Consider the following 57,671-nt stretch of genomic DNA (forward strand, 5'->3'; position numbering starts at 1 on the left):
CCGGTACAGGAGCAGCACCCGGTACAGGAGCAGCACCCGGAACAGCGGCAGCACCCGGTACAGGAGCAGCACCCGGTACAGGAGCAGCACCCGGTACAGCGGCAGCACCCGGTACAGGAGCAGCACCCGGTACAGGAGTTGACGTAGGTGCGAACTGTTGTTGAACTTGTCCAGCTTGAATATTTGTATCTGTCACAGCATGAGCGGCAAACGCTTGTGACGCAGATTGTCGTACTGGTGCGCCACCTAATTTTTCATCGTTGTAGCAAAGTTGGACGTTTAGAAGTTTGACCGAAACCACTCGACCATTCGCACCAGTGTACGCAGAGACTTCTAGCTCAGCGCGTGCCCATGAACCAGCGTACACAGCAGAGCCGTGAATCTCTGTTTGACCATCAGCCGAGACACATCCAACAGGATCAACGTTTTTAACAGATAAAATAAACATCCCCGCCGAACCTTTGCGCACTTGACCTGGTATAGGATTACCGTTTTGGTCTTTTTCAAACATGGTATCGCCATCCTTAAATGACGGTGGGAATTGAATACCCATACCGGGTGCTATTGCTTGATCATACGGGAGTTGCCATTCTTCCATCGTCACTTCGTTCAATGCCTGAACAACATTGTCGAACGACGTAGGTTGATTGTTGATTGGGCACACACCTGTTTTCGGTATCATCATCGATACGTCATATTTAGGTGTATCTGTTGGGTTTTGTGCATGTGGTTTATCTAAATGCGGATAACTAACACGAAAAACTGTTGAATGAATAACTCTTGAAGCCATTTTTTAAAGTCCTTATTTAATACTATCGAACACACCTACAGCACTAGTACTTTGTGCTGCACGCTTATCACTGAGCGGTGCAAGCGTCGTGCTAGCAGGTGGTTTAATGAAATGTTTTTTAACGATTGATTCTGATACGATTTTCTTTAAAGCGGTCATTGATTTGAGCTTTGGTTCTAGTAAGTCAGCTTTGGCTACACCTGTTTGCACAGCCTCGGCAATGAATGAGTCTTGATCCTCACATTTAGATTTAGTGATTGCTTTAACCAGCTTACAACCTTCAATTTTTCCACCAGCTCGTGCGACGTCTACAGCGTGAAGTTGAAGCGCCTCAAGGTTTTTCTTCATTGCTGCAACTTCTTGATAAACATGGGATACTTCTTGAGCCGTTAGTTTGTTTACTGGCTTATCGAACGTTGATAAATCAATAGTGCGCTTCATGCGTGCACGGCAGAAACCCCGTGCAGGGCAATATTTACAGTGCTCACCAGCCGTCGCTAGGCTATTCGGGTTGTGGTTTGCATTGATTGCATATGAAATGCGAGCGTGCCAATCGCGCATTTGCTCAATTGTCTGAACGCATGTGCGAATGGGACCATTTTTATGATTAGCACGAGGTTGAATGATTGTGCTTGATACGTATTTGACGGTTTGCCAAAGGTTGAATGTATCTAACACAGCAACAGCGTAGAACGCAGCCTGTGAATTACCTTCAACCTCAACAACTTCATAACCATTCTTGTAATCAATGACAAAAACCCAGTCACCAACAATTACAATACAATCAGATGTACCAAACACACCCGATCCAATAGAAACGATACACACGCGTTGCTCAAGCATTGGGGAAACGTTGTATTTCGCGCACAATTCGCGAATATGACCCACGTAAATTTGTACAGCGTCAGCCATTACTTGATCAACGGTGTGATCGTTAAAACTCATACCTAAACAATCGTAAGTGTTTAAACCAAAGCGTAAGCAAAACTCGCCGAGCTCATGCGCGGCTGTGCCAAGTTCAGCGGCAGGGTTTGTACCACCGTTTAAACCTTCAGTCATTCGTCCATACGCATGACAATTCATCCAAATTTTAGAGTTACTAGCACCGAGCTTTGCATGTTCCATGATGACCCCCGTAATTAAAAGCTATCTGGTTGGGCTACACTGCGTGTAAGGCACATAAAACCTTTTTGTAAATCAGTTTTTCCTGTAGCCACCCACCTTTGATCGACCCCATCAACGCCCTGTAACTCATCAACCAGTTCACCAACTTTTTCAGCCAGTTCCTTGATCTCATTCATCGCGTTAATTTCACTTTGAGTTAACTCTCGATACCCTTTAATTTTCTTATGTTGATTTTCCATGATGACCCCCGTTAGCTAGCTGCTTGTGCTGCTTTCCAGTCAACTAGTTGCTGGTTCCAAGGTGTAAGAGCATCAATCAATACTCGTAATTGAGTACGAGGGACTTGGCTGTATTCACGTACGTTGAAGTTTTCAGCGATGTATTTATCAAATGTTTCCTGACCCGCAATTTCAACGATTGATTTAACTAGATCGCTGGTGTCGTTCAGGTCACACGCATATTCATCAACAATCGCATGGAACCTTTCGTAATGTTCAGGCTTCATTAAAGTGAAATCTTTAGTGTTAAACTGCGCGAAAACTTCATCCAGCATTGAATATTCAACGCCGTGCTTTTCCGCAATCTCATTTACAGCCTTGATAGCTAGTTTTTTAAAATTATCATTTGCGACTGGTGCACCTGGGACTGGCGGTACACTAGGTACATTCGGTACATCTGGGGCTGTAGGAGCGTCACCAACAGGGGGGAATTTTGCTACATTTTCAGATGCAGACTGAACCTGTTTATCAGAATTTTTGTTCTGTTTAAGTTCTGCAACAACTTCATTGAACAACTTATCATTCACACCTCTTTTCTTCTTCCAAACACCTTTGTCTGTTTGAGTTTTGGTACTAGCATGAATACGCTCATCCCAAGGAATGCCGTTTTTATCTAGCTCAACGCTAGGTGAAGTTTTTGCTTGTTCAACTGCTTGAGAAAAACCAACTGGATCAGCAGTGGCGGCATCTTTCATGATATTGGGTAGTGTGGTCTCAGTGACGAGATCGTCACCTTCAAGCAACTCGATTACGCGGTCTAACTTACTTTCAATGTTTTCTAAAATACCCATTATATTTCCTTTTGAGTTAATCAAATGTCTGTTGACGAAAATTAAGCTAACACAGAAAAAAATAATTTGAAATATTTTTTTGCATCATTTAAGTTATGCATATTGCAACACAAAAATGAGCAAAAGGACAATGATTCAATTACGAGAACATCAGACATCAACAGTTAACCAAGCAATCAATGCGCATATGAACGGATTAAAAAACGTCTGTGTCGTACTACCTACGGGGGCTGGTAAAACTTTCGTGATAGCTGAGTTAACTCGTATTGCTCGTCAAAATTTCGGGGTTTCAATCGTGTTTGCACACCGTGATGTATTGCTTGGTCAGATAAGTGATGCGCTTTGCGTGATGCAACTACATCACTCGATTTATGCAGCTAAAAAAACAGTCAGTGACATAACAACTGAAAATCAGCAAAACCACGGTGATAGCTACTTTTCAGAGACTGCAAACATTATCGTTGCCAGTGTAGATACGTTTATCGCTCGCATGAAGAAGGGTCAAACTGAGCACCTTGCCAAAAGCGTTACTAACTGGTTCATGGATGAAACTCATCACGTACTAGCTGAAAACAAATGGGGCCGTTGTGTATCCCAATTTATTAACGCTAAAGGTGTCGGTGTAACTGCTACACCTATTCGCTCCGACGGAAAAGGTTTAGGTCGTGACTTTGACGGTGTGTTTGATGAACTAATAGTCGGTTCAAACATGGGCGAGTTGATACAACGCGGCTACCTGAGTACTTATAAAATCTATGTTCCCCCTACTCGTCTTGATGTTTCTAACGTCAAAGTCACCAGCTCCGGGGACTACAACCAGAAACAATTAGCAAAAGAATCAGATAACTCAGACATTACAGGGGATGCAGTAGAGCACTATTTACGTATCTGTCCAGGGCAACAAGCTATAACGTTTTGCGTAAACATAGAACACAGTCAGCATGTAGCTGATGAGTTCAATCGACATGGTGTAAACAGCGTAGCGCTATCAAGCAAAACCCCCGCAGCAGAGCGCGCAAGATGTATCAAAGACTTTAAAGCTGGACGTATAACTAACCTAGTTAATTGTGACTTGTTCGGTGAAGGTTTCGACGTACCCGCAGTTGTCGCGTGTATCATGTTACGTAAAACCAAATCATACAGTCTATTCAAGCAGCAATTCGGCCGAGCATTACGTGTGATTGACGGCAAGCCACACGGCATCCTGATCGATCACGTTAATAACGTGCCTGACATGATGGCTGAATACAAATTGGGTCATCCTCATGAAGATCCAGTGTGGACGCTTGAACGCAAAAGCCGTCGTGCGTCCAGTGATGACGGTTCGCGCCCTGAAGGTGTTGTATGTGTTGAGTGCTCAGCTTATTTCATACCTACCAACAAATCTACCGTCGTATGCCCAGAGTGTCAGCACGTAGAAACTAATGAAGAACGCCTAAACAGAGAAAAAGATTTTCAAGCGAAAGCAGGTACTTTAATCGAACTCGATACCGGTTTTATCGATCAAGTATTAGCAGAACGCGCAAAGGTCGATACACCTATGCACGTATTTGCACAACGTATGCAAAACGCACCGTCAATAGTGCGCCATTCATCAATCAACAACCACGCAAAACGACAACACGCCCAAGCGCAATTAAGGCGCGAGATTCAAGAGTGGTGTGTCACTACAGCGAACAAAAAACAATGGGACGTCACTCTCACACAATCAGAGTTTAAACGTGTGTTCGGCGTAAACATATTCACCGCGCAAACACTGAGTGAGCGCGAAAGTATACAGCTAACTGAAAGGATTAAGAATCATGCGGAAATGTAAGCTAAACATCGACACTTTAATCAAAGGACACACTGTGTTCGTTGAATCAGATTGGTTCAACGGTGGTGAAAGCGCGGTCATTGACATGACACTCAATTTAAAAAGTGAACACGTAAATGTCATAACGCTCCCCATACAAATAAAGAACCTACACAAATTGGGGATCACGTACTTATTAGAGCAAGAGCAAGCAAGGGTCGGTTGCTGCCTCGCTGGTTATGATTTCAAACATCGCGCGGTTCATGAAACAGACTTGATAAGTCTATGCATCCCAGGGTTAACCAGCCAATACAAAACTATATCGGTAAATGAGCCAGATGAATTTACTGTTCTCGTAACGATGACGGCTGACATCTTGGCGAAAATCCCCGGCTTTGACATTACTAGTGTTGTTTTCATGGGCTCAGTTCCACAACGAATGACGCTCAAACAATGGGCAAATAAACAACCTAAAATCATGTTTGATGAAACTAATAAATTTCACGAAGACGGGTCATATCGTAATAGTGTAATTGACAATTGGGTCAACTCTACAAGACACGTAGACCTTACAAATCTCAACCATTTAGGTAACTACACAGAATGGTTGATGCATGATTTGCTACCAAAGTTAGATGACACTCACATCGACTTACTATCAACAGCGCTACAAGTAGAAATTAAAAATCGAGAGGTCGAACGCCATGCGTAAGTTATTCGCACCGGTCCCACACCCTAGACCTCTCGATTACATTTACGATAACGAGTGTTATCCAAACTTCTTCAGTTGCAGTATTAAACATTCAGCAACTGGGACGCGTTATCGTTTTGTAATTAGTGAGTGGTGTGATGACGGACAACGATTAGCGTTATTCCTTCAGTCACTGGCTAACGCTGACGCATATATGGTCGGGTTTAACAACACACCTTATGACTATGTTTTGCTGCACTTGATCATGCAAACAGGTGGTGTGATCACTAACGCTGATCTATACGCTAAATCACAAGCAATCATTAGTGACCGTAGTGGGTTTGGTCATACAATCTGGATGAAAGACAGGTTTGTTAAACAAATAGACCTGTTGAAAATCCATCATTTCGATAATGCAGCAAAATATACGAGCCTCAAAGTTCTTGAAATCAACATGAGGGCGAAAGACGTTCGAGACTTACCATTTGACCCAACAAAACCGATTACACGAGAACAGGCTAACGAACTACTTTCATACAATGACCATGATGTCGATGAGACAGAACAGTTCTACTTTGAATCATTAGACGCTATCGCATTTAGGCAAGATTTAGCGGACAAGTACCCCAACAAAGATTGGTTAAATTTCTCTGATACTAAAATCGGCTCAGAAGTATTTATAAGAGAATTAGAATCGCAAGGCGTACCGACAAAGTTTCAAGGCGTGAAGTTACAAACACCACGTAATGAAATCAGACTTAGGGATGTAATTTTCCCCTATGTTCAATTTGAACAGCCTGAGTTTAATCGCATCAAGCAGTATTTCGAACAAGCAGTAATAAACCCAAAACAAATTAAAGGCTTTTTCTCAAATCTAACGGCAACCATAGACGGATTTGATTTTGATTTTGGTGCAGGTGGGATACATGGCTCATTGCACAAGACAATAGTTAGAAGCACTGATACACATGACTTAATTGATGTCGACGTTGCGAGTTATTACCCGAATCTCGCAATAGCAAACAATCTATTCCCTGCTCACTTATCTGAAACGTTCTGTGATGTTTATCTGGGAGTCTACAACCAGCGTAAGACATTCAAAAAAGGAACCGTAGAAAACGCGATGTTAAAGCTAGCGTTGAATGGCGTGTACGGTAACAGTAACAACGAACACAGTGTTTTCTATGACCCTAAGTACACGATGAGTATAACTATCAACGGGCAATTGTTGCTGTGTATGTTAGCCGAATGGTTGATGAAAATACCCGGTCTATCGATGGTGCAGATCAACACTGACGGTATGACGTTCCTTTGTCCTAAAGAATACCGCACCAACTATGAAAACATGTGTAAACACTGGGAGAACGTAACAAGATTAGAGCTTGAGCATGTTGATTATAAAGCTATGTATATTCGTGATGTGAACTCATACATGGCCGAAACACTGAAAGGGAAAGTTAAGCGTATTGGCGCTTATGCATGGGAACGTGCAGCGGAAAACCCCGGTACACGTGAAGTGCCTTGGCATAAAGACCACTCGTCACTGGTTATTCAAAAAGCAGCGCAAGCAGCACTTATTGATAACGTAAACATTCGTGAATTTATTACAAATCACGCTGATGATTTTGATTTCATCATTACGACCAAAGTCCCTCGGTCATCAAAACTGGAAATCATTGACCCTGTTTACTGGGGTGATGACCACGTATGTGATCGAACTCGCATCATTCAATCAACAAGCCGTTGCTATGTGAGTAAGACCGGCGGCGCTTTGACTAAGATAATGCCCCCTACCGCAACACAAATCGAGCACTGGAAAACAGGCGACCATTACCAACACATCAACACTGGTGATTACAAGGTTGTTAAACCAGGGCATAAGCCACCTAGCGGCATGTATTCACCTGTCATCAATCCGGACCGAAAAGCACCCAAACGACGGATCGGCTTGATGGTCGGTTACAAAATGCGTGAGTGCAACGGTATCAACGATTTTAATCGCTCAGATGTTGATTACGAGTACTACATCAACGAAGCCAGAAAACTAGTTGATGCACTAATTCAAGGGGAAACACGCTGTGCAGCATGACCCCAGAATCTACGGTGATACAACATCTTGTCACAAGTGTGGTAAGTCGTGGGATACAAACGACCCAGACCCACCAGAGTGCGTTAGCGATACACCGGAAACAATGACCATATTTCAAAAATTACGAAAACTTATTAAGGATAAAAAGCCATGCAAACGAACTCAGAAGTAGCACTAAAAAAAGCACTACGTGCTTATGTTCAAGAACATAACGGGTCTGGTGATTTAACAAGGTCCATAAAGCAAATCACTATCAATGAAACACTCGTTTTAACACGTGGTAATCAGTCTGCAGCAGCCCGACAACTCGGAATAAATCGCGGCTGCCTTCGTACGAACATGAAAATAGGTGGTTAGTTATGAGTAAGAAACAAGAGCGTGCCTCAACGTTAGCCGCATTTCACAACTTGTTTGTAAATCAAAAAAGAAACTCAGATGGTGGGGTGACACTAACGAAAACGCAAATTGACGCACTGGTTACACAAACTGAAGCACTATTGAAGCTCGACGGTTATTCACTGTTAGCGGTTGATGGAGTGACTAAATGAAATACATTAGCTTATTTAGCGGTGTAGAAGCTGCATCACTCGCTTTTGAACCATTAGGGTGGGTTCCTGTTGCATTTGCCGAGTTTGATAAATTCCCCTCGGCTGTACTAGCGCATCACTGGCCGAAAGTCCCTAATTTTGGCGACGTGACAACAATAACAGAGCAGCAAATTAAACAACTGGGAGAGATAGATCTACTAGTATTCGGTAGTCCATGTCAGGACTTATCAGTAGCAGGTAAAAGAGAAGGCTTAAATGGTGAAAGAAGTGGCTTGTTTAGAACAGCAATCAGAATTATCTCCTGGTGTAAAAAGCACTGCAAACTTAAAAAAGTGTTGTGGGAAAACGTCCCAGGATGCCTCAGCTCAAATGAAGGAGCAGACTTTCTCGAAGTTCTTCAAAGTCTATGCGGCTCAAAGCTCGATCAGCCCCAAAAATGGAGCGAAGCCGGTTTTTGTTTCGGTAAAAGCGGACTGGTCGAGTGGAGTGTGCTCGATGCCCAATATTTCGGAGTCCCGCAACGTAGGCGAAGAGTGTACGTTGTCGCAGATTTTGGAGACTGGACCAATAGACGACCGATATTTTTTGAGTCCGAAAGCGTGCCGGGGCATCCTAAATCGAGCTCAACGCAGAGGAAAGATACTACCGAAGTTGTTAGGGAGAACTCTTCTTCTTGGGGCTCTTGGCCTGCTAGAACAACAAATACAATCTGCGCAGCGTACGCAGAAAAAAGAGGTTTAGAGAACCAGCACATTGATAGCGGAGCAACCCTATTTGTACCAACTGGTTCTCATTGGGACAATCTAAACTCACCTCACCCGACTTTGACACAATCATCAAACACTGGTGGGATTGGAATGAGTGATCAAGAACTCTTCGCGCAACGAGGCGCCGGGCTAGTACCTTGCCTAACACCTTACGATCAGCTTTCATATGGTGAATATGGAAGTGGAAAGTTAAGCTCTACCTTGCTTGCCCGTGATTGCAAAGGACCATCAGGCCTTGTTGTACACGGCTCTCAAGACCCTTGCGTTTCAGTCGGTATAGCGCACACTGTTTGCACAAACAAAGGGCTCGAAAATGTATTACTAGAAACTGATGGAGTAAGAAGACTTATGCCCATTGAGGGGGAAAGGCTGCAAGGCATGCCTGATGATCACACTAAAGTTCCGTTTGATGGAAAAGAATTAGCGGACTGTCCAGATGGACATAGATACAAAGCTATTGGTAACTCTATGCCTATAGTCGTGATGAATTGGGTCGGTAAAAGAATTGATGAGGAGTCACATTATAATGGCTGAACAAGACTTTTACACGGTGATTGAACTGGCTGAAAGACTCGACTGTAGTGTTAGTGGGATTAACTTAAAGTTGAAGAATGAACCTGATTTCCCGAAACCTATTCCAACAGCAAAACGTGCGGTTAGAAAATGGCGAAAGCGGGATATTGATATTTATCTAGGTGTCCATGTTGAACCAGCTATTAGCCTTGAAGCACTACCACCACAACTAATACGCGCCCTATCAATAGTAGTGCAAGAGGCCGTGCAGAAAGGCTTGAATGACGTGATGAATGCGCCCCGTCATGACTGATGGGGAGGTATATAGGGGGTATAGTAGGTTTTTTTTGGGTTTGGCATATGCTTATAACTCAATATTATAACAAGCATAAACCACTGTTCTATTTAGTTAAAACTGTAAAATGGGTCTAGACCACCTTACTGGTCAGACCAGTCGGACATCCGATTAATTGTACGATTGCATTTAGTAAATTTAAATATAGTATTTTAATTTACATTAAAGAAGCGATTCAGAATACCAGTCCGAACCGCTTCACGGATGTTAACTCCTTATACTATATTTACGTTAGCTAAAATATCTGTAATGTATACCGTTATTTGTAGAGCAGTAATAATTACAGAAATACATTTCGAACCATTAGAGCCATTTGCCGATGGCTTTGGTTCGTTAGTTTTTTCTTTCTTTTTGTCGTCATCTCGACGGTTACTCATGTTATTTCCTCTTTAAGGTTAAAAGTTTTCTATCATATAATTACTCCTACCAAGACAAGATTTCCATTCCAAGAAACATCAACAGCCTGACAAGTTTGCCAAACTGTTAACTATCGTATCATAAAAAATCCACCTGTGCACAAAGCACACAAACATTATATTTACTACCCGAAAATATCAGACACTTTTGACGCTAATTCATCATTCAAAAGACTTTCTTTATCACTTATCAACGCTGCCGGGTCCGCTTTAACTTCCTCTAAAATACATTGCCACCGTTCGACCCAGGTCTTTTTAAGCTGAAACAAATCACTGAACTCGTAGTGTTTACCAACACCTTTGGATAGTGTTTGGTTACGAATCGCCCGTAAAACCTCAGCAGGTGCCCCCCGCTCCTGCAAATGTGTCGATATAGTTTTCCTGAAAATTTTGGGGGTGAATACAAGCCAGCCGTTTAAACATTTAAAGTTTCTAGAAAAGTAATCGCGCTCAAGCTGCTCTAAAGGGTCTTTATCATGAAACAAATACATTTCCTTATCTAGTTCACCATATTGCTCTTTAAGCTCTCCTAAGTAGTCTAGAAGCAATTTAATTACGTTTTCAGGTAGATGTGTCCACGCTTTTTTGCCGTTCTTCATAGACTCTGGGGGATGCTCTATTCTCATTTTCTGAAAGTTAATCCAACCTAGTTTAACTCGTGTCCATTCTTCAGACCGAACCCCTACACGCAGCATGAGATTAACTAGTAGCTTTAACCAAGAAGGGCAAACTTGATCATCGAGTTCGTTTAGTATCTTGTGAACTTGTTCACTTTCTAAAAACGAGTCATCAGGTTCACCAGAGATATGAGGTAAAACCGCCCTTCTACCGAACAAAGGATTCGAAGCGATCACGTCCTTTTCTACAGCGTAACTAAATAAGCGCCGCATTGTTTTATGGACATTTTCAGCCGCCCCTTTTTTGTTTTGTACATTGGCAATATTTAAAACAAACTCATCCCATTCCCTCGGTGATATTGTTTTCATATCTCGACCATTCCAAACGGGTAAAATATACTTTTCATATGTGAGTTCGTGATTGCGGAGTCCTCTCTCACTACCACCTGTTAATGGCCAGTCTTCCTTAAACCTCATGAACATATGATTGACTGATGATTTGCGAGTAAACCCATCAACCATAGATTGAACATTCCGTTGACGGATCTTTTCTTGTAATTGCTCTTCAAGTAACTGGACTTGTGGGTCTGTTCCACTTTTCAATAAGGCTTGGTATTTGGAGTGCTCGGCTTTAACATCTTCGATGTCTATATCAGGATAATAGCCGAGTGATATAGTGGTTCTTTGCTTTGAGTTGGGTTTTTGATATCTAAAGCGCCAATTGTAGACCGTGTTGACCTTTCGCCCTAAATTATCTAATGATTCTAACTTAACTGAATTGTCAGCCCACCTGAGATATAACTGCAACCCTGTGTAGCCATTAAAAGTAGCGGTTGTGTATCGCTTGCCTTTCGGGATTTCTAGACTGGTTATTTCTTCTGTACTTAGAACTATTTTCGGCATTGGCTTTCATCCTTTCACCACCTTCATATATTTCTAAGTATAATATAACTACCAATTTGTCTACCATTTTATGCATTTCGATGCACATAAAAAAACTCCGATGACTTTCGCAAATCACCGGAGTTTCTCGTAACGCCTTGATGTATCGACGTTTTATTTGGTGCGAATGGGGGGACTTGAACCCCCACGAGCATAGCTCACCACCCCCTCAAGATGGCGTGTCTACCAATTCCACCACATTCGCAAATACTTTAGTTTGGTACGTCAGACTCTTCTTTATTAGAAGCTGGTACGTCACTTGCCGCTGGCACTGTTGTCGCAGCTGGCGCTTCTAGGTTTTCCCACTGGTCAGTCTGTTTAATTTGACCTGCAGTAAGGTTACCTAAAGCAATACTTAGCACGAAAAACACAGTTGCTAGTATTGTCGTTGTTTTCGTCATAAAGTTGCCTGCACCTGACGAACCGAAAACGGTTGCTGATGCACCTGCTCCGAATGAAGAGCCCATGTCGGCACCTTTACCTTGTTGAATCAAAATCATTCCAACTAACGCTAAAGCAACGACTAAGTAGACAACCAAAAGAATTTCGTACATTTACTTATCCTTTTGCACTCTCACAGATAACTTTAAATGATTCAGGTTTTAAGCTTGCGCCACCTATTAAACCACCGTCGATATCTGCTTGTGCGAACAATAATTCACTATTACTTTCGTTAACACTGCCACCATATAAAATTTGCAGTGTTTCAGAAACATCAGCGTCATATTTTGACACTAAATTTCTAATAAACTTGTGTACTGCTTGAGCTTGCTCTGGGGTAGCTGTTTTACCAGTCCCTATAGCCCAAACAGGCTCGTATGCTATCACAGAGTTAGCCAGTGATGCTATACCTAATTTGTCAATTACAGCGATTATTTGCTCTGCAACGACTTCTTCAGTTTGCGCCTGCTCTCTTTGGCTTTCTGTTTCACCAACACACAAGATTGGTATTAAACCGTCCGCCTGAGCTTGTGCAAACTTATTGGCAACGTCTTCATTAGACTCACCAAAAATACTTCTTCTTTCAGAGTGACCTACTAGGGTATAAGTAGCACCAAGGGATTTTACTAGGGAAGCTTGTACTTCACCTGTGTATGCACCTGCGCTATGCTCTGAAACAGTCTGCACTCCAGCGACTACGCCTGACGCAATCACGTTACTCAACAGTGCAGTTGGTGGAATTACAACAACTTCAACATCTTGGTTATTGATGTTTTTAACTGTGCTTGCAATTGATTGAACCAATTCGACTGAACCGTTCATTTTCCAATTACCTGCCACCATAGGCTTTCTTTTCAACATTCGATACTCCGCGTCAGAAAGCGGGTGAGATACTAACCCTACTCACCCAAAGTTACAAGAAAAATTTTATTTTTTTGGCTTAATTGCTTACAGATTCAACAACTTCGGCAATCTGCTGAGAAAAATCCATCACTTGTTTCTCTTGCTCAGCCTCAACCATGACTCGGATCACAGGCTCTGTGCCTGACTTACGTAGTAGGACCCTGCCCTTACCTTCAAGTTTTTCCTCAACTTCTTTCACTGCTGCCTGTACGGCCTCATTAGCTACAGGATCCTTTCCTTTTGCATATCTCACATTGATCATGTTCATTGGGTATTTTGTAAAACCAGCACCAAGATCTTTAAGTGTTTTATTCTGCGCAACCATAGCAGCGAGTACTTGTAAGCTAGAAATGATCCCATCACCGGTTGCAATCAAGTCTAAATTCAATACGTGTCCTGAACTCTCACCACCGATATTCCATCCTTCTTGTGATAACAGTTCTAACACATAACGGTCACCTACTTTAGAACGCAAGAAAGGAATGTCTTGCGCCTTAAGCGCATTTTCTAACCCCATGTTCGACATCACAGTTCCCACTACGCCGCCTTTGAGCGTACCGTTAAACTTGGCTTGCAATGCAGCGATATAAACAATGTCATCACCATCAAATACGCGACCGTTATGATCAACCATCATCACTCGGTCACCATCACCATCGTAGGCAATACCAACATCCGCTTTGTGCTCTAAAACTTGACGTTTTAATGCGTCGACGTGCGTTGCACCACACTGCGCATTAATATTCATACCGTCGGGTTCACAGGCCGTTGCTATCACTTCAGCACCAAGCTCTTGCATCACTGAAGGTGCAATATGGTATGTTGCACCATTGGCACAATCTAAAACGATTTTAATGCCCTCTAATGAATATTCCTTAGGGAATTGGCTCTTGCAAAACTCGATATAGCGCCCACTTGCACTATCAAGGCGTCGTGCTTTACCTAACTGCTCAGACGGCACACACGTCATCGGTTCATCAAGCATTGCTTCAATTTCTAGCTCAACATCATCAGCTAGCTTTTTGCCATTCCCAGCGAAAAACTTAATACCATTGTCGTGATATGGGTTATGAGACGCGCTAATCACTATACCGGCTTCAGCCCTAAAGGTTTGCGTAAGGTAAGCAACGGCAGGCGTTGGCATTGGGCCTAATAAAACCACGTCAATACCTGCTGCAATTAGCCCAGCTTCAAGAGAGGTTTCTAATAAATAGCCAGAGATTCTTGTATCTTTACCTATTATTACTTTTTTAGTGCCCGACTTAGACAAAACTTTTCCAGCTGCCCAGCCTAGCTTTAAGGCAAATTCAGGTGTGATAGGAAACTCTCCTACGAGCCCCCTAACGCCATCTGTGCCAAAATATTTTCTTGTTGTCATTTAGTTACTCCATGGTTTGCCGCAGACCACACCTGCAGCACATCATTGGTTTCTCTTACATCATGAACGCGAAGAATATGCGCACCTTGCTGCACACATAACAAAGCACCAGCTAGACTCGCTGGTAAACGTTCATTTGTATCCCGATTTAATAGCATTCCAAACATGGATTTGCGAGATAGCCCCGCCAACACCGGCATGTTGAAATCTGCAAACTGGTTAAATTGCCCAAGCAATTCAAAATTATGTTGTAATGATTTACCGAACCCAAAACCTGGGTCAATTATTAGCCTAGCACGCGAGATCCCCGCCTGCTCGCACGCTTCAATACGCTCATCAAAAAAGTGCTTTATATCGTTTATTAGGTGATCATACTGGGGATCGTGTTGCATCGTTCTCGGCTGCCCCTGCATATGCATCAAGCAAATGGGTACATTCGGGAATTCAGCCGCAACGGTGAGGCACCCATCTTCTCTAAGCGCTCGAACATCATTGATTATGTCTGCTCCCGCTAAGATAGCCTGCTTCATCACTTCAGCTTTGCTGGTGTCAATAGAGATCACACAATCTGAATGTGCTCTGATCCCTTTAATCACTGGTATGACTCTATCTAGCTCTTCTTGTAAGGCAACATCTGAAGCACCGGGTCTAGTAGATTCGCCACCAATATCTAATATGGTTGCACCTTCATCTAGCAGTGATAAAGCATTTATGACAGCGCTATCATTTTTGTAATTCTTGCCGCCATCAGAAAAAGAATCTGGAGTTGTATTTACGATACCCATAATTTGAGGGTTGGAAAGGTCTAAACTGCGACCTCGGGGTAATGAAAGTTGAAACATTTGTTACCTTCCTGCTATTTGTATCTAAGCATACTTTGGCGACTCCTTCCAGATTATTGATTAGATTCACTAAAAATGAAGTTAACTAAAGAGTAAAACGGACAAAAAGCAAAGTTCAAGATACAAAAAGGCCTCGAGAATGCTCGAGGCCTAAATTCCTACATCGCTATTTTACCTTTGATTAAGGTTTATCATCAAGCTCTGTGTTTGATTGAGGTGGAATATCTGGGTTTGGCTCATCAGTTTGTGAAGCAGATGCACCACCATTTAGACCACTATCTTTATCTGACTTTCTATCATGTGCGTCTCTTGGAGGGCGAACCTCTTTACGCTCCATTAGATCGTCAATTTGTCCCGCATCAATGGTTTCATATTTCATCAATGCATCTTTCATAGCATGAAGAATATCCATGTTGTCTTTGAGGATCTGCTCTGCTCTGTCGTAGTTGCTAGAAACAAACTTCTTAATTTCTGCATCAATAAGCTTAGCAGTTTCGTCAGATACACCAGCCATTCTAGAGCCGTTTCCACCCATGTACATTTCACCTTGTTCTTCCATGTACATTTGCGGACCCAACACAGGGCTTAAACCCCACTGGGTAACCATCTTACGAGCAATATCAGTCGCTCGCTCAATGTCATTACTAGCACCGGTGGTGACTTTATCATCACCATAAATTATGGCTTCTGCGATACGGCCACCATAAAGGCTAGATAACATCGACTCTAAATGTTCTTTAGAATGACTCACTCGGTCTTGCTCTGGCAGGTACATAGTCACACCAAGCGCACGTCCGCGAGGAATAATCGAGACTTTATAAACTGGGTCATGCTCTGGAACCAAGCGACCAACAATGGCGTGGCCAGCTTCATGATAAGCAGTCATTTCTTTCTCTTTCTCAGACATTACCATCGACTTGCGCTCAGCACCCATCATGATTTTGTCTTTTGCAGCATCAAACTCAGCCATGCTGACCTTACGTTTGTTACCACGAGCGGCAAATAGGGCAGCTTCGTTCACTAAGTTGGCTAGATCTGCACCAGAGAAACCTGGTGTACCGCGAGCAATCAATGATGCTTCTACGTTTGAATCTAGTGGCACTTTACGCATATGCACGTTTAATATCTGCTCTCGACCACGAACATCAGGCAAACCTACAACAACTTGACGGTCAAAACGACCAGGTCTTAGTAACGCAGGGTCCAATACGTCTGGGCGGTTTGTCGCTGCAATAACGATAATACCTTCATTGCCTTCAAATCCGTCCATTTCAACCAGCATTTGGTTGAGTGTTTGTTCGCGCTCATCGTGACCGCCACCCATTCCAGCGCCACGTTTGCGGCCCACAGCATCAATTTCATCAATGAAGATAATGCAAGGTGCTGCTTTTTTGGCTTGCTCAAACATGTCTCTAACACGTGATGCACCTACACCAACAAACATTTCAACGAAATCTGAACCTGAAATAGTGAAAAAAGGTACTTTTGCTTCACCAGCAACAGCTTTAGCTAGTAGTGTTTTACCTGTACCAGGAGGACCAACCATGAGTACACCTTTAGGTATATTACCGCCTAGCTTTTGGAATTTTGACGGATCGCGTAAGAAGTCTACTAATTCTGTTACGTCTTCTTTCGCTTCATCACAACCTGCAACGTCTGCAAATGTCGTTTTAACTTGGTCTTCGCTCATTAAGCGCGCTTTACTCTTACCAAATGACATCGCACCTTTGCCGCCACCGCCTTGCATTTGGCGCATGAAGAAAATCCACACTCCAATTAACAGCAGCATTGGGAACCAAGAAATAAAGACATTTGCTAAGAACGATTGCTCTTCCGGTGCAACGCCTTTCACGTTGACATCATTCTTGAGCAAGTCATTAATTAAGTCTTCGTCATATAATGGCATGATTGTTTGAAAACGTTCACCATTACTTTTAGTCCCTGAAATAGTACCAGCTGTACGGTCTATATTTGCTTCTCTGATCGCACCACTACGCACTTCTTTTACAAACTGAGTGTAACTAGTTTGACGATCAATTTGCTCGCCATTATTGAAACTCTGAAACACCGTCATAAGCACAACTGCAATGACCAGCCAGAGAATTAAGTTCTTCGCCATATCGCTCAAGGGGTTAACCTCTTGTATCCAATTTATTTAAAATCATCTTTAATGCACCTCAACTGTACTACAGTTTGTATCCTGTCGCCACTATATATACTTCACGAGACCTAGGTCGAGACGCTTTTGGTTTACGGATCTTTACAACTTTAAAAGCATTCCGCACTTCTTGTACAAATTGATCAAACCCTTCACCTTGGAAAACCTTTACTGCAAACGCACCATTTGGCTTAAGTACTTGGTGGCACATATCCAGCGCTAGCTCAACAAGGTACATACTACCAGCTTGATCTATTACATTATTACCGCTCATATTCGGTGCCATGTCCGAAAAAACAACATCGATATTTTTACCACCAATACGATCGAGTAACGCATTTAGTACACTTTCTTCGCGAAAATCACCTTGCAAAAATGCAACACCGGGTAATGAGTCCATTGGAAGAATATCACATGCAATGACTTCCCCTTTATCACCTACTTGTTCAGCTAAGTACTGTGACCAACTTCCCGGGGCCGCACCTAAATCAACTACATGCATACCTGGACGGATCAATTTGTCGCGCTGTTGTATTTCCTCAAGTTTAAACACAGCCCGCGATCTGTAGCCTCGCTTTTGCGCTTCATGTACAAAAGGATCGTCTACATGCTCTTTTAACCAGCGTTTTGAGCTCGCTGAGTGTTTTTTATTTGCCATATTCACTGCAACTCATTAGTAATCTTCTTTAGATGGCGTTAGAATAACGAGAATTCAAGCCTTAATTTAGTAAATTGTACCAATATGACTTTATCAAATAAACAAAAGCAGCACCTAAAAGGGTTAGCTCACGCTCTAAAACCTGTCGTTTTACTCGGTGGAAACGGCCTAACAGAGGGCGTATTGTTAGAAATTGAACAATGTTTAGAAATTCATGAATTGATCAAAGTTAAAGTCCCTACTAATGACCGTGAAACAAAACAGCTAATTTTTGATGCTATCGTCCGTGAAACAGGCGCGCACAAAGTTCAAGCGATCGGTCATATTTTAGTACTTTATCGTCAAAGCGAAGAGAAAAAGATTGTTCTTCCTCGCAACTAAATAGTTTTAATTCGAGCCGCTATTGCGGCTCGTTCTCTCGTGCTACAGCAATCGCATCCCGAATAAAGTTAGTAGTCAATTGGTTAATAACTCCGCTTTCTGCATTTAATAACAGACTAAACCCTATACCTAAATAAGGTAACACAACGACATCCGTTCTATACCCCTGTACCCAGCCACTATGGTAATACACTGTTTCACCAGCAAAATCGTATATTCTCCAGCCAAGTCCATAATGAGCATGGTCAACGTACTTTCGCCACACTCGGCGCTTCAGCTCTCTCTGTGTACGAGTAAATGGTCGAGATTGCATAGTCAAAGCATCCAATGACAAAACATTGGGATATAAACCTAACTGCGCCTTGAGCCAGACTACCATATCTTCAGCACTGGCATTAACTCCTGCCGCAGGTGCTACTTTATAGTAGTGCTTTTTCAATTTTGCGGTATGCCAATACTTTCTTCCTTTGACATGAGGTAATGCATAGTTTTCATCTTGGATCATATGAGCGTAACCGACCCCAGCATCTTTCATTCGCAGTGGCTTAAAGATAAATTCATTGAGCCAAGTCTCATAGCTGAGCCCAGTGGCTTGTTCAATAACATTACCGACTAAGCTAAACATGACGTTTTGATATCCATAGCAAATTCCCGGCCGGCACAGCCTGTCGACTTTTAAAAGACGAGGATAGATATCTTGATAGGACATTCGCGACTCTATTAAATTATCATAAGCATTTGGCACCAAGCCGCTTGAATGACTTAATAAGTGGTATACACGCAGACCTGAATACTGACTATCGAGGAAAATTGGGAGATAGTCAGCCACATACTTATCTAAGTCAACGCGTTTCTCTGCTGCCAATTTTGCCGCCAAAGAGCCGGCAAATGTTTTTGACACAGACGCCAAACGAAATCGAGTTTTGCCATTTACTTTGCGGCCTTTTTTTACCTTGGTCCGCCCATAACCTTTGGCTAGATCTCCAAACTCTATGTGGGTGATACTCAATGCAGCACCGGGAACCGATTTTTCTTTTAGTTTTTGTCGGACTTGCTTAGAATAGTCGTTTACAAAATGCTCCCAAGCTTTGGCTCTGTCTATCTCATTACTTTTTACGGGGTGAGATAAAAGCATCAATATTAAGCATTTTGAAAATATAAATAGTGACTTCATAATGACTCAGTTCATTAACACGCGATGTTATGGTATCACGTAAGTTGCTGACTCACGACATACATTAATTTAAACCGCTAATCTTTTTGTAGAATTAAAGTTACAGTGCATAACTGGTTACAATCTTGAACATTTTTAGACTGTAAGTGACTAATGATTACAAGGTAGAATTTAGCACATTGGTTGTACAAGAAAATGAAGAAAAGTAATTTGAGGTGTTTAGTAATGCGAATAATCATTGGCGGTATTGCATTGACAGGGCTAGCTGGTTGTATGATGACACAACCACTTGCGCCAAAGCTCAGCACGCCTCCCAAACCTCTACTGCAAAAGTCTATATTTCAAATAAGCTACAGCAGCGAGCTCGAATCAGCTCGAATCAAATCTGTACAATTACCTGCGCACACAGTTAAAAAGCTAGATTCTGTATATATAGATGCCAGTAAGGTGTCAATGACCGACGAGCTGCATAAAGCTCTGGCACATATCCTCAGTAAAAAAGGCCTAATTGTAGACAATGGCGAAGCGACTGATTATCGCTTGGTAGTGCAGCAAATCGATTTAACCTACGGCAAAGACAAAGTTTATGTGTTAAATAAACCGAGTAGTGATCACCCATACATTGCAAAAATATCTCAAACAATGCCCACAAAGCAATGCAGTAACATTACGGCTTCTTTAAGTATGAGGTTAACTCACAACCAGTCAACAGATGTAGTTTGGTTTGCTAAATCTTCGGTAGACAGTGCGGGTTTTCAAGGTATCCCTATGCAATATACCTTTACCGAAACACAAAACATTACCAATGAGAAGGATGTAAGTAGCTTCATAGAACAACAAAATACTGACGAAGCAAGGCGTGCTCGCTATCAAGCACCTGTTGATATACCAAAATATATTGTAGAGCCAGTCCAAACCCCACTGGTGAAAGTCGCTGGCGCCTGCGAGCAAGATGAAGTCAATGCACTAACACCTAAAATGTTACTGAAATTAACTCAGGGCCTTGTTGATAAACTCAATGTTCAATAATCAACAAACTCATACACTTCATTACATTTTTTAGTGAAACAGATATTATAATTGGCGCGTTTAAAATAAAAAGTTAGTATGGTTTTAATACCAAATAAGTGTCATCTTTAGCAATGATACCTATTCGATTTAAAGGAGCTTGTTCATGGAGCAATACGGGACTATTTTACTAGTCGAAGATGACGAATCACTCGCACAGTGGGTTGCTGACTACCTCAATAATCAAGGCTATAACACGCATTGTTGCCATCGTGGCGATGAAGTAGTGTCAATGGTAAAGCAAATTAACCCAGACTTAGTATTGCTAGATATTATGTTGCCTGGTCAGGACGGTATTAGTGTCTGTAGAGAGCTGCGCCAGTTTTATAACAAGCCCATCATAATGCTGACAGCAAAAGATGAAGAGATGGACGAAGTAATTGGTCTTGAAGTCGGCGCCAGTGATTATGTTATCAAACCTGTCAGACCAAGAGCCTTACTTGCGAGGATTAAGGCTAATGCGCGCGCTGCACAAGACTCTTCAAGTAACGAGCAAACCAACAGCGCCATTTTGACTGTAGGTAATCTTAAAATAGATACGCAGTCTCGAAAAGTATTGGTTTCTGAAAAAGAAATCGTTATTTCTAGTGCCGAATACTTACTTTTACACTTCTTGGCTACCAATGCAGGTGAAGTTGTTTCTAGGGATGCTGTGTTTAAAGCCACTAAGGGCCGTGAATATGACGGCCTTGATAGAAGTGTCGATGTGCTGATCTCAGCGCTGCGTAAAAAGTTTGATGATGACCCTCAAAACCCTGAAAAGATCAAAACCATTTGGGGGAAAGGCTATTTGCTCGTGCCATCGGCTTGGTAGTATCGTATGTAGCTGAGGTCAATTGCCAAAGCTACAGCGTGTTTTTAAGTATTACAGTCCTATTTTTCGGAGCTCTGGCCACTCTCATTGGAGCTAATTAATGAGAAAACTCTATTTATCCTTACTGACCGGTGTGATCATCTCGATTATCTTATTGGGCTGGCTCATTGATACCTTTAGTGAGCAAACTGCACCTGATGAGGATAATTTTTTTTGGCAAGCAAAACTACTAGTGGGTATAGCCAACCAGGCTGGCAATAACCCAATAAATGACAGAGCAAGCTTTATCGAGCAAGCAGGCAGAGACTTCGACCTAAAAATAGCTTACCATTCAGGCGCATCGCTTGCTCTACCAACAGAACTCACCGAACAGATGCATCGCCCACAAGGGCTGCTTATTGACTCTGATGAGGGCTATTTTTATCTACTAAAATCAACACCCGCCATAAAGCCAGACTATATAGAGCTGCAATTGGAAAAGCCCCCTGAACGAAATAGCTATGACGTCATACTCACCATTGCTTTTTATTCCGGCGTCTGTGCGTTTATGTGGTTTGTCTTAGCGCCGCTCGCAAAAAGATTGTCAGTGCTCACTCACGCAGCAAAGCAGTTCGCAGGCGGTAACTTAGATACAAGAATAGAAGTTAATCATTTCACTTACATCAAAGATGTTGAGCTCACATTTAATCGGATGGCAAACCAAATTGAAAAATTGTTAGCCGAAAATAAATTAATGGCATCAAGCTTATCTCACGATATAAGAACACCTGTTGCGTGTTTGAGGTTTGGATTTGATGCTGCACTTGAAGAAACTAATATTGAAGAAGTACACCATTTACTTGAGCGAATGGAGAAAGATCTCGATCAAATGGAAGATATGTTATCGAGCTACCTGTCCTTTGCAACCTTAGAGCAAAAATCGCACTTGCTTAAGTTCGAACCCATTAGACTTCAAGGCTATATATCCGACATTGTTGACCAGATGCATCCAAAAATGTCTAAAAATGGGTTAACCGCTAACCTGTCCATTAAAACAGAACTTGTAATGGAAGCAGACCTGCACTGGCTTGCACGCGCCATATCTAACTTGCTCAGCAATGCGTGTGATTTTGCCCAAATGCAGCTATTTATCAGCGCCAAATTACATGACCATGAAATCGAAATCACCGTCGAAGACGATGGTCCTGGTATCGAACCAGAAAACTGGAATAAAGTTTTCAACCCATTTTTCCAAGAGCAAGGCCACCGAAACAGGGCCGGGAAGAGCTATGGGTTGGGCCTAGCTATCGTCTCAAAAGTTGTTGATTGGCACCACGGTAAGGCGTCGGTAAGTCGTTCTGAGTTACTAGGGGGGGCCAAATTTACGTTAATTCTGCCCTGTAAAGCAGTATCTCAAGCTGTACAGAGTGACTGACAGCCATTGTAGCCAAATACAAAATAGTAGATGAAAAACAAACACTTAACCTCAAAATTAATGAAAAATTATGGATACTCCAGCCTACGGTGTTTTTTCCATCAAAAACTTGTGCTGGATCAGTGCAGATAAACCTTTTTATTTCGCGCCAATTACAGTAGATTGTTGCGGCCGTCTTTAAAAAAAGAGAAGTATAAAAACATGAGCAGTATTCGAGGAGAGTTTAGTTCTCGGTTTGGATTTATTATGGCCGCTGCTGGCTCCGCGGTGGGTCTAGGCAATATTTGGGGATTCCCGACACAAACGGCGAGCAATGGTGGCGCGGCGTTTGTATTAGTTTATTTGGTGCTCGCATTTTGTCTTGCCTATCCAGCGTTAATGGCTGAGTTAGTCATTGGTCGTCATGGCCAAGCTAATGCGGTTGCCTCGTTGCAAAAACTGGCAAACAACAATGCGCAAAAACGTTTTGCATTTATCGTCGGATTCGGCGGTATTATTTGTTCAGGCTTAATATTAAGCTTCTACGCAATTGTTGCAGGTTGGATGTTCAGCGCAACATTAGAACCGATCGCCGTACTTAGTGGCAGTGAAACCGCAACCTCTTGGCTTAGCGAGCGCTCACTATCCAGAGACTTATTATTCACCGCTGCGTTTATATTGCTGACCGTTGCCATCATCAGTAAGGGGGTTGAGAACGGTATTGAAAAGTGGTCGAAGCGCCTCATGCCTGCACTGCTGTTCATTTTATTTGCCCTCATCGGATATGTGCTAACACAAGAAGGTGCAATGACGGGCTTGAAGGCTTATTTAGTACCAGATTTTAGCTCTATATTAGACCCGAATTTACTCGTGAGCGCGCTTGGGCAAGCATTCTTTTCCCTCTCTTTAGGTACCAGTGTCATGATCATATATGGCTCCTACATTAGCAAAAGAGAGAACCTCGTTTCTTTAGGTGCCTACGTTACTCTTATCGATGTTTTCATCGCCTTTGTCGCGGGTATGTTGATCATTCCAGCGATGTACGTTGCTCAGGCACAAGGGGTTGAAATTTTCTCACAAACTGGCGAATTACTGTCTGAAGACACATTGGTATTTCAAGTTTTACCCGCCTTGTTTGAAAGCATGGGCAGCATTGGTATTTTCATTGGTTTTGCCTTCTTCGCTTTAATGAGTATCGCAGCCTTAACCAGTTCTATTTCAATGCTGGAGGCGCCAGTTTCCTATGTTGTAGAGAAATTTGCGCTCGCACGTCTACAAGCGACCAGATTAATCGGCATCATCGTCAGTGTGGTAAGTGTTACGATTATTCTTAACTTCAACAGTCTATTCGGTTTAGTTGTGCAGCTAACGACACAGTTTGCACAGCCATTGATTGGTATGTTGTGCTGTGTATTTGCCGGTTGGATTTGGCATAGAGGTAAACTATTGTCAGCGATTAAAGAAGGTAATGAAGCAGTTGAACATTCTTTCTTTTGGAAGATTTGGCCTTGGTATATTAAATTTGTATGCCCAGTTGCAATCGCATTGGTGTTCATTAATTCACTATAAAAAAGGCGCTGTTAGCGCCTTTTTACTTTTTAATGATAATTTAGCTCTATGAAATAAGGGCTCAGGGCTTCAACAGCATATCTATGTGTTCAATACCATCTTCTAAATAAGCTTCACTCACAACCTCAAAGCCTAGCTTTTGATAAAATGGCTGCAAATATGTTTGTGCCGATATTTCGATTGGCCTGTTTGGGAAATGCGCAATACAGCACGCCAGTGCACTTTCCATCAGTTTATAGGCAATGCCAGAACCACGCTGCTCTGTAGAAATCAAAACACGCCCAATTGCCGCTGCACCATTTTCTTTTGAGTAACAGCGTGCATATGCTTGTAAGTGGTCACTCTCGCTAAACAAAATATGTCGAGTACTTGGCACTCGGTCGACCTCATCTATTTCATGATAAGGGCAGTTTTGCTCAACCACAAACACATCTACACGCAATTTAAACACGTTAAAGAGCTCATCATGACTGAGCTCATAAAATGACTTGTCTTTAAAATCCGTCATTGATTCAAACTGCCTTCTTTATATAGTTAGGCAAATAAGCGTTCGAGTTGATCACATATACGTGACAAGTTCACTTGATCATGTTCAATCGTTAAATCAACATAACCGTCATTGCGAAAAGCGCGATCCAATTCAATTAATACATGGGTTTTATGCGCTTCAGGTACGAACGAAAGCTCAACCTCTTGTAAACCAAACATAGAGCGACTGCTCGGTCGGTACTCTATCTCTTGGTAACACCCTGAAATAGACTGGAAGCTTGAGGCACGTAAATAACCTTTTTCAACATCTGCTTTAACCAGTTGGAAGCCCAATTTATCCATTGCACTAAGCACAGCTTTTACGGCTTCGTTCGGATAGATATGCAGCGCGTCTTTGTCTGATGGGTCTAGCGCTAGATCAATATCCAACCCCGTTTCCAGCCACACATGGCAATGGTTATAAGGCGCGTTAATCTGCGTTATCGGTGTTTCTGAATGGAGTCGAGCTTCAAATGGGATCACTTTTTGCTCGCCTGGAGAAATTGTAAACTCTTCTGGGATTCGCCACTTTTCTATGACGTGATTAGTGAAGTATTCACCATCATCATTTTCGACTTTGACCTTGGTCATCAGCGCCAATTCAAGTCCAGAAATTTCTTGTTCTACATCGCCGCCCATCACAATAATTTGAGCTTGAAATTTTTGACCCGGGTGTAAATGTTCCGTTTCTAATACTGTATCTACTTTTGCTGCACCTACTCCGACAGATGCTAAGAGTTTTTTAAACATCATTACTCCTCTCGAGGATGTTCCGTTAAGGCATCTTAAACACATTTATTCGAGCTTGTCAGTGAAAATCTACCTATTTTTGATAAATATAGATTTGTTTGCATATTACTAATGCATAGTGCCATATACTTTTGTCCAGAATTGATTTATAAACCAACGCGATTTGGTAGAATCAGGTTACCAATCACAACCAGCGTAACTTATGGAACTACTTTACTTTGCAATTGCTTTCGCGTGTGGTTTTTCAATTTATCAATTAAAGCTACCACCTCTGATAGGATTCTTGATGGCCGGGTTTATTCTCAACCTCATGGGTCAACAAACAACTCCATTACTCTCTCAACTTGCTGACTTGGGCGTCACTATCCTACTTTTTAGTATTGGCCTAAAGCTTAGAGTAAAAAACCTTGTAAAGCCTCAGGTATGGGCGCCAGCAACTTTGCATATTGTTTTAAGTAGTGCCTTTTTCGCTTCTCTCCTACTGCTGTTGTGTGTATTCAACTTACCTCTATTCAATCAACTGGACCTGCAAAGTGCTTTATTGGTGGGCTTTGCGTTTAGCTTTTCAAGCACGGTATTTGCAGTAAAAGTACTGGAAGAACGAGGGGAAATGGCGAGCCTGCATGGCAAAATTGCCATTGGTATTTTGGTCATGCAAGATATCTTTGCCGTTGTCTTTTTGGCAATCAGTACGGGTAAAATACCTAATATTTGGGCGCTAGCGCTTATTGCTGGTCTATTCATCTTTAGAAAAGTGATGTTTTGGGTGCTCAGTCGCTCCAAACATGGTGAGTTGCTGCCCTTGTTCGGGTTCTTTTTCGCCTTAGTCGTTGGCTACCATGCGTTTGAGTTTGCAGGGTTAAAAGGCGACTTGGGTGCGTTGATAATCGGGATGATATTTGCCCCGCATAAAAAGGCAAGTGAGCTTTCTAAATCATTATTAAATTTAAAAAATATTCTGCTGGTCGGCTTTTTCTTAAACATCGGTTTAAATGCCAGTATATCGGTCAATGCTTTTATGATCGGCTTACTTCTGGTACTGGTCTTACCGATTAAGGTGTTCTTATATTACGTGCTCACAAATATGTTTAGATTGCGTGCTCGTACGTCGCTGCTAAGCGCCTTCACGCTGTCAAATTATAGTGAATTTGGTCTCATTGTATGTGCCGTTGCAGCAAGCTCTGGAATGATTGCGCCAGACTGGTTAGCCGTTGTTGCAATTGCCGTCTCAATCACTTTTATTCTCGCGTCACCGCTAAACAAACGTGCCAATGAGATTTATGTCAAATTAGAACATGTATTACAAAAATTTGAGAGCCCAAAGCGCCTAGAGGAAGAACTTCCAGTGAACCTCACAGACACCCGGATCGTGATATTCGGCATGGGCAGAATAGGTACTGGTGCATATGAAACAATTCACTGCTCACACCCCAATTCTGTGGCTGGTATAGACATAAAACCAGAAGTCGTCGACAAACACGTTAAGCGCGGCAGGCGTGTGCTTCTTGCTGATGCTACAGACCCAGATTTTTGGCAAAGAGTTAACCACTCAAATGTAGAAATGGTCATGCTTGCTATGCCCAAACATATGCAGAACATCTATGCGCTGGAGCAGCTACAAGCCTCTGGTTATACTGGTCAAGTAACTGCCATCGCCAATTACCCAGATCAGCAAAAAGAGCTTGAAGATATGGGCGTCCACTCTACCTATAACTTCTATTTAGAAGCGGGAAGTGGTTTTGCTGAACATGTAAAAGAAAAATTATTTTAAATTATTCATTTCAGTTCTCAGACCCTTTAAAGGGTACTGAGAACTATTTTTATTTTCCTGTCATATAGTTACATCTAGACGTCTAAAATCCCACCCACTTTTTCGTACTTTTTTGTATTAGTGCGATTTACAAAACTTTACATCGAAGTTAGTAATTCGACATAGAAACAGAGTACACTGGCTGTGTCAGTTAAAGACTGGTTCAATAATTTTTTGTACTTAAATCTTATACTTAGTATCCTTTTTGGGGAACACCCACGGATCCTAACGAGATATTTTATGAGGGTTTGCATGAGCAAGAATAAGTTAAATTCGTACTTTCCAGCAGCGGTTGACGATGTGAATGCGGGCCCATTCGCCGACATACAAGAACGCTTAGATAGCATTCAGGACTCGGGGATGACAGCGCTAGCAATTCGTAATATTTTATTTCAAAAAATGTTGGATTTACATGCTGTACCCGACGATCACTACTTGCGTACTGAGTCGACACCAGAGCGTTTAGACGACCCTAGCCTTATTGATAAACTAAATGAATTAGGCTTCTACCGTTCATCATCTCGTGTAATGCACTAAACAATCGATTTTTTGAGGGCCTACTCCCTCTACAATAGGCTGGCCATGCCCGTCGCCAGCCTACCTTCTCTTCTTTTTACTAATTATCTTCTTTTTTGTTCATCAATGCAGTCGGATACAGCGCTTTAAACGCAGCAACTACAGGTTTGTAGTAAATCGCCCATAGGCTATCATGGCCAGCATCGTACTTGCCTACCCCAATTGAAATGCCCTTGGCTTGCGATGCACGAATTAAACTGCCAGCTATGCGATCCCATATTGCCAATGCCGAACCAATGTTTGTATCAAAATGCTTTGGGTTATCACTATGATGAATTTGATGTTGTGCAGGACTGATAAACCACCCTTCTAATTTATCTCCCCAGCTAAACCAGACATGAGAATGGCGTAAATTAGACCCACATATGTTGAATACAAAAACGAATAGATTAGCCCCTAAAATATCAAACATACTCAGTGCAGACCCAAAAAAGAAGTAGCCGAGACCAACAACTATTCCCTGTGTTAAAGCCATACGACATGCATAAAAATAGCTTTCTATTGGGTGTGAGCGATAAATTGTAAATGGCGTAAGTACTTTGGCAGAGTGATGAACCTTGTGAATTTCCCACAAACACGGGATCTTATGTAACGCAAGATGAAGTAGATATCGCGTCAAATCGTCGACAATAAATAACATCAGTGTAAACAGGCCAATTATTACCGGTTGAGGCCACTGCAAATGTAAAGACGGGCCAAATAAAGCTTCAAGCCCATCAGATAAGCCAATTGCAACTGGCACCATAGTTAATACAATTGGCGCAAAAGTGAGGGCTTTAATAATGCGATTAATAATAAACAGTCCGTAATCCTGTTTGGCACTTTCATGTAACCAAACAGAGCGAGGAAACAAAAAATGCCAAAAGCCTTTTAAGCTGCGAGTTGTATTGGTCGTGAAATATACAAAAAAAGCCATTACCACAGCCGATGCCAAATACAGCCAGAAAATGCGTTTATTTGCATCGACCAAATAGCCTGGCAATGTAGAAATACTTTGCCATATAGTCTCAAACATTAAGCCTATCCACTCCCATTTATTGTTAAAAAAGGCCGCATGATGCGGCCTTACTTTTATACGTGGCGTTAAACATCACGGATGTCTAAAATTGGTATTTGTATCCAACAGTAACCTGTCTTGGTTTTCCTGGACGCGCGCCATAAGGTCTACGACTTACAATTTTATCTTCATCAAGTAAGTTGTCTACCTTTAGGTATACCTGACCGTATTCATCAAAGTCGTAGCTTGCTGACAAGTCGACCGTTGTTGATGAAGGAACTTCCTGACCTTCTAAATATAAAGTAAATTCTTGAGTACCCTCTTGCCAGCTTCGACCTGCAGCTTCGGGCATAGAACCAATATATTTAACAGCTAATGACGTACGCCATTTATCTGCACTTAGACCAACATTGAAGCTAACTTGATGCTCTGGCAAATACGGCAGCGGATCGCCACTTTTCACTTCGCCCCATTGAGCAAATGTGGTTCGGCGATCATTTTTAAACTCACCTTTTGTATAGGTATAAACAAGGCTGTACGGAATATCTAACTGCAAGTTAAGTGGGTAGCGCTGCGAGAATTGCGCCTCAAGGCCATAAACATGGGCAGCACCGCCATTAAACTCGGCATCTTGTTGCAGGCTATCACCACAGTTAGACTGGCCACAGCTCTCCTTTAAGTTGCTATAGTCATTGAAAAAGCTCACAACTTCAAACTCAGTTACGCCATCGTTATAACGTCCACCAAATTCATAGTTGGTACTCTTCTCTATCTCAATTTCTGACGATTGCGCCGGGGAAGCTGGAGAAAAACCACGGTGGATGCCAAACAATACGCCCGAGTCTTCACTTAATTGGTAGAAACCACTGACGCCAGGCAACCAAATACGGGTAGTTTTATCAAGCCAATCATTTGGGTTACTGTTGTTTTGGTAATGCATGTCCATCAGCTCACCACGCACACCAACACCCAGAGTTAACGCATCCAGCTTGATTTTGTCTTCAACATACACTGACCACGCTTCGGTATGCTCTGTATTCAATGTTGTGAAGCGTTTGCTGTTTTCAACCAGTGAAGACACCCCAGACGTCATTTTATAGCTTTCTTCAAAGTGCTTACGTTCGATTTCATCCTCATGGAACCTCACACCAAATGATAAGTCATGGTTTAAGTCGAACAAATTAAACGCAAAATCACCATCGATTTGTAAACCTTGCGAATAGTATTCTCTGTCGTTCGTGCCCATTGTCAAAAAGTTCGCCGCACCTGGGACCACTGAATCTTGCTCGCCTTTCAAGATTTCATATAAACGCTGATTATCTTCCGCTTCAGGGTTTAACAAAATTTCCTGAGGTGACTTACCTTCAACACTATTTAGCTTCAACCAAGCACGCTCATAATCATTGCGATACAAACGCGTTGTTAAGCTCAAATTATCCGTGCTCATACTGTGGGTGAACATCACTTGTTGATGTTCAGTATCCATTTTTGCAGGCGCTGTTGCTGCGTATCGACGATATGGGTTTTCTGCAAAATCTTCTTCGGTTAAGCCAAGATATGTCTCATCTGATATCTCATCAGCATAACTGAGTTTTAAGCCGAAATTGTGCTCAATATTACCTTGCTGTAAACGGTAATTAAATTTGGCTAAGAAATCATTCTTATCAAATCCTGTATCACCACCACCATCAAGCTCTTTAAAGCCATCCGCTTGGACGTTAACCGCTTCTACTAAAAAGCCAATGTTGTTGACCACGGAGCCAAAATAACCGTGCGCTTTGGTATAACCATCACCACCCGCTGCAATGTCTATTGCCCCTTCGGTAAATTCAGGGACTGAGCGCGTCACTAGATTCAACGCACCAGCAATGGTCTGTGGACCATGTTTAATCGCTGCAGGCCCCTTAAATACTTCAACAGCTGTCATACGCGTTGTTTGTGGGAAGTAATAAGCAGCAGGCGCTGAATATGGCGCAGGACCAATTAGGACACCATCTTCCATAATGGTAATTTTTTTACTTCGTTCTGGGGTCACACCACGAAAGCCGATGTTTGGACGCAAGCCATAACCATCTTCCTCACGAATATTCACACCAGGTACTGAAGAAAGTACACGGTGAATATCATCATATTCATACTCACCTAATTGCTCTTCTGTAAGCAAAGTCGCGGAACCTGCCTCAGTTCTTAACTTGTCATAGTGACTGATTATTTGAATATGTTCGATGTCATCTTTCGCTGTTTCATCTGCGTAAGCATTTGGTAGTGCAACAGCAACGGCCATTGCTAGTAACGATTTATTCATACGAGTGTACTTAGTCATTGTCACCTGCCGATGTTTGAGGAAGTTCTAAAGCTAACTTATTGATAAAATCATTTTTAAGCTCATCAGTCACATTTTTAACTTTTGCGTGTACTTCAGTGACTTTTGCAGTGTCATTATCAATTGCTTGCTTTAACGAACCATCAATCGCCAGTAATGCCGCTTCCGCTTCTGCTAGGCCTTGTAGCATACGCTGTTTTATGTCTGAGCCTTGCTCTGCATCGAGAAAATCATCAAAACCCAGTGTGTTGTCTGCATTGCTGCCCTCACCGGTGAAAATTTGTTTAAACGCTCGAATATTTGCCAATAAATTTTCTTTTGAATGTTCCGATATATCAGATTCTACATCCTGACCACACGCTACAAATCCACAACTATTAGTAAATAGCCCAAGTGGTGTACCAAGCTTTTCATCCTTTAGCTCTTTAGTCATATAAAAGAGGGCTTTTGATATTTCGTTTAATGCTATGTGAGGCGTGTCAAACTGCGAACCGGGATTACCTGCATTAATTAGTTGATTCGCAAAGCCGTTGTCGCCTTGCCAACTCGCTAAAATAGCAGCGCTATTATCGACAATATCGCCCGCCACGGTGTGGGCAAATTCACAGCGCGCTGCCTTTCGTTCAGTTATTGTGCGGCTATTCCAAGGTGCCAACGATGCATTTTCAGAAGCACAGCTATGGTTGTAATTGGTATTGAATAAAGCATGTTCAATGGCAATTAAACCTTTGCGGTCGGAAGTGCGCATTTTTATATCATATGGCCTATTTGTGTCTCCATTGATGAAACCGTCTTCATGATACACAATGTCCAAGTCCAAACTACACAGTGCACCACCTGCAGGCCAAGAATATATATTGCCCTTAAGCTCTTTACCGTTACTTAAAAGAGGACCCACTTGCATTAACTCGACATATTGCCAGCTACTCATGGCCGCACGCCAGCTGTCTTTTGCTTTTTCATGCAAGTCTGCAGCATTGGCGCTTTGCGCTTTTTCAGCCACACAATATTCACCTATTTGGCTCTGCTGTGCTTTAGCAAATGTATCAAACTGGGTAAGCGCGGGCGTCAAAACATTATTTACCAAATTTGCAACCAACTTTGATTCATCAAATGTCCCCGGTGTAGTCGGATCAGTTGGCGTAGATGGATCGGTTGGCGGTGTCGTTGGTGTCGAAGGATCTGTTGGCGTTGTTGGGGTCGTCGGCGTTGTTGGCGTCGTCGGTGTTGTTGGCGCCGTAGGAGGAGTTGAACCATTACCTCCAGCAAACTCAGAACCAGCCGAGCTGGAACTACTCTCTCCACAGCCGCTTAAAAGCAATGTGACTGCTACAGCAACTGCACTTAACGGTGTTAACACTCTCATTGTGTCTCTCTTTTTGATACCTATAAATACAACAAAAGGTTAGCTGCATACGCAACTAACCTTTAAGCTACTTGTTAATTAAGTGATTACCACTTTTCAACATTTTCTGCATCAAAGCCATATACCTCAGCAATAATGTCACGTGCTTTTTCTAGGTCTTTGATATAGTTGTCTACGTCATCTGCATTTAGCTTAGGTGCATTACCCATAAGCGTATGCATCTCTGCAAACTTTTCTGCTGTAAATGGTGAATGTGGGTTGAACTGGAAGTTCAGTGCGAAACCTTTCATCTCACCCCAGTATTTAGCCAGCTTTTCAAAGTTACCAGCATCAAATTCACCTGACTTGATCATCGTCAAGTTGCCGTCATCTTTTGCAATGGTGTAGTTGATGTAGTGAATAACAGTTGCTGCAATTGATTTTTCCCAGTTTAATAGCGCCTGGTCACGGTACATTTCAATTGCTTTTTGCTCATCTTCAGTCCACTCAGATACGTTCATACCAACTTTGTCGTTGATAAGCTTACGACCTTTAATGAAAGCGATTTGCGCTGCACCTGAAAAATCAGTTGGGTATGTATTGCCCGCAGTGCCTTTATCGCGCTTAGATGCATTTGTAGAGTTACCGAAGTTGTACTCAGTTAATAAATCAAATACACCGTTACCATCAGAGTCTTGAGCCGCAGAGCTTGAGATTTGCTCATCGCTGAACTCTAAGTAGTGTGTTGCAGCACCAAAGTAGCCGTAACCTTCGTCAAATTTGTGCTCAAGTTCTGTGTACGACTTACCTTCAGCTAGCGCTTTGTTGTCAGCAGACTTTTCGCCAATTAATAGCTCATCTAAATAATCATCAGCACCTTGAGAAAGTGCAACGGCACCATTTAAATGCTTTTGAAGTAGCTGAACGATATCAAGACCTTCTGGTGTGATATACAGGCTGTTTAGATTAACAGTTGTACCATTATGCGTTGCTGACAGCTGTTCACCGTTTTCAAATTGTGTGATTTGTGCGTCAATAAGATCTAGGTAGTATAATACTAAACCTTCAGGTGTAGATGGGTTTCCACCAAACTCAGACCAACCAACTAGCGAGCCTTCAGCCTGCCAGTCTTTATTCATATAAGTTGCATCGCGACCAGCGATTTTACCGCCTTCACCAGCAACTTTTTTCAGGCTAGAGATTTGGCCCAAAGTAGCTTGTTTTGTATTTTTGCCGCTAAGGAAAGTCAGTGTTGTCTCTTGACGAGAATCGTCAACAGGGAATAAAAAGCCACGTACGTTTGCAACGATTGTTTTTAGCTCTTCAACATCATTGATGCCATCAGTGCCAGTTTTTAGTGTTCCTAAAAGCTTTTTAGCTTCAGAGATTGCAGCTTGACGTGATACCTGACCAGAATAAGCTACTGATGACTCGCCTGAACCATTTTTGAACTCATAAACGTTAACACCAGCTTCAGCAGCGATGTCTTCAATTGATACTTCAACAGCTTGCTCAACTTTTTCACCTGCCGAGTCTGTTGCTGTAACCGTAACAGTTACCTTTTGTTCAGCTTCTTGTTCATAGTTTAACGTATTAGCATCTTTAAGCTTAAGCTTACCTTCAACCACTTCAAAGCGCCCATCACTAACAGCAAATGTCAGTGCAGCTGCGTCATCACTGTCATCAGCGAACACCACACCGGTTACTTCAGCGCCTAGTGTATCCTCTTTTACTGTTGCATTTTCAGCAGTAATTGTTGGCGCTTTATTTGCTGGAGGTGTTGGTGTATCAGGAGTCGTTACCGTGTTGTTATCGCTACTAGAGCCACCACAACCTGTTAAACCAACTGTTGCTGCTAAAATTGCAGTTGCAAGCAGAGACTTTCTTAATGCCATTAGACGTCTTCCTATGAAAATTATTTGTATTTGCATTCAATTAACACGGCCAGTATACACTGCCCTAAATAGCAATCAATATTATTTGCGTTGTTAAAAGTATACAAATTGACAGGTAGAGTTAAGACTAAATATAGAAGAGAAAATGAGAGTCAATAAGATTTGTAACAAAATAATTTATAACTCAATGTTTTTAAATGAATTTGGACTTTCGTATACAAAATATAGATTATTTAGTTATAAATTTTTCACAGTCTTTGATTGATTTATAGTTCGAAAAATTCGAACTATAAATTCTTACCAAGCTTCTTTTACAAAGAGATATCCTTGTCGCCACACGGTTTTTATCTTTTGTGGGCTCGATGCATTATCACCTAGCTTTTTTCTTAAACAAGAAACACGTACATCAACGGTACGGCTACTGATTTGATAATCTTGACCAATAATTGTTTGGTAAATTTCTTCACGACTCACGACTTTTGGTGCTGAAGATGCCAATAACCAAATTAGATCAAATTCATGGGTTGTCAAACTTACGCGCTTGTTGTCAATCAATACAGTGCGTTCATCTCCTTTAATTGTCAAAGCACCATATGACAGAGTTGTCTCTTTGCCAGCTTCTTTAATTGACGTAACGATCTGCTTTTTGCGTAATATTGCCTCTAATCGTGCCCGCCATAACCTTGGCTTGGCATTTGTCGCAATCACATCATCCGCTCCCAACTCTAATAACAGGCTTTGCATATCGTCATTGTTGTCATCAACAGAGACCAGTACGGGCGCTTGATAATACGTTCTCAATGTATTGATGGTATCGAATTTTGCACTGGTTGCAATTGCTTGATCTATCACAATGCTACTGACTTGTCCTTGATTATTCTTATGGTTAATGTGGTCCAAGCTTTCTAGCACCATCTTTTGTACGTCAAACCCCTGACCTTGAAGCGCGGCTTGTGGCATGGCTAAACTATTACTTTTACTCTCAGCGATCAGTACGGTATGCACTACCTACCCCTGTTCATACACCTAATTTTTTGCGAGTCTACTCCTTTTAACTGAACATCAGCTTTACGAATTAAATATTCCACAAGAGACTGAAAACAATTTATTAATTACCGGATCTTGTAGCCGTTTTTTCTTTGTAACCAAGCCGATATCAATCTCTTCGGATTGTAAGTTTAGCTGTTGAACTTGGTTTTTAAATGGGCTTTGTGAAAGTACAATTTCGGGAATGTATGCAACGCCAAACCCTAAACTTGCCAGGGCGACCATCGCTTCATGGCCAGAGACATGTGCATACACTTGCGGTTGAATGCCTTTGCGTTTAAAAAAGTGGTCAATTCTCTCTTTTAACACGCCTTGCTCTGGCACGATATAAGGCAGCGCCCCCCATGGCATATCGCCCGCACTATGATTGTCAATTAAATCAGTTAACGGGCACGTCATGGTTGGTGCTATAAATACCAGTCGCGATCGGCCAATCGATTGATATTCAAGCCCTTGTGGCAATGATGCGGGTTTTACAGCAACAGCAACATCAGCCAAATCCCCTTGAACTTGAGAAATTGAAAACGCAGGATCCCCGGTCATCAAGTTTAGCTCAACCTGAGGATACTCCTTACGGTATCGAGCAAACAAATCATAGATAAAACTGTACGATGCGGTAACCGAGCAATATAAACTTAGTTCGCCTGTCAGCGGTTTGGACTCGTCCTGACATTCACTTTTAAACTGTCGCCAGCTGGCTAAAGTTGCCTGAGCATAGTGGACAAAAGCCTTACCTTGAGGTGTCAAGGACACGCTGCGATTGTCTCTAATAAACAGCGGTGCGCCCACTTCACTCTCTAGCTGTTTTATTTGTCGACTCAAGGTCGGTGGACTGATATAGCATCGTTCACTTGCGCGTGAAAAGTGCAATGTATCTGCTAACGCTAAAAAGTAATTAAGTTGTTTGTGGTCCATCTGCACGCCCCTACGTTTCATTATATGAAATACAATAATTTAAATATATCATTTTACGCAAGTACATTATCTCACTATCGTAGAGTCAACACATATACAGTTATTTTAAGACGATAAAGCAGGATCTGACATGGCGAATTATTTCAACTCTTTACCTCTACGTGAGCAACTAGCTCAACTAGCTCAATGTAATTTTATGGACCCATCGGAATTTAGTGATGGCGTAGATGTATTGAAGGGCAAAAAGTTGGTGATTGTTGGTTGTGGCGCACAGGGGTTAAACCAAGGCCTAAACCTAAGAGACTCAGGTTTGGACGTTACTTACGCACTGAGGCAATCTGCGATTGATGAAAAAAGACAATCGTTTCTTAATGCGAGCGACAACGGGTTTGTTGTTGGCACTTATGAAGAGCTAATTCCAACCGCGGATCTGGTACTCAACTTGACCCCAGACAAACAACACTCAGCAGTTGTTAATGCCGTCATGCCACTAATGAAGCAAGGCGCAACTCTTGCCTACTCTCATGGCTTTAATATTGTCGAAGAAGGCATGCAAGTGCGTGAAGACATCACGGTTATTATGGTCGCGCCAAAATGCCCTGGTACTGAGGTACGAGAAGAATACAAACGCGGTTTTGGCGTGCCAACACTCATTGCAGTGCACCCTGAGAACGACCCTCAAGGTAAAGGTTTAGCGCAAGCCAAGGCTTATGCAGCAGGCACAGGAGGAGACCGTGCTGGTGTACTCAACTCTTCATTTATCGCTGAGGTAAAGTCTGATTTAATGGGTGAACAGACCATTTTATGTGGCATGTTACAAACAGGCTCTTTACTGTGTTTCGATAAGATGGTTGAACAAGGCATCGCGCCAGACTACGCGTCAAAATTGATTCAGTATGGCTGGGAAGTCATCACAGAAGCATTAAAACATGGTGGTATTACCAACATGATGGACAGGCTGTCAAACCCTGCGAAAATTAAAGCGCATGATCTAAGTGAAGAGCTTAAGACCATTATGACACCGCTTTACAACAAGCACATGGACGACATCATCAGTGGTGAATTTTCAACTGGCATGATGGCAGACTGGGCTGAGGGTGATGCAAAGTTACTCGCTTGGCGTGAAGAAACTGCGCAATCCGCTTTTGAAAAGCAGGCCAATACTGAGCAACATATCTCTGAGCAGACCTTTTTTGATAAAGGCATTCTAATGGTTGCGATGGTGAAAGCGGGTGTAGAGCTTGCGTTTGAAACAATGACAGCCGCAGGGATCATCGCCGAATCGGCCTATTACGAGTCTTTGCACGAAACACCACTTATTGCTAACACAATTGCACGCAAAAAACTCTTTGAAATGAATAGAACCATCTCTGATACAGCTGAATATGGATGCTATCTATACAACCATGCTTGCATACCTCTGCTTCAGCCATTTATGCAGAAAATCAATACAGATGTGATCGGTGCAGGTTTGGACACTCAAAACAACCATGTGGATAATCAAAAACTTATAGCCGTTAACAGTGCGATAAGAAACCACCCGGTTGAAGTTGTAGGTACAGAATTGCGAGGTTATATGTCCGCAATGAAACGTATCGTATAAATCAGTTCGCTTGTTAGAACCAAGGCCCATTAGTGAAAACTTTGGGCTTTTTTTCATACATTTACATGATAAAATCCATCAACAGCTAATAAATCTATACGACATAATTAATAAATCTATATGTGTTAATTATTGACCATGCTAGAATTATCGCCATGCGGTTATCAATTTTAGAAGGCTAAATGAGTAACACAAGCTTTACAATCACTCAAAAAATCACCATTCTCGGCAGCGCTACTGCAATCGTAGTCGCCTGTTTAATAGGGTTTATTTCGATTTTTCAATCTAAATCCATGGTAGAGTCGAGAATGCTCGGTTCCGAATTGCCCAGCAAAGTTGAAAGTATCACCAAGTCTATTGAACAAGAAATTGTGGTACTAAAAAATGCTGCTGAGCAGCTTTCCAGTAACAAGTTTATCGTTGATTCAGCAAAAAATGGTCAGTTAAATGAACCTTTGTTACTCGAAGAGTTAAATCGGTTACAGCAACAATACGGCTTAGCAACAGCCTCTTGGGCCAACAGACAAAACCATAAGTATTGGAATCAAAATGGCTTTTTGAGAGTGTTAAATAAACAGCAAGACAATTGGTTCTTTGCTTTTACCAACAGTAATCAAGCTTACTCAATTAGTATCTTTCAAGAAGCACCTGGTGATGTAAAAATGTTCGTCAATCACCAGCAAACCAATGGTATCGGGCTCGCGGGTCTGGCCAAAAGCATTGACGAAATGCAGCGAAAGCTTGCAAATATGCGCATCGAGCAAAGTGGATTTGTATTTGTTGTTAACCAACAAGGACTCGTACAGCTTCATCCAGACGCCAGTTTGGTCGCCAGCTCAACCCTTGATGACTTTTACGGTGCCCGCTCGGATAGTGCATTATTGAATAGCTCAAAACTCAGTATCCTCGAGATGTCTGCCAACGGCGAAGCCGTTTTGGTTGCGGCTAATCGCATTCCTGAAACCGATCTATATGTAATTGCACAAGTGCCTCAGCAAGAAGTATTTGCCCAAGTTACCGAATTACAATGGCAAATTGTGACCTTTGCACTGGTGATTGCGCTGGTTGCTAGTATCATCAGCGTACTCCTCGCTCGCACCCTGAGCGCCCCGCTACTGAAAATGGCCGACGTGTTTAAACAGCTGGGAAGTGGCGATGCCAACCTAAACTATCGTGTACCGCGCTCAGAACAACCAGAGCTTGCTGCACTTGGTGATGGGTTCAATCAATTTATCGATAAAATAGACGGTGCAATTAGCAAGGTAGCAACTGAAAGTCGCGACATTCGCGCGGCCAGTGAATTGGTTTTCGAGCAGTCACAACGCAACTCTCAGTCATTAGACGAGCAAAAGAACCAAACGCTTTCTGTGGCTGCGGCAATCAATGAGATGGCGGCCACAGTGCAAGAAATTGCGGGCAGTGCAAACAATACCGCGAAGTTGACACTGGCTAGTAAAGAAAGCTCACAGGAGAGCCATGACTGTGTGCAAACCAGCCAAGAAACGCTGATGGAGCTGGCAACTGATATACAAAATATGGCCACTCAAGTCGAAACGCTTGCGAGTAAAACACAGTCAATCGCCAATATTCTTGATGTGATCAGGGCGATATCTGAGCAAACTAACTTATTGGCACTTAATGCAGCGATTGAGTCTGCACGCGCCGGAGAACATGGGCGAGGGTTTGCTGTTGTTGCAGATGAAGTACGCGCGCTTGCCAGCCGTACATCTCAATCCACAGATGAAATTCAAGCCACGATCACCGAGCTCACAGCCGCATCTGATTCAATAGTCGAACAAATCGCACTATCGTCACAGCAAGCAGAGCAAAGTGTCTCACAAATGCAAACTTCCGTTGAATTGATGGATAAGATCACTGAAACTGCCAATCAAATCAATGATATGACAACACTTATCGCCACGGCGACAGAGCAGCAAAGCAATGTTGTGGTTGATGTGGGTAGAAGTATCGAACAGATCAGTGTCATTAGTGACGAAGTGATGAATGACCAACTTAGTACCGAGCAAGCAATTCAGCAATTAGCTGATTCAGCGAAAGCGCTAGACAAACTGGTGGCAAGTTTCTGATAAGGTAAGCTGAATTTTAAGCAACGCTTTGTAACAATTTTTTCTTTATTTACTCTCAAGTTTCGCTAGTCTAATAAGAAAGAGCGTTTGGGAGTAAATAATATGAAGTTATGTTATCAAAGCGTTTTGCTAAGTTTGTTTATCATCACTGCCACTGTTTTTATGAGTGGATGCCAGTCAAGCAAGAATGTTGCTCCAGAAAGTTTGGCTTTACTCAATCAGGCGCCATTTAAAACACTAGAAGTTGAATCACAAGCCGAAATCTTCGTTTTAGATGAGCAAATCATTAAATCCCTAGAGAAACACTTTAAAAAGGACGCCCCTCCAGAGTTAGAACAAGCTGAGCTCATTATGCAGTTCTTATTAGAAAATGGAGATGCTTCACTCTCTTACATGAGTGATGCCAACCTCACCGCCTCGCAAACATACCAAAACCTAAACGCCAACTGCTTGTCTCTCTCAATTTTGTCTTACAGTTTGTCTGAGTTTTTGAATTTAGGCGCTGAATTTCAAAAAGTACACGTACCAGAGTACTGGGCAAATAGCCGCGGATATAATTTTTTAAGTGGTCATGTCAATTTAAAAATTCACGAAGACAGAACTCGCTATTTCACTAAAAAGGTCCTTCATACCGCACCAAAAACCTTAACCATTGATTTTGACCCAAATAGCCGTCGTCAGGCTTTTAAAACCACCCCCATAAGTAAAGACCGCGTCACCGCCATGTTTTACAATAACAAAGGGGCGCTCAACATGGTTGAGAACAGACATGATTTAGCATTTAGCTATTTTCGAGCGGCCATAGAAATGGACAACTACTATTCCAGTGCCTGGGCAAACCTCGCCATACTCTACCGAATTTCGGGACAATTTGATACGGCTGAAAGGCTGTACGAACAAGCGATAGAGCTCGATCCAGATAACAACACAGCAAAAGGAAATTTAGCGGTGTTGTATGATTTAACAGACAGACAAAAACAAGCGGAAGATATCAGGGCTAACCTCCATCAACTGCGCCGAAGCAACCCGTATTACATTTTAACAGTCGGTCATGAGGCTATGGCGCAAGGCAATTTTACAAAAGCGATTAAACACTATAGAAACGCCCTCAAAATAAACAACCGTCTTCATGAAGGTCATTTCGCGCTTGCCAAAGCATACTATGGCCTTGGCAATTTAAAACTTACCCGACTTCACATGAAGCGAGCACTCGCGCTAGCTGAATTTGAGCACAATCAAAAACAATATCGAGGTAAATTGGAATGGCTAGATGCAGTGGCTAAAAATTAACTTCACTCTGCTGTTTTTGTTTAGCTTTCAAAGCTATGCCCTAGAACGAGATATGCTGATTTTGACCAGCCCCGAATTTGAAGGTCGACCTTCAGGCGGGGCACAGCCACATCGCAGCGCCTACTATATTACTCGTCAATTTGAAAAATATGGATTAGAAGTACGATTTGACCAGTTCGAATTTGACTATGGCTTCTTTGACTCAGCTACTGGCCATAATGTGGTCGCGACTCAGTACTGCAGGCGTGCGCTATGCCACTCTCCCATTGTCATTACCGCCCATTATGACCACTTAGGCACTCGCGGTAGTAGATACTTTCCTGGTGCAAATGATAATGCATCTGGTGTTGCCGTGATGATTGACATTGCAAGGCAGCTACAAGGCATGGACGTCAATCGCAACATAATTTACGTCGCTACAGACGCCGAAGAAAAAGGCCTCCATGGTGCCAAAGCGTTTGTTAAGCAGCTTTCAAGCACCCAAGTACATATGAACATTAATTTGGACATGCTCGACCTACAAAGAAAAAACAAGCTCTATGCGCTTGCCTCAAGGTCCTTACAACCAATGAAAGAAACAATCACCTCTACGTTTGCCAGCACGCCAGTTAAATTCCAACTCTATTTTTCCGCAAAAATAATGGCTAGGCGGCTAAATGCCCCGCAAATAGATTGGCTGCGGGCCAGTGATCACTATCCATTTTATAGAGCAGATATCCCTTTTATCTATTTTGGTGCAGGAATGGACAAGCATCATCACTCCGTCAATGATTCATTGGATAAAATTAACTTTGAAAAGCTCACACAGGTGTCAAATGCGATAACCAAGTTTGTGCTGTCGCAAGTTTCCAGCAATGCAGCTGTAACCAACTGACACTTCTTCTTTTTACTCAAACGTTTAACTTGCCACTCTAATTTAGCAGCTTCAACTTTGGTGAGACCAGACAATGCAATTTGCAATTCAATTGGGCCTTTGCCACGCAAGCTTTTCGCACCTGTCCCGTTGCCGTGCTGCTCTAACCTTCGTGCTAAGTTATTGGTGATCCCGGTATACCACTGCCCAAGTTTATTTTCGACAATATATAGATACCAATCTCTTTTTACTCGCTCATGTTCACTCAAATTTAAATTTCTCAAATCTAGAAACTTTTACCAAAATGCACAGTCGAAATGCACAATCTACTTTACCTTCTTAGTGCAATCTGTATCATTCGTAATAACCTAAAATAAGGATACACATACATGCAGTACAATAAACCCCTTTTGACTTGGCTCGTAGCGGCCATGATGACTATTTTTCTGTCCGGTTGTTCAAGCTGGGTTTATAGAATAAATGTGCCTCAAGGCAACTTCTTAGAGCAATCTGATGTAGATAAACTCAGAATAGAAATGACAAAAGAGCAAGTCATGTTCGTATTGGGCACGCCGGTTGCTAAAGATGCTTTTGACTCCTCGAAGTGGCACTACAAATATGTATTTAACATAGACAGAGACTCTGAGGTGCGTAAAAGTTTAGTGGTTCATTTTGAGAACGACAAACTGGCTAAGTTAACTGGCGATTTTGAAATACCGGCAGAATTCAATACGCCACTTGATAACTAAGCTATTGCGCTTCTTTGTGGCAGGTAATCCTAACCTGCCTCACACCACAAACCGCTAAAATAGCCACTTGAAAGTTAAATACTAACCACAGCCAAACACATCACTACCGTAAATATTGCTTGAATAGACAAACTTAACCAGCTCAATACCCCTATGCAACGCAAGCTAAAAGGCAGTTTTGTGGTAGGGAAAAGCCGCCTTCTTTTCAGCAATCTCGCCAAAGCAAATATAAATAAAGTACAACTTGACAGCAATAACACCATCGACAATTTATTGTCTCGTGATGCATCTAAAAAAAGCGCTAATTGCAGTGGTAGAAATAGTACAGCAAATGCTTTCAAAACATACACTCTAAAAATTCTCTGATACTTTGCTTCATCACTGAGTTCAATGATGCCACGCTTTTCCAAGTACTTCTTAGAGTTTACAGACTGATTCTCTGTGGCTAATCGATAAGGTGTGCAACCTGAAGCATCTGCTAACCTAGGATCTACCCCCATATCTTCAATCAACTCTAGCATAGGGCGAGAATTTGATAGCACTGCGTAATGCATCAGGTTCCTGCCCAGGTCATCCAGTGACACACCGCAATGAAACTCTCGTAATGCTTTAGCAGCGCTCACAAAGCCTTTTTCAACGATCCACATCATCGCTGACTTACCAGCACTGTCTGCACCATGACCTCTGGCTCCCTTCTCTATTAAAGAAAGCATACTCGACTGTTTCGCGGCCCCTGACATGACCTGCTCCAGTAAGGCATTGTCGAGTATTTGTAGGCGCTCTTCCTCGTTACACAGGAGTGTAAGCAAACCTTCGCAGTCCTGCCCTTCATTTAAATGCTTGACCGCTTCTGCTTGGGTTAATGAGGTATTTTCCAGAATATCCCGATAACACTCTTGTATACATGACCTGCTACTCTCTTCGCCATTTAGCCAGAGCTCACAGGTTTGTGCTGGTGTCAATTTAAAGCCATTCGGCAACAACCAACATAGCGTTTTAAACTGTTTATACTTGAGCAATAAATCGATAAAAGAAATTTTATTTTGAATTTTAGCCTGTGATGCAATACTCGAATACTGAGACAAACACCCCAGTAGCTTAACCGTTAACTCATCCCGAGAGATCCCAGCTTGTTCAATATGATTGAGCAACTGTAAAACGTAATTGTGCTGTTCATCATCATATTCATCAATATGCTGAAAAAAACAGGATTCGAAGGGATCCAGTGGTTTTAACCATGCAACATAAAATATAGGAGGCAAGACTTGAGATATAACTCCTTGCTCATCCTTTACCACGTCGCACTCAGGCCACGCTTCGAGTGCATCAAGAATGAATGCACCATTGTCTTCCACTAGGCCTTTTAACAAAAGTGGAAATTGAGAAGGCCAAATTAAAACTTGCTCCATGGATGCACAAACCATTTAATAAAATCACCAAAATTACTTTTACTAAGAACTAAAATTATCGCAATGCTTAGCCAGCAAGATAATACCAAGTGTAAACAAAAAAAGCTGCGAATATCTCACACTATTTACATGTATGCCTAGCCATGAGAATGAGTAACGTATCAGTCGTACATTGACACTGAATTTAGTAGACTGTAATCCATGTAATAATACAACCTAGCACTAGCCTATGGATCGTAAGTTTATATAGGCTGAATAGGTACATCGGAGCAATCTTGGAAAAATTAGAAACTTGGAAAGTAATCCTAATCATCCTCGCCGTTTTTGGCTATGTTATTGGCAATATTATGCTGCTTAAATATGCGAATAAATTTAACGTCAAAGACAAAATTGACAAACAAATCAAACCGGAACAAGGCGACGAGAAAGAGAAAGAGAAAGAGAAAGAGAAAGAGAAAGAAGAGCCTAAATAAGCAGTGAGTATCAAGCAATACTCACTGCAATGACTTATTAACCCACTAACCAGTGTGCCATCAGCGCAATCACAGGTAGAGTAACCAATGTTCTCAAAATAAATACTGCGAACAGTTCAAAGATGTTGACCGGAATTTTACTGCCCAATAGCAAAGCACCAACTTCTGACATGTATATCAATTGTGTCACACTGAGCGCTGCAACAATAAACCGCGTTACATCACTTTCTATATTGCTGGCAGCTAAAATCGATGGAATAAACATATCTGCAAAACCTACAACAATTGTTTCAGCAGCTTTTGCGGCTTCAGGCACCTGTAGCAACTCCAAATAAGGAATGAAAGGTTGACCTAAAAATTGAAAGATAGGTGTTTCTTCAGCAATGATAAGGGCAAATGTGCCAACAGCCATAACAACAGGAAGGACCGCAAACAGCATATCCAGCGCATTGTGAACACCCTCTTTAACCGTACCTTTTACGCCGGGAGCTTTATGCGCTTTTAGCAATGCGACATCTAAAGCATGACCAAATAGAGTTTTACCTTCAGGAACAGCTTCAGAGTCTTGGTTATGTGTACTACCATCGACATAAATGTCTTTTTTGAAACTTAATGGCGGTAGTCTAGGCACAATGATGGCCGCGACGACACCGGCCGCACAAACGGTCAAGTAAAAAGGCGCGAACAAGTGTTCTAGTTTAACTTGACCAATGACAACGAGGCAAAATGTGATCGACACAGCGGAAAAAGTGGTACCTATGATTGCAGCTTCTCTTTGCGTATAGTGCTTATCTTCATATTGTCGAGAAGTCATCAAAATACCAACGCTACCATCGCCTAACCACGAAGCCACGCAGTTCACCGCACTTCGTCCTGGCACACCAAACAAAGGCCTCATCACTTTAGTAAGTAACGTACCAACTAGCTCCAACAATCCAAAATTGAGCAACAAAGGAAGTAACAGACCCGCAAACACAAATACCGAGAATAGTACTGGCAATAGATCGTTTAAAACCAAGGCTCCCGTGCCACTTGAGTGAATAAGCTCAGGTCCAACTTGGAAGAAGGTCATCAGAATGAATGCCATACCAAAGAGTCTTGTGGTAACCCATAGCCAGCTTACATCAAACAAGTGCTTAATAAGCTCACTTTTTAGCAATATGCGTGGCTTGAAGAGTTTAATCACTAAACTAAACACCCCCGTAATACACACGATGGCTACAATCAATGCATGTATAAAAGGACCAGTAAATTGCTGCAACTCTTTTGCTAACACCGCAATTGGGATTGTCATTGCATCGCCGACAGCAACAGGTGTCATAAATAAAAATACACCTATCAGTGACGGTACAATAAATGCGAACCATGTTTGCCAATTCACAGGCGGCGTTTGCGTTGTATCTGACATCATTTCTTTATCCAACAAAAAGAAAAGAGCATTCGCTCTTTTCTGAACTACTTAGCGGTTTGTATTTATATACTCAGTCCGCGATTACGCAGGGCCTCGACCAACCCTTTTTGAAGTGCTTCCATAGTCACTGAGTCGAGTACATTCCCCTCAGCATCAGACCAGGTTAACGAGGTTTGCCCATCGTCTGTTGTACCTACTTCAATAGTATAATCGCCATCTTCAATGGCAAGTGTTGTCACCTCGTCACCCCAGATAGAGTCCCAAACACTATTTTCTGGCGCTTCATACCTGACAAAAACTTCATTTTTTTCGTCGTCAAGGCGAATAACTGTAAAGCTCAGCTTTTCTAGGAAGTTAGAGAGTCGTTCCATAACAGAACTTCTATCTGCAAGGGTAATGAGTGCCGCGTTACCATCGTTATCGAAGCCTAATTCAAGCGATAGTACACCCTGCTGTTTACGCAATTCGACTTCAAGTAAGCGGTATCTGTAATCGAACTCAGCAACAACTTCATTCAGTGCGCGTACTTCAAGTTGCTGCTGCAACATGTCGTCTAGCTCAACTTTGTCACTTTGATAATCAATCAGTTTCGCTTCTAAAGAGGCTGTACGCTGGTGCTCCTCTTGTGACAATGTAAATTCAAACTTCTGTCTTGAAACCTCTGTCGCGGTTTCCCAAAACCAACCTTCTTCAGCTTTGATTATGGAATACCAGCCAGTGGTGAGCTTACCATTGGTACGGTCATCTTCATTAATTGAAGATTGATGGTTTTCAATGACACCTTCAACCGCTTGCCAAATAAATGCATCCAGTGCGTCTATACCATCATTTTTATCAAAATATATACGCGCAACATCTTCTTTGTCCTCAGCCCAGCTGCCTTTGGCAAGTGTCAGTACCTGTTGAGGTGGTCGAAAACTCAGTGGCTCAGCGTCATTGTTATAGACGGCCACATTCATTTGGAATTCTTTATCTTGATAAGGTTGCTCGAGATCTGCTGGAACTTGCACAGCCTCGTGGACACGATAGTTTTTCTTTTGATGCGTGTCATTGGTAAAAACACTACAACCTGATAAACCGAGTATAACGCTTAACGTTAGCGCTTTAGGGACCCAATACTGCACTAATAAAACTCCTTAGCAAACCCACTATGTAATTATTCTTTCACTTAAGATTAAGGAATGCTGAAATGGTTCACTGCCATTTACACTAATTTTCTATTTAGCCTGACAAGTAAATTTCAAAAAATCTGCACTATGTTACTTGGCAAACTTGGCAAACACAAGAATCACGCGTTTGAATTGTCTATACTTCACCTCAATACAATCACAGACAACGTGTAGGACTCATTTATAAACTGTGATAGTATTCGCCGCTATAAATTTAAAACAGCCTCTATGACTCACTTTGGCGCAAGCTCACTAGGACGTCGGTATGACTACTTTTACTTCACATCAACTTGTTTTAACAGCAATAGGGGAAGATAGATCAGGCATTGTCAGTGAACTCACTCAATTAGTCAGTGAGTGTAATTGCAATATTATTGATAGCCGCATAGCGATTTTAGGAAATGAATTTACATTTATAATGCTGCTAGCTGGTGATATGGCGGCAATTAGTCGAGTCGAACATACTTTGCCAGTAAAAAGTATGGAGCTTGGTTTACTAACCATGATGAAGCGCACTTCTAGTCACACTGAAAGTGACTATAGCGCGGGATATACATTAGAATACACAGGCATTGATACTCAGGGCACACTCAGCCGAGTTACACGCTTTTTTGCCGAGCAAAACATCAGTATTTGTTCTCTTAAATCAGATACTTTTGAAGAAGATAAGCAACTACACATGCGTTGTGTGCTCGAATTTAACACGCCGTCAGAGCTGAATTTTGACCAGTTTAAAGTAAAGTTTGAAGAACTTTCTAGCATTTCAAACGTACAGTATGTTTTCAGACGCATTCGCTAAGGATCATTAATGAATACATTAAAAGCAGGTGATAATGCACCTAGTTTTACATTAGAAAATCAAAATGGCGACACAGTAGCACTCAGTCAGCTACTTGAGTCAAACCAAGTGTTAGTTTACTTCTACCCAAAAGCTTTGACGCCTGGGTGCACAGTGCAAGCGGAGCAACTTCGCGACCACAAAGAGCAACTGGCACAACTAAACACAGTTGCGGTTGGGATTAGCCCAGATCCAGTTAAAAAGCTAAAAAACTTTGAGACGAAAAAAGAACTCAACTTTGATCTACTGTCTGATGAAGATCACGCAATTGCCGACGCATTTGGCGTGTGGGGACTTAAGAAGTTTATGGGTAAAGAATACGACGGTATTCATAGACTCAGTTTTTTAGTTGGGCAAGACGGTGTTATCAAACACGTGTTTAATAAGTTCAAAACAAAAGAACACCACCAAGTGGTACTAGACCACCTAAACGCACAGCAATAACAAAAAACCCAGCACTATGCTGGGTTTTTTAATTCTTAAATCAGCTTCAACTTACGCTTGTCTAGCTTCAAGCATAATGCGTTTCATATCTCTGACTGCTTTTTCCAATCCGTCAATCGCAGCGCGTGCAATGATTGCATGACCAATATTCAGTTCGTAAATCTCAGGCATTTGTGCAATGGGTTTAACGTTATGGTAATGAAGCCCATGGCCCGCATTGACAATAATACCGTTTGCATGAGCATATTGTACGCCTTCTCTAATGCGCTCAAGTTCTGCATTTTGCTCACTATCAGACTCAGCATCCGCATAAGCTCCAGTATGAATTTCAATATACGGCGCCTTAGTCGCTTTAGCCGCGTCAATTTGTCCCTTGTCCGCGTCGATAAACAATGAAACTTTAATTCCCGCAGCAGTTAACTTTTCTACCGCTTCGGTAATTTTTTGTTGATTTGTAATAACGTCTAAACCGCCTTCAGTAGTCAGCTCTTCACGCTTTTCTGGCACCAAGCAGACGTATTCAGGCTTAACTTCACACGCAATGTTGAGCATTTCTTCTGTTACCGCAATTTCTAGATTCATACGTGTTTGAATGGTCTTGGCCATAACATACACATCACGATCTTGAATATGGCGACGGTCTTCTCTCAAATGAATTGTGATTCCATCGGCACCAGCGTGTTCTGCGACAGCAGCAGCGTGAGCAGGATCTGGGTAACTCGTACCACGTGCTTGTCTTAAGGTTGCAATATGGTCAACATTTATGCCCAATAAAATATCTTTCATTACTCTACCTTGGTTGAAAAAGTTCTCTGCTTTTTAGTGGTTTATTTCCAAGCAGTGGTTTTAATAAATAGCGGCTTAGTGCCTTTGCTTGCCTGCGAGATACTACGGAACCGTAGTCCCCATGAGCAATTGCAAGCAGTGTTTTTCCTGAAAAGCTGCGATGTATGTCCTCACTAGGACAAAAGCCAACTTCCCTCACAAACTGGTAATAACTTCCTTCATCAATGGGTGTGCCAAATGCATCGTAATCAAATTCAACACCGACACCCAATTCGTACAACAATTTAAACTCATATGTACGAAGGATCTCTTCAATTTGTTCGCTGTTTTTTGGCTTTTTAGGTTGTTGGCTATTCACTTTAATGGCAAGGCCATTGTCCCCATCACTGTACAACCGCTTGAGATGGTCTTGATACAAACAAAATACATGATCAAGTGGTTCATTAATAGGAATTATTCGATGGGATAATTCGTTAAGATAAAAAGCACAATACAAGTGCGTACCTTTAAACATCAAAGGGGGGGATTGAATTTCGAAATCGTTTAAATACTTTAAATCATATTTACCCGCATAGCGGACCAGCAGGCAAGTAAACGGTTGCAAAGCAGCATTCTGTTTAACTGCTCGCTTGCCTTTGATCCTTGCGAGCATGGAGAGTTGACCAACGCCTTCAACGAGCATATTTAGCATCACTTGCGAATCTCTATATGGTCGCCGATGAAGCAAATATGCTTGTCGAAAGTCACTATCCAATCAGTCTTCTCCGTAGCCTAAGCTTCTTAGAGCACGCTCGTCATCCGCCCAGCCAGACTTAACTTTTACCCAAAGCTCCAAGAACACTTTGTTGTCCAACATGTCCTCTAAGTCACGTCGCGCTTCGCGGCCAATAACTTTTAGCTTTTCGCCTTTATTGCCGATCACCATGCGTTTTTGTGACTCGCGCTCTACTAAGATCAATGCATTAATTTGCCACACACCATTGTCTTGCCATTTGAATTGTTCAATTTCAACGGTGACAGAGTATGGCAATTCATCACCCATAAAGCGCATCAGCTTCTCGCGGACAATTTCCGCAGCCAAAAAGCGCATAGAGCGATCTGTTACATAGTCTTCAGGGAAATAAAATTCACACTCAGGTAAGCGGTTTTTTACTTCCTCTTTGACCATATCAATATTTTTACCAATTTTCGCAGAAACTGGTACGATACCAACAAAGTCATGCTGCTCGGCAAGCCATTGCATATGATGCAATATCTCTTCTTTCTCTTTAACTTGATCGCTTTTATTCATTACGACCAAAACTGGACGACCGCTCTCTTTGACTTTATTTAGAACCATTTCATCGTCTTGGTTCCACAATGTTCCTTCAACGACAAAAATAATCAGTTCAACATCACCAATCGAACTGCTTGCCGCACGGTTCATTAAGCGGTTGATAGCACGTTTTTCTTCGATATGAAGACCTGGCGTATCAACGTATACAGCTTGGTAGTTGTCCTCTGTATGTATCCCCATAATTCTATGGCGAGTCGTTTGAGGCTTACGGGATGTAATACTGACTTTTTGCTCAACAATTTTGTTGAGCAAAGTCGATTTACCTACGTTTGGGCGGCCGACAATCGCAATCATGCCGCAGTGGGTGTTAGGATTCATCTTTTAATATCTTCAGTGCTTGCTCTGCGGCTTTTTGCTCTGCCTTTCGACGTGAGCTACCGACAGAAATAATACTATCCATACCCTTTACAGTACACTCAACCGTGAATGTCTGATTGTGTGCCTGCCCTTTTGTATCAATAACTTGATATGCAGGTAATGGTAATTTTCGCGCTTGCAGATATTCTTGCAACAGCGTTTTTGGGTCTTTTTGATTGTGTCCTGGAGAAATGGCCTCTAAACGGCTTTTATACCATTTAAGCACAAGCGTCTTACAGGTCTCGATGTCTGAATCTAGAAACACCGCGCCAATAATCGCTTCTACCGCATCAGCCAGCGTTGACTCTCTGCGATAACCACCACTTTTAAGTTCACCAGGGCCTAACCTCAGATAGTCCCCTAAACCAAATTCAACACCAAATTCAGCCAATGTTTGACCGCGTACTAAAGTCGAACGCATGCGGCTTAGATCACCTTCACGCGCTTTTGGAAACTTGTGGTACAACGCATCTGCGATAACAAAGCTTAAAATAGAATCGCCTAGAAATTCTAGGCGTTCATTATGCTGACCTTTGTGGCTACGATGAGTCATTGCCTGTTCAAGCAGTGCTTGATCAGCAAAGTCGTAGCCTATTTTTTTATATAATTCTGTGACGTTCTTTTTCATTGTTACTGAATATTACCTAGGCGTTCGAATCGAACCCCTGTTGGAACCCAGCCTGGCAATAAGCTATTTGGACCATTTTCGAAATCAAAACTCATCCAGATAAATACAGCTTTTCCAACTAAGTTTTCTTTAGGAACAAAACCCCATACGCGGCTGTCCTGACTATTATTACGATTATCGCCAAGAGCGAAATAGCTACCTTCTGGAACGACCCATTCATCGCGTCGCGTACCTGGTTGTTGGTAATAGCGCTCTGACAATTCCAGTGCTTTCGGGTTAATTAAAATATCGTGCTCAACATCAGGTAAAGATTCTGTCAAACGTACTAGTGGCATTGAACCTTGCTTAAATTCATCACGATTAACAATTTCTACATCAATCTTGTTGAACTCTCCACACGCCAACCCATCTCGGCTTTGCTCACCCTCTTCACATTTTGGGTTAATGAAAAGCTGACGATTGCGATACACAATACGATCACCAGGCAAACCGACAATACGCTTGATAAAGTCAATACGTTCGTCTAACGGAAACTTGAATACGGCTATGTCTCCTCGCTTTGGATCATCCACATCAACTAGCTGTGAACGCCAAACCGGATCTTTAATGCCGTACGCATACTTTTGCACCAAAATAAAGTCACCATCCAACAATGTTGGCATCATAGAGCCCGACGGTATTTGAAACGGCTCGAAGATAAATGACCGAAACACAGTAATTGCCGCGATCATTGGAAAGATAGACTTTGCACTATCAGTTATGGCAGGTACCGGCGCAATCTGGTCAATAACTTCTTGGTCCAGCGGTTGCTCCGATGCTCCTTGTGCAAGCGCTATACGCTCCTTACGCTTTGGTGCATAAACTAAGTGATCTATTAACCAGATCAGGCCCGATCCCAAAGTCAACAGCACGAGAAAGACCGAAAAATAACCTGCCATAAATAATAATTCCTGTTACTTACCTACTTTTAATATTGCAAGGAACGCATCCTGAGGTACTTCTACGTTACCCAGTTGCTTCATACGTTTCTTACCTTCTTTTTGCTTTTGTAATAGCTTTTTCTTACGACTCACATCGCCACCATAACATTTTGCAATTACGTTTTTACGTAACTGTTTCACTGTTGTACGGGCAATTACGTGGTTGCCAATTGCAGCCTGAATCGCAATATCAAACATCTGCCTTGGGATTAACTCTCTCAAGGCATCAGCCAACTGACGGCCTCGGCTCTGTGCATTATCACGGTGAACAATGATCGCAAGTGCGTCCACTCTATCACCATTAATCAAAATATCACAGCGAACCATGTCAGATACTTGGAAGCGTTTAAAGTTGTAATCAAGTGATGCGAAGCCGCGGCTAGTCGATTTAAGTTTATCGAAGAAGTCCATCACCACTTCAGCCATAGGTAATTCATAGGTTACGGCAACCTGATTACCGTGATAACTCATCTTAGTTTGAACACCACGCTTCTCGATACATAGCGTAATTACATTACCTAAGTACTCTTGTGGAACCAAGATGTTAGCTTCTACAATTGGTTCTCTGATTTCTAAGATATCATTGACCGGCGGTAAATCTGACGGGTTATCAATTTGAATTACGCCATCTTTAGTTTCAACTTCGTACACTACCGTTGGCGCTGTCGTGATAAGGTCCATGTCATATTCACGCTCTAAACGCTCTTGGATAATTTCCATGTGTAGCATGCCTAAAAAGCCACAGCGGAAACCAAAACCTAGTGCAGTCGAGTTTTCAGGCTCGAAGAACAAAGATGCATCGTTCAAGCTCAATTTATTCAGTGCATCACGGAAGTTTTCATAATCATCTGAAGAGATTGGGAACATACCTGCATAAACTTGCGGCTTCACTTTCTGGAAGCCCGGCAGTGTTTCTTCTGCTGGCGTTTTTGCAAGGGTTATCGTATCACCAACTGGTGCACCATGGATGTCTTTAATACCTGCGATGATAAAGCCAACTTCACCGCTCGTTAGTGCACCGGTCTCGGTTTGCTTTGGCGTGAAAATACCAATTTTATCTACGATATGAACTTGATCCGTAGACATAATTTTGATTTTTTCACCTTTACGTAGTTCGCCATGCTTAATACGTACAAGTGATACAACCCCTTGGTAAGGGTCAAACCATGAGTCGATGATCAGCGCTTGTAATGGCTTATTCACATCACCTTCAGGTGGTGGGATCTCCTTTACAATCTCTTCAAGAACAGCATCAATACCAATACCGGTCTTCGCGCTACATTGAACAGCTTCTAGCGCATCAATACCTACAATTTCTTCGATCTCTTCTGCAACGCGCAGTGGGTCGGCTTGTGGTAAGTCAATCTTATTCAGAATTGGAACGACTTCTAAGTCCATTTCAATTGCAGTGTAACAGTTAGCAAGCGTCTGTGCCTCTACACCTTGACCTGCATCGACGACCAATAATGCACCTTCACATGCAGCCAATGAACGTGACACTTCATACGTAAAGTCTACGTGTCCTGGTGTGTCGATAAAGTTTAACTGATAGGTTTCGCCATCTTGTGCGGTATAGTTCAAGGTAACACTTTGCGCTTTAATGGTAATACCGCGCTCACGCTCGAGTTCCATTGAATCCAGTACTTGCTGCTGCATTTCGCGGTCTGACAAGCCACCGCATACCTGGATTAAGCGGTCCGAAAGTGTCGATTTTCCATGATCTATATGGGCTATAATTGAAAAGTTACGGATATGCTTCATATACTGGATTCTAAACTTCTGTTATTCACAAATAGAGATTAAACGACGATTTTACAATTTATTTGACTCAATCACCATCTATTTGCGTGACTGGAAGGCTAATTGGATAAATTTTTATCACTTTTACCTCGTGTTTTAGGCTTTGCCCCTTCATTTTTGCTATCACGAACCCAACGGCAGCAAACACTATGGCAAAGCCTATTTGGCCGATTTCAGGTAAGGAAAAAATAAGTAGCGCGCTAAACATGCCTAAAAACGCCATTAACAAGGGCAGCAAATAGACCCACAAGGCATGCTGTACAACTTTACTGTCATCCAATGCGAGTTTCACTTTTTGCCCGACGTTGAGCTTGTATGAATTAGGTAAGGGGAACGCTTTTTTGTGGGTACCAAAAAGCTTACTAAACACTTGAGAGCCACATTTACCATTGCAGCCCTCACATGCAGGTTTTTGTTCTGAAATCAGCCAAGCTGTGTTTCCTTTTAGCTCAGACACTGTGAGTGTTTGTTCTATCATAAGGAACGCTTTACAGATTCTGCAATATTTTTAGCCGTTTCTACAGGTATTTTACCGACCACAGAGACATCAAACGCCCCTGCGTTGTGCACATACACAGTTGTCGCGCCAGAAGTGAGTGCCCCACTCGCTCGCTGTCCAGTCAATGGTCGTTGAACAAATACAGATACCTCAACCAACCCATCCGAATAGAGAAAATAATCCGCTAGCTCATTATTCAAATCTAACTTGTGCCTGTCAGCTTTAAGAAGCTTAAAGCCATTCGGTAGCCACCCTATTTGCCAATTATTTTGTTGCTTAACAGGACCATCATCCGATAGTGCTGCGATTGGAGTAGGTAGCGTTTTCTCTTTTAATTCCAGTAGCTGGCTAGCTGGTCGCTCTGTAACCGAGATATGAGTCAGCTGTAATTGCTCTAGTACCTCAGAATCTTGATTAACATACGCGGCTTTCAATAACAGCGCGGACTGCAAGTCCACCCACAGCCAGTAGTTAAACTTACTTTCATCTTTTGCCACCAGCCTAACCAATTGAGCTGGTCTGCCGGCAATACGCTCTTTACCTCCAAGGACAAACTCATAACTCGAGTCTAATGTACTAATATCGCGTAGCAATACCTCAGGGATTGGCCCAGCAATCACATCTGTACTCAAAGAGTATGGCTCTGTTTGTGGTTCAAAATAAGTCACCACATCGTCTACTCTGACAACTTCTAAGCCTGCGCCATTTAATAAAGTCAGAATTTCTAAATCGGTTTGCTCTACCTGCCCATGCAACCATCGATATGGTTCCATACCTTTGCCTTTAACAACGACAAAAGATGCGTCAAAATTTCTCTCTTGCACCGCTGAAGACATATCTTTAAGGAGTTGCCGTGCATTGATAGTTTCGTTGGCGAATATCTGAGTGCTTAGCACTACACTCAGTACAACCGCAAGCCATTTAATCAAGGTTTAATTTTCCTCTTGTTTGTCCTTTTCTGTCTGTTTTGTATTCTTAGACAGAGCATGTGCCATTCTAGATTGGCGCTGATGTTCTAGTACCAAGGCACCGATGCGTTGCTTTTGCAGTTCTCTAACGCCACGTTCAGCTGATTGCATCGCCGGTTCTGACGATAAGCTCACTGGCGCAACTGTGCCTGTTAAAGGCATTGATTGTAACATAGGCGCTTGTGCATCAATGTTATTTTGAGGTGTAAAGTTGTTAACCCCAATGACAGTGCATAATGCGACACTCGCCGCTATGGCGACTTGAGATAAAGGCCGGCGCCAAAAAGACATCTGCACCACATTACTATTTTTGCTTTGTAGCTCTTGTGCTGGCTCTTCTTCAGTCATGTTGTAAACAGGTTCATCTGCAATTGCAGCAGCGACACTCGCTGTAATATCGATACACGGTGTCGATTGCTCTTTTTGTCTCATAACATCGCCAATCAGCGCGTAGCGAGCAAATTTATCTGCATCTAATTGAGCTTGGTTCCCCATTTTGAGTTCACGCTCTGCGTCTAAAATTTCAGACGTCATTTGCTCATTGTTTACATCAAACTTTGACTGCGTCATTTAATCTTTACCTATGAGTGGGTTAATATTTTTATCAATGGCCTCACGTGCCCTAAAAATCCGCGACCTGACGGTTCCGACAGGACACTCCATTACCACAGCGATTTCTTCATAACTCATCCCTTCAATTTCCCTTAAGGTAATCGCTGTCTTCAAGTCATCTGGCAACTCATCTATGGTTTTAAAGATGACCGCTTTAATTTCATCGCTCAATAACAGACTTTCTGGCGAAGCATTAGACCGTAATTGATCAGCTCCATCGTAAACCTCTGCTTCTTCAGCATCGATATCACTCGCAGGCGCTTTTCGCCCCTGAGATACTAAATAATTTTTAGAGCAGTTTACCGCAATCCTGTATAACCAAGTATAGAATGCACTGTCTCCGCGAAAGTTTGGCAATGCCCTATACGCTTTGATAAATGCCTCTTGGGCCACATCGGCCACATCACCTGAATTAGATACATATCGAGAGATCAACGCCGCCACCTTATTTTGATATTTGGCAACCAATAAGTTAAAGGCGTTTTTATCTCCTTGCTGAACTTTTCTAACTAATTCTAAATCCAAATCCTGCTCGTTCATTCGAGCCGGTACTCCTCTTTGTTATTACTTATATTTGCGCAGTGTTGCCATCATTTTACAGCTAGTCTGACTGTACCATGAATAAAAAGTTCTGTTTTTTTGATATTTTTTTTAAAATACTCCGTATTACTTCGTCGTAGACGATACACAACTACTA

Annotated in this window: 56 protein-coding genes and 1 tRNA gene; 22 read left to right on the top strand and 35 right to left on the bottom strand. The window is 42.2% G+C overall.

What is annotated here, in order from left to right; all coding sequences use genetic code 11:
• From MHN81_RS09680 to MHN81_RS09695, 4 genes are all read right to left on the bottom strand, one after another.
• On the bottom strand, positions 1 to 790 hold a 790-nt coding region (locus tag MHN81_RS09680), incomplete at its 3' end, for an ssDNA-binding protein (RefSeq protein WP_239425638.1).
• Between the two features lie 12 nt (positions 791 to 802).
• A complete protein-coding gene (locus tag MHN81_RS09685; protein WP_239425639.1) occupies positions 803 to 1,915 on the bottom strand; it encodes a DUF2800 domain-containing protein in 1,113 nt (370 codons plus the stop codon).
• A gap of 14 nt (positions 1,916 to 1,929) precedes the next feature.
• On the bottom strand, positions 1,930 to 2,154 hold the full coding sequence (locus MHN81_RS09690; RefSeq protein ID WP_211012411.1) for a hypothetical protein: 225 nt from the start codon (positions 2,152 to 2,154) through the stop codon (positions 1,930 to 1,932).
• Positions 2,155 to 2,165: 11 nt separating this feature from the next.
• On the bottom strand, positions 2,166 to 2,984 hold the full coding sequence (locus MHN81_RS09695; RefSeq protein WP_239425640.1) for a hypothetical protein: 819 nt from the start codon (positions 2,982 to 2,984) through the stop codon (positions 2,166 to 2,168).
• A gap of 130 nt (positions 2,985 to 3,114) precedes the next feature.
• Here MHN81_RS09695 and MHN81_RS09700 point away from each other — a divergent pair, with 130 nt between their 5' ends.
• The 7 genes from MHN81_RS09700 (at position 3,115) to MHN81_RS09730 (ending at position 9,700) form a co-directional block, all read left to right on the top strand.
• Complete coding sequence (locus MHN81_RS09700; RefSeq protein ID WP_239425641.1) at positions 3,115 to 4,800, top strand: DEAD/DEAH box helicase; 1,686 nt, start codon at positions 3,115 to 3,117, stop codon at positions 4,798 to 4,800.
• Positions 4,787 to 5,491 (top strand): hypothetical protein, encoded by a 705-nt coding sequence (locus tag MHN81_RS09705; protein WP_239425642.1) that lies wholly within the window; start codon positions 4,787 to 4,789, stop codon positions 5,489 to 5,491. Before MHN81_RS09700 ends, MHN81_RS09705 begins: the two co-directional genes overlap by 14 nt.
• The gene (locus MHN81_RS09710; RefSeq protein WP_239425643.1) at positions 5,484 to 7,559 is read left to right on the top strand and encodes a hypothetical protein; all 2,076 of its coding nucleotides are present in this window, start codon (positions 5,484 to 5,486) and stop codon (positions 7,557 to 7,559) included. The genes MHN81_RS09705 and MHN81_RS09710 overlap by 8 nt, the downstream gene beginning before the upstream one ends.
• A gap of 150 nt (positions 7,560 to 7,709) precedes the next feature.
• Positions 7,710 to 7,916: a helix-turn-helix domain-containing protein gene (locus tag MHN81_RS09715; protein ID WP_239425644.1), complete on the top strand. Its 207-nt coding sequence runs from the start codon at positions 7,710 to 7,712 to the stop codon at positions 7,914 to 7,916.
• 2 nt (positions 7,917 to 7,918) lie between these two features.
• Complete coding sequence (locus tag MHN81_RS09720) at positions 7,919 to 8,107, top strand: hypothetical protein (protein ID WP_239425645.1); 189 nt, start codon at positions 7,919 to 7,921, stop codon at positions 8,105 to 8,107.
• Entirely contained in the window at positions 8,104 to 9,408 is a 1,305-nt protein-coding gene (gene dcm / locus MHN81_RS09725) for a DNA (cytosine-5-)-methyltransferase (RefSeq protein WP_239425646.1), read from the top strand. The genes MHN81_RS09720 and dcm overlap by 4 nt, the downstream gene beginning before the upstream one ends.
• Complete coding sequence (locus MHN81_RS09730; protein WP_239425647.1) at positions 9,401 to 9,700, top strand: hypothetical protein; 300 nt, start codon at positions 9,401 to 9,403, stop codon at positions 9,698 to 9,700. The genes dcm and MHN81_RS09730 overlap by 8 nt, the downstream gene beginning before the upstream one ends.
• Positions 9,701 to 10,283: 583 nt before the next feature.
• Here MHN81_RS09730 and MHN81_RS09735 read toward each other — a convergent pair.
• The 8 genes from MHN81_RS09735 to rlmE form a co-directional block, all read right to left on the bottom strand.
• On the bottom strand, positions 10,284 to 11,678 hold the full coding sequence (locus MHN81_RS09735) for a tyrosine-type recombinase/integrase (RefSeq protein WP_239425648.1): 1,395 nt from the start codon (positions 11,676 to 11,678) through the stop codon (positions 10,284 to 10,286).
• Positions 11,679 to 11,836: 158 nt separating this feature from the next.
• Positions 11,837 to 11,922, bottom strand: a tRNA-Leu gene (locus MHN81_RS09740).
• 7 nt (positions 11,923 to 11,929) lie between these two features.
• Positions 11,930 to 12,271, bottom strand: coding sequence for a preprotein translocase subunit SecG (secG, locus tag MHN81_RS09745; protein ID WP_023398703.1), 342 nt, complete (start codon positions 12,269 to 12,271; stop codon positions 11,930 to 11,932).
• Between the two features lie 4 nt (positions 12,272 to 12,275).
• A complete protein-coding gene (gene tpiA, locus MHN81_RS09750; RefSeq protein WP_023398702.1) occupies positions 12,276 to 13,019 on the bottom strand; it encodes a triose-phosphate isomerase in 744 nt (247 codons plus the stop codon).
• A 79-nt stretch (positions 13,020 to 13,098) separates the two neighbouring features.
• Complete coding sequence (gene glmM, locus MHN81_RS09755) at positions 13,099 to 14,439, bottom strand: phosphoglucosamine mutase (protein ID WP_023398701.1); 1,341 nt, start codon at positions 14,437 to 14,439, stop codon at positions 13,099 to 13,101.
• Positions 14,436 to 15,281: a dihydropteroate synthase gene (gene folP, locus MHN81_RS09760; RefSeq protein ID WP_023398700.1), complete on the bottom strand. Its 846-nt coding sequence runs from the start codon at positions 15,279 to 15,281 to the stop codon at positions 14,436 to 14,438. The genes glmM and folP overlap by 4 nt, the downstream gene beginning before the upstream one ends.
• A 181-nt stretch (positions 15,282 to 15,462) precedes the next feature.
• Positions 15,463 to 17,400: an ATP-dependent zinc metalloprotease FtsH gene (ftsH, locus tag MHN81_RS09765; protein ID WP_239425649.1), complete on the bottom strand. Its 1,938-nt coding sequence runs from the start codon at positions 17,398 to 17,400 to the stop codon at positions 15,463 to 15,465.
• A gap of 67 nt (positions 17,401 to 17,467) precedes the next feature.
• Complete coding sequence (gene rlmE, locus MHN81_RS09770) at positions 17,468 to 18,097, bottom strand: 23S rRNA (uridine(2552)-2'-O)-methyltransferase RlmE (protein WP_023398698.1); 630 nt, start codon at positions 18,095 to 18,097, stop codon at positions 17,468 to 17,470.
• An 84-nt stretch (positions 18,098 to 18,181) separates the two neighbouring features.
• On the opposite strand from rlmE, the gene yhbY reads away from it, so the two are divergent.
• A complete protein-coding gene (gene yhbY, locus MHN81_RS09775) occupies positions 18,182 to 18,478 on the top strand; it encodes a ribosome assembly RNA-binding protein YhbY (RefSeq protein WP_023398697.1) in 297 nt (98 codons plus the stop codon).
• 19 nt (positions 18,479 to 18,497) lie between these two features.
• Here yhbY and MHN81_RS09780 read toward each other — a convergent pair whose 3' ends face one another.
• Positions 18,498 to 19,613, bottom strand: a complete 1,116-nt coding sequence (locus tag MHN81_RS09780; protein WP_239425744.1) for a serine hydrolase domain-containing protein — start codon at positions 19,611 to 19,613, stop codon at positions 18,498 to 18,500.
• 264 nt (positions 19,614 to 19,877) lie between these two features.
• Between MHN81_RS09780 and MHN81_RS09785 the strand changes: the two genes are divergently transcribed.
• From MHN81_RS09785 to MHN81_RS09800, 4 genes are all read left to right on the top strand, one after another.
• Entirely contained in the window at positions 19,878 to 20,681 is an 804-nt protein-coding gene (locus MHN81_RS09785) for a hypothetical protein (protein WP_239425650.1), read from the top strand.
• A 145-nt stretch (positions 20,682 to 20,826) separates the two neighbouring features.
• On the top strand, positions 20,827 to 21,534 hold the full coding sequence (locus tag MHN81_RS09790; RefSeq protein ID WP_023398694.1) for a response regulator transcription factor: 708 nt from the start codon (positions 20,827 to 20,829) through the stop codon (positions 21,532 to 21,534).
• A 100-nt stretch (positions 21,535 to 21,634) separates the two neighbouring features.
• Complete coding sequence (locus MHN81_RS09795; RefSeq protein WP_239425651.1) at positions 21,635 to 22,948, top strand: HAMP domain-containing sensor histidine kinase; 1,314 nt, start codon at positions 21,635 to 21,637, stop codon at positions 22,946 to 22,948.
• Between the two features lie 201 nt (positions 22,949 to 23,149).
• A complete protein-coding gene (locus MHN81_RS09800; protein WP_239425652.1) occupies positions 23,150 to 24,496 on the top strand; it encodes a sodium-dependent transporter in 1,347 nt (448 codons plus the stop codon).
• A 61-nt stretch (positions 24,497 to 24,557) separates the two neighbouring features.
• Here MHN81_RS09800 and MHN81_RS09805 read toward each other — a convergent pair whose 3' ends face one another.
• Entirely contained in the window at positions 24,558 to 25,004 is a 447-nt protein-coding gene (locus tag MHN81_RS09805) for a GNAT family N-acetyltransferase (RefSeq protein ID WP_023398691.1), read from the bottom strand.
• A 26-nt stretch (positions 25,005 to 25,030) separates the two neighbouring features.
• Positions 25,031 to 25,774 carry a sporulation protein gene (locus MHN81_RS09810; protein WP_023398690.1) on the bottom strand — a complete coding sequence of 248 codons (744 nt, stop codon included), beginning with the start codon at positions 25,772 to 25,774 and terminating at the stop codon, positions 25,031 to 25,033.
• A gap of 202 nt (positions 25,775 to 25,976) precedes the next feature.
• Between MHN81_RS09810 and MHN81_RS09815 the strand changes: the two genes are divergently transcribed.
• Positions 25,977 to 27,545: a cation:proton antiporter family protein gene (locus MHN81_RS09815; RefSeq protein WP_239425653.1), complete on the top strand. Its 1,569-nt coding sequence runs from the start codon at positions 25,977 to 25,979 to the stop codon at positions 27,543 to 27,545.
• A 291-nt stretch (positions 27,546 to 27,836) separates the two neighbouring features.
• Positions 27,837 to 28,121 carry a hypothetical protein gene (locus MHN81_RS09820; RefSeq protein ID WP_023398688.1) on the top strand — a complete coding sequence of 95 codons (285 nt, stop codon included), beginning with the start codon at positions 27,837 to 27,839 and terminating at the stop codon, positions 28,119 to 28,121.
• A gap of 79 nt (positions 28,122 to 28,200) precedes the next feature.
• Here the strand turns inward: MHN81_RS09820 and MHN81_RS09825 are convergent, their stop codons facing one another.
• From MHN81_RS09825 to ilvY, 6 genes are all read right to left on the bottom strand, one after another.
• A complete protein-coding gene (locus tag MHN81_RS09825; protein ID WP_023398687.1) occupies positions 28,201 to 29,175 on the bottom strand; it encodes a sterol desaturase family protein in 975 nt (324 codons plus the stop codon).
• Positions 29,176 to 29,260: 85 nt separating this feature from the next.
• A complete protein-coding gene (locus MHN81_RS09830) occupies positions 29,261 to 31,480 on the bottom strand; it encodes a TonB-dependent receptor (protein ID WP_239425654.1) in 2,220 nt (739 codons plus the stop codon).
• On the bottom strand, positions 31,473 to 32,846 hold the full coding sequence (locus MHN81_RS09835; protein ID WP_239425655.1) for an imelysin family protein: 1,374 nt from the start codon (positions 32,844 to 32,846) through the stop codon (positions 31,473 to 31,475). The genes MHN81_RS09830 and MHN81_RS09835 overlap by 8 nt, the downstream gene beginning before the upstream one ends.
• Before the next feature lie 86 nt (positions 32,847 to 32,932).
• Positions 32,933 to 34,720 (bottom strand): DUF4856 domain-containing protein, encoded by a 1,788-nt coding sequence (locus tag MHN81_RS09840; RefSeq protein WP_023398684.1) that lies wholly within the window; start codon positions 34,718 to 34,720, stop codon positions 32,933 to 32,935.
• A 297-nt stretch (positions 34,721 to 35,017) separates the two neighbouring features.
• Positions 35,018 to 35,725, bottom strand: coding sequence for a winged helix-turn-helix domain-containing protein (locus tag MHN81_RS28235; protein WP_023398683.1), 708 nt, complete (start codon positions 35,723 to 35,725; stop codon positions 35,018 to 35,020).
• A gap of 63 nt (positions 35,726 to 35,788) precedes the next feature.
• Positions 35,789 to 36,682, bottom strand: a complete 894-nt coding sequence (gene ilvY / locus MHN81_RS09850) for an HTH-type transcriptional activator IlvY (RefSeq protein ID WP_023398682.1) — start codon at positions 36,680 to 36,682, stop codon at positions 35,789 to 35,791.
• A gap of 130 nt (positions 36,683 to 36,812) precedes the next feature.
• On the opposite strand from ilvY, the gene ilvC reads away from it, so the two are divergent.
• The 4 genes from ilvC to MHN81_RS09870 all read left to right on the top strand — a co-directional run bounded on the left by ilvC (position 36,813) and on the right by MHN81_RS09870 (position 42,536).
• Positions 36,813 to 38,285 (top strand): ketol-acid reductoisomerase, encoded by a 1,473-nt coding sequence (gene ilvC, locus MHN81_RS09855; protein ID WP_239425656.1) that lies wholly within the window; start codon positions 36,813 to 36,815, stop codon positions 38,283 to 38,285.
• A gap of 182 nt (positions 38,286 to 38,467) precedes the next feature.
• Positions 38,468 to 40,372, top strand: a complete 1,905-nt coding sequence (locus MHN81_RS09860) for a methyl-accepting chemotaxis protein (protein ID WP_023398680.1) — start codon at positions 38,468 to 38,470, stop codon at positions 40,370 to 40,372.
• Positions 40,373 to 40,474: 102 nt separating this feature from the next.
• On the top strand, positions 40,475 to 41,662 hold the full coding sequence (locus MHN81_RS09865; RefSeq protein ID WP_239425657.1) for a tetratricopeptide repeat protein: 1,188 nt from the start codon (positions 40,475 to 40,477) through the stop codon (positions 41,660 to 41,662).
• Positions 41,643 to 42,536 carry a M20/M25/M40 family metallo-hydrolase gene (locus tag MHN81_RS09870; protein ID WP_023398678.1) on the top strand — a complete coding sequence of 298 codons (894 nt, stop codon included), beginning with the start codon at positions 41,643 to 41,645 and terminating at the stop codon, positions 42,534 to 42,536. Before MHN81_RS09865 ends, MHN81_RS09870 begins: the two co-directional genes overlap by 20 nt.
• Here MHN81_RS09870 and MHN81_RS09875 read toward each other — a convergent pair.
• Positions 42,419 to 42,799 (bottom strand): GIY-YIG nuclease family protein, encoded by a 381-nt coding sequence (locus tag MHN81_RS09875; RefSeq protein ID WP_080672570.1) that lies wholly within the window; start codon positions 42,797 to 42,799, stop codon positions 42,419 to 42,421. The two genes, MHN81_RS09870 and MHN81_RS09875, sit on opposite strands and share 118 nt — an antisense overlap.
• Before the next feature lie 105 nt (positions 42,800 to 42,904).
• On the opposite strand from MHN81_RS09875, the gene bamE reads away from it, so the two are divergent.
• Positions 42,905 to 43,264, top strand: a complete 360-nt coding sequence (gene bamE, locus MHN81_RS09880; RefSeq protein ID WP_023398677.1) for an outer membrane protein assembly factor BamE — start codon at positions 42,905 to 42,907, stop codon at positions 43,262 to 43,264.
• Positions 43,265 to 43,338: 74 nt separating this feature from the next.
• Here the strand turns inward: bamE and MHN81_RS09885 are convergent, their stop codons facing one another.
• Complete coding sequence (locus MHN81_RS09885) at positions 43,339 to 44,673, bottom strand: ankyrin repeat domain-containing protein (RefSeq protein WP_023398676.1); 1,335 nt, start codon at positions 44,671 to 44,673, stop codon at positions 43,339 to 43,341.
• Positions 44,674 to 44,948: 275 nt separating this feature from the next.
• Between MHN81_RS09885 and MHN81_RS09890 the strand changes: the two genes are divergently transcribed.
• A complete protein-coding gene (locus tag MHN81_RS09890; protein ID WP_239425658.1) occupies positions 44,949 to 45,146 on the top strand; it encodes a DUF2897 family protein in 198 nt (65 codons plus the stop codon).
• A 37-nt stretch (positions 45,147 to 45,183) separates the two neighbouring features.
• On the opposite strand, the gene MHN81_RS09895 is transcribed toward MHN81_RS09890, so the two are convergent.
• Together MHN81_RS09895 and bamC are read right to left on the bottom strand one after the other, a co-directional pair.
• A complete protein-coding gene (locus tag MHN81_RS09895; protein WP_239425745.1) occupies positions 45,184 to 46,554 on the bottom strand; it encodes a YjiH family protein in 1,371 nt (456 codons plus the stop codon).
• A 65-nt stretch (positions 46,555 to 46,619) separates the two neighbouring features.
• Positions 46,620 to 47,681 carry an outer membrane protein assembly factor BamC gene (bamC, locus tag MHN81_RS09900; RefSeq protein WP_239425659.1) on the bottom strand — a complete coding sequence of 354 codons (1,062 nt, stop codon included), beginning with the start codon at positions 47,679 to 47,681 and terminating at the stop codon, positions 46,620 to 46,622.
• A gap of 310 nt (positions 47,682 to 47,991) precedes the next feature.
• Between bamC and MHN81_RS09905 the strand changes: the two genes are divergently transcribed.
• Positions 47,992 to 48,525 carry an ACT domain-containing protein gene (locus tag MHN81_RS09905; RefSeq protein ID WP_023398672.1) on the top strand — a complete coding sequence of 178 codons (534 nt, stop codon included), beginning with the start codon at positions 47,992 to 47,994 and terminating at the stop codon, positions 48,523 to 48,525.
• Positions 48,526 to 48,534: 9 nt separating this feature from the next.
• Positions 48,535 to 49,008 (top strand): thioredoxin-dependent thiol peroxidase, encoded by a 474-nt coding sequence (gene bcp, locus MHN81_RS09910; RefSeq protein WP_023398671.1) that lies wholly within the window; start codon positions 48,535 to 48,537, stop codon positions 49,006 to 49,008.
• A gap of 51 nt (positions 49,009 to 49,059) precedes the next feature.
• Here bcp and pdxJ read toward each other — a convergent pair whose 3' ends face one another.
• The 10 genes from pdxJ to rpoE all read right to left on the bottom strand — a co-directional run bounded on the left by pdxJ (position 49,060) and on the right by rpoE (position 57,514).
• Positions 49,060 to 49,794: a pyridoxine 5'-phosphate synthase gene (pdxJ, locus tag MHN81_RS09915; protein ID WP_023398670.1), complete on the bottom strand. Its 735-nt coding sequence runs from the start codon at positions 49,792 to 49,794 to the stop codon at positions 49,060 to 49,062.
• Positions 49,795 to 49,798: 4 nt separating this feature from the next.
• Positions 49,799 to 50,548, bottom strand: coding sequence for a DNA repair protein RecO C-terminal domain-containing protein (locus MHN81_RS09920; protein WP_239425660.1), 750 nt, complete (start codon positions 50,546 to 50,548; stop codon positions 49,799 to 49,801).
• Positions 50,549 to 51,448: a GTPase Era gene (era, locus tag MHN81_RS09925; protein WP_036975683.1), complete on the bottom strand. Its 900-nt coding sequence runs from the start codon at positions 51,446 to 51,448 to the stop codon at positions 50,549 to 50,551.
• Positions 51,438 to 52,115: a ribonuclease III gene (gene rnc, locus MHN81_RS09930; RefSeq protein WP_023398667.1), complete on the bottom strand. Its 678-nt coding sequence runs from the start codon at positions 52,113 to 52,115 to the stop codon at positions 51,438 to 51,440. Before rnc ends, era begins: the two co-directional genes overlap by 11 nt.
• A 2-nt stretch (positions 52,116 to 52,117) precedes the next feature.
• Complete coding sequence (lepB, locus tag MHN81_RS09935; RefSeq protein ID WP_023398666.1) at positions 52,118 to 53,053, bottom strand: signal peptidase I; 936 nt, start codon at positions 53,051 to 53,053, stop codon at positions 52,118 to 52,120.
• A 15-nt stretch (positions 53,054 to 53,068) separates the two neighbouring features.
• Positions 53,069 to 54,856, bottom strand: coding sequence for a translation elongation factor 4 (gene lepA / locus MHN81_RS09940; protein WP_023398665.1), 1,788 nt, complete (start codon positions 54,854 to 54,856; stop codon positions 53,069 to 53,071).
• Between the two features lie 67 nt (positions 54,857 to 54,923).
• A complete protein-coding gene (locus tag MHN81_RS09945; RefSeq protein ID WP_023398664.1) occupies positions 54,924 to 55,373 on the bottom strand; it encodes a SoxR reducing system RseC family protein in 450 nt (149 codons plus the stop codon).
• Positions 55,370 to 56,320: a MucB/RseB C-terminal domain-containing protein gene (locus MHN81_RS09950; RefSeq protein ID WP_036975725.1), complete on the bottom strand. Its 951-nt coding sequence runs from the start codon at positions 56,318 to 56,320 to the stop codon at positions 55,370 to 55,372. The genes MHN81_RS09945 and MHN81_RS09950 overlap by 4 nt, the downstream gene beginning before the upstream one ends.
• A gap of 6 nt (positions 56,321 to 56,326) precedes the next feature.
• On the bottom strand, positions 56,327 to 56,932 hold the full coding sequence (locus MHN81_RS09955; RefSeq protein WP_239425661.1) for an RseA family anti-sigma factor: 606 nt from the start codon (positions 56,930 to 56,932) through the stop codon (positions 56,327 to 56,329).
• A complete protein-coding gene (gene rpoE, locus MHN81_RS09960) occupies positions 56,933 to 57,514 on the bottom strand; it encodes an RNA polymerase sigma factor RpoE (protein ID WP_023398661.1) in 582 nt (193 codons plus the stop codon). It abuts the gene before it with no gap.
• Positions 57,515 to 57,671 lie beyond the last annotated feature (157 nt).

The organism is Pseudoalteromonas sp. Of7M-16, assembly GCF_022347805.1.
Classification (GTDB): Bacteria; Pseudomonadota; Gammaproteobacteria; order Enterobacterales; family Alteromonadaceae; genus Pseudoalteromonas; species Pseudoalteromonas luteoviolacea_F.

Coding starts and splice junctions, on each gene's coding strand:
- MHN81_RS09685 (WP_239425639.1), bottom strand. CDS start 1,915: ATGGAACATGCAAAGCTCGGTGCTAGTAACTCTAAAATTTGGATGAAT.
- MHN81_RS09690 (WP_211012411.1), bottom strand. CDS start 2,154: ATGGAAAATCAACATAAGAAAATTAAAGGGTATCGAGAGTTAACTCAA.
- MHN81_RS09695 (WP_239425640.1), bottom strand. CDS start 2,984: ATGGGTATTTTAGAAAACATTGAAAGTAAGTTAGACCGCGTAATCGAG.
- MHN81_RS09700 (WP_239425641.1), top strand. CDS start 3,115: ATGATTCAATTACGAGAACATCAGACATCAACAGTTAACCAAGCAATC.
- MHN81_RS09705 (WP_239425642.1), top strand. CDS start 4,787: ATGCGGAAATGTAAGCTAAACATCGACACTTTAATCAAAGGACACACT.
- MHN81_RS09710 (WP_239425643.1), top strand. CDS start 5,484: ATGCGTAAGTTATTCGCACCGGTCCCACACCCTAGACCTCTCGATTAC.
- MHN81_RS09715 (WP_239425644.1), top strand. CDS start 7,710: ATGCAAACGAACTCAGAAGTAGCACTAAAAAAAGCACTACGTGCTTAT.
- MHN81_RS09720 (WP_239425645.1), top strand. CDS start 7,919: ATGAGTAAGAAACAAGAGCGTGCCTCAACGTTAGCCGCATTTCACAAC.
- dcm (WP_239425646.1), top strand. CDS start 8,104: ATGAAATACATTAGCTTATTTAGCGGTGTAGAAGCTGCATCACTCGCT.
- MHN81_RS09730 (WP_239425647.1), top strand. CDS start 9,401: ATGGCTGAACAAGACTTTTACACGGTGATTGAACTGGCTGAAAGACTC.
- MHN81_RS09735 (WP_239425648.1), bottom strand. CDS start 11,678: ATGCCGAAAATAGTTCTAAGTACAGAAGAAATAACCAGTCTAGAAATC.
- secG (WP_023398703.1), bottom strand. CDS start 12,271: ATGTACGAAATTCTTTTGGTTGTCTACTTAGTCGTTGCTTTAGCGTTA.
- tpiA (WP_023398702.1), bottom strand. CDS start 13,019: ATGTTGAAAAGAAAGCCTATGGTGGCAGGTAATTGGAAAATGAACGGT.
- glmM (WP_023398701.1), bottom strand. CDS start 14,439: ATGACAACAAGAAAATATTTTGGCACAGATGGCGTTAGGGGGCTCGTA.
- folP (WP_023398700.1), bottom strand. CDS start 15,281: ATGTTTCAACTTTCATTACCCCGAGGTCGCAGTTTAGACCTTTCCAAC.
- ftsH (WP_239425649.1), bottom strand. CDS start 17,400: ATGGCGAAGAACTTAATTCTCTGGCTGGTCATTGCAGTTGTGCTTATG.
- rlmE (WP_023398698.1), bottom strand. CDS start 18,097: ATGGCAAATAAAAAACACTCAGCGAGCTCAAAACGCTGGTTAAAAGAG.
- yhbY (WP_023398697.1), top strand. CDS start 18,182: ATGACTTTATCAAATAAACAAAAGCAGCACCTAAAAGGGTTAGCTCAC.
- MHN81_RS09780 (WP_239425744.1), bottom strand. CDS start 19,613: ATGCTTTTATCTCACCCCGTAAAAAGTAATGAGATAGACAGAGCCAAA.
- MHN81_RS09785 (WP_239425650.1), top strand. CDS start 19,878: ATGCGAATAATCATTGGCGGTATTGCATTGACAGGGCTAGCTGGTTGT.
- MHN81_RS09790 (WP_023398694.1), top strand. CDS start 20,827: ATGGAGCAATACGGGACTATTTTACTAGTCGAAGATGACGAATCACTC.
- MHN81_RS09795 (WP_239425651.1), top strand. CDS start 21,635: ATGAGAAAACTCTATTTATCCTTACTGACCGGTGTGATCATCTCGATT.
- MHN81_RS09800 (WP_239425652.1), top strand. CDS start 23,150: ATGAGCAGTATTCGAGGAGAGTTTAGTTCTCGGTTTGGATTTATTATG.
- MHN81_RS09805 (WP_023398691.1), bottom strand. CDS start 25,004: ATGACGGATTTTAAAGACAAGTCATTTTATGAGCTCAGTCATGATGAG.
- MHN81_RS09810 (WP_023398690.1), bottom strand. CDS start 25,774: ATGTTTAAAAAACTCTTAGCATCTGTCGGAGTAGGTGCAGCAAAAGTA.
- MHN81_RS09815 (WP_239425653.1), top strand. CDS start 25,977: ATGGAACTACTTTACTTTGCAATTGCTTTCGCGTGTGGTTTTTCAATT.
- MHN81_RS09820 (WP_023398688.1), top strand. CDS start 27,837: ATGAGCAAGAATAAGTTAAATTCGTACTTTCCAGCAGCGGTTGACGAT.
- MHN81_RS09825 (WP_023398687.1), bottom strand. CDS start 29,175: ATGTTTGAGACTATATGGCAAAGTATTTCTACATTGCCAGGCTATTTG.
- MHN81_RS09830 (WP_239425654.1), bottom strand. CDS start 31,480: ATGACTAAGTACACTCGTATGAATAAATCGTTACTAGCAATGGCCGTT.
- MHN81_RS09835 (WP_239425655.1), bottom strand. CDS start 32,846: ATGAGAGTGTTAACACCGTTAAGTGCAGTTGCTGTAGCAGTCACATTG.
- MHN81_RS09840 (WP_023398684.1), bottom strand. CDS start 34,720: ATGGCATTAAGAAAGTCTCTGCTTGCAACTGCAATTTTAGCAGCAACA.
- ilvY (WP_023398682.1), bottom strand. CDS start 36,682: ATGGACCACAAACAACTTAATTACTTTTTAGCGTTAGCAGATACATTG.
- ilvC (WP_239425656.1), top strand. CDS start 36,813: ATGGCGAATTATTTCAACTCTTTACCTCTACGTGAGCAACTAGCTCAA.
- MHN81_RS09860 (WP_023398680.1), top strand. CDS start 38,468: ATGAGTAACACAAGCTTTACAATCACTCAAAAAATCACCATTCTCGGC.
- MHN81_RS09865 (WP_239425657.1), top strand. CDS start 40,475: ATGAAGTTATGTTATCAAAGCGTTTTGCTAAGTTTGTTTATCATCACT.
- MHN81_RS09870 (WP_023398678.1), top strand. CDS start 41,643: ATGCAGTGGCTAAAAATTAACTTCACTCTGCTGTTTTTGTTTAGCTTT.
- bamE (WP_023398677.1), top strand. CDS start 42,905: ATGCAGTACAATAAACCCCTTTTGACTTGGCTCGTAGCGGCCATGATG.
- MHN81_RS09885 (WP_023398676.1), bottom strand. CDS start 44,673: ATGGAGCAAGTTTTAATTTGGCCTTCTCAATTTCCACTTTTGTTAAAA.
- MHN81_RS09895 (WP_239425745.1), bottom strand. CDS start 46,554: ATGTCAGATACAACGCAAACGCCGCCTGTGAATTGGCAAACATGGTTC.
- MHN81_RS09905 (WP_023398672.1), top strand. CDS start 47,992: ATGACTACTTTTACTTCACATCAACTTGTTTTAACAGCAATAGGGGAA.
- bcp (WP_023398671.1), top strand. CDS start 48,535: ATGAATACATTAAAAGCAGGTGATAATGCACCTAGTTTTACATTAGAA.
- pdxJ (WP_023398670.1), bottom strand. CDS start 49,794: ATGAAAGATATTTTATTGGGCATAAATGTTGACCATATTGCAACCTTA.
- era (WP_036975683.1), bottom strand. CDS start 51,448: ATGAATCCTAACACCCACTGCGGCATGATTGCGATTGTCGGCCGCCCA.
- rnc (WP_023398667.1), bottom strand. CDS start 52,115: ATGAAAAAGAACGTCACAGAATTATATAAAAAAATAGGCTACGACTTT.
- lepB (WP_023398666.1), bottom strand. CDS start 53,053: ATGGCAGGTTATTTTTCGGTCTTTCTCGTGCTGTTGACTTTGGGATCG.
- lepA (WP_023398665.1), bottom strand. CDS start 54,856: ATGAAGCATATCCGTAACTTTTCAATTATAGCCCATATAGATCATGGA.
- MHN81_RS09945 (WP_023398664.1), bottom strand. CDS start 55,373: ATGATAGAACAAACACTCACAGTGTCTGAGCTAAAAGGAAACACAGCT.
- MHN81_RS09955 (WP_239425661.1), bottom strand. CDS start 56,932: ATGACGCAGTCAAAGTTTGATGTAAACAATGAGCAAATGACGTCTGAA.
- rpoE (WP_023398661.1), bottom strand. CDS start 57,514: ATGAACGAGCAGGATTTGGATTTAGAATTAGTTAGAAAAGTTCAGCAA.